This is a genomic window from Pararobbsia alpina (assembly GCF_902859895.1).
Taxonomy (GTDB): Bacteria; Pseudomonadota; Gammaproteobacteria; order Burkholderiales; family Burkholderiaceae; genus Pararobbsia; species Pararobbsia alpina.
This window is the reverse complement of the sequence record NZ_CADIKM010000018.1, coordinates 1-57671: the sequence shown is the minus strand read 5'-3', so window position 1 is coordinate 57671 and position 57671 is coordinate 1. Positions and strand designations below refer to the sequence as shown.

At 61.2% G+C, this 57671-nt stretch carries 47 protein-coding genes and 3 pseudogenes (1 of these 50 running past the window's edge); 25 read left to right on the top strand and 25 right to left on the bottom strand.

The genetic code is table 11. The features are described 5' to 3' along the window. Positions 1-80, bottom strand: partial view of a helix-turn-helix domain-containing protein gene (locus HV670_RS17765; RefSeq protein ID WP_175106120.1) — the 5' end (the start) only. 301 nt of this gene lie to the left of the window's left edge; the window shows 80 of its 381 coding nt (coding positions 1-80); it begins with the start codon at positions 78-80; the stop codon falls past the left edge of the window. 461 nt (positions 81-541) lie between these two features. On the opposite strand from HV670_RS17765, the gene HV670_RS17760 reads away from it, so the two are divergent. After that, complete coding sequence (locus HV670_RS17760; protein WP_175106119.1) at positions 542-1579, top strand: LacI family DNA-binding transcriptional regulator; 1038 nt, start codon at positions 542-544, stop codon at positions 1577-1579. Between the two features lie 49 nt (positions 1580-1628). On the opposite strand, the gene HV670_RS17755 is transcribed toward HV670_RS17760, so the two are convergent. Together HV670_RS17755 and HV670_RS17750 are read right to left on the bottom strand one after the other, a co-directional pair. Then, positions 1629-3032: an amidohydrolase family protein gene (locus tag HV670_RS17755; RefSeq protein ID WP_175106118.1), complete on the bottom strand. Its 1404-nt coding sequence runs from the start codon at positions 3030-3032 to the stop codon at positions 1629-1631. 10 nt (positions 3033-3042) lie between these two features. Beyond that, positions 3043-4398, bottom strand: a complete 1356-nt coding sequence (locus HV670_RS17750; RefSeq protein WP_175106117.1) for an amidohydrolase family protein — start codon at positions 4396-4398, stop codon at positions 3043-3045. 351 nt (positions 4399-4749) lie between these two features. Between HV670_RS17750 and HV670_RS17745 the strand changes: the two genes are divergently transcribed. The 7 genes from HV670_RS17745 (at position 4750) to HV670_RS17715 (ending at position 11529) form a co-directional block, all read left to right on the top strand. Further along, complete coding sequence (locus HV670_RS17745) at positions 4750-5655, top strand: dioxygenase family protein (RefSeq protein WP_246257619.1); 906 nt, start codon at positions 4750-4752, stop codon at positions 5653-5655. Positions 5656-5678: 23 nt separating this feature from the next. Next, complete coding sequence (locus HV670_RS17740) at positions 5679-6422, top strand: SDR family NAD(P)-dependent oxidoreductase (RefSeq protein WP_175106115.1); 744 nt, start codon at positions 5679-5681, stop codon at positions 6420-6422. Between the two features lie 96 nt (positions 6423-6518). Next, on the top strand, positions 6519-7397 hold the full coding sequence (locus HV670_RS17735; protein ID WP_175106114.1) for a beta-keto acid cleavage family enzyme: 879 nt from the start codon (positions 6519-6521) through the stop codon (positions 7395-7397). Beyond that, entirely contained in the window at positions 7394-7945 is a 552-nt protein-coding gene (locus tag HV670_RS17730) for a gamma carbonic anhydrase family protein (protein ID WP_246257614.1), read from the top strand. The genes HV670_RS17735 and HV670_RS17730 overlap by 4 nt, the downstream gene beginning before the upstream one ends. A gap of 1 nt (position 7946) precedes the next feature. Then, the gene (locus HV670_RS17725; protein WP_175106113.1) at positions 7947-8921 is read left to right on the top strand and encodes a quinone oxidoreductase family protein; all 975 of its coding nucleotides are present in this window, start codon (positions 7947-7949) and stop codon (positions 8919-8921) included. Positions 8922-9328: 407 nt separating this feature from the next. Next, positions 9329-9751 carry a MarR family winged helix-turn-helix transcriptional regulator gene (locus HV670_RS17720; protein ID WP_175106112.1) on the top strand — a complete coding sequence of 141 codons (423 nt, stop codon included), beginning with the start codon at positions 9329-9331 and terminating at the stop codon, positions 9749-9751. After that, entirely contained in the window at positions 9748-11529 is a 1782-nt protein-coding gene (locus tag HV670_RS17715; protein WP_175106111.1) for a chloride channel protein, read from the top strand. Before HV670_RS17720 ends, HV670_RS17715 begins: the two co-directional genes overlap by 4 nt. A gap of 130 nt (positions 11530-11659) precedes the next feature. On the opposite strand, the gene HV670_RS17710 is transcribed toward HV670_RS17715, so the two are convergent. The 12 genes from HV670_RS17710 to HV670_RS17655 form a co-directional block, all read right to left on the bottom strand. Next, a complete protein-coding gene (locus HV670_RS17710; RefSeq protein WP_175106110.1) occupies positions 11660-12439 on the bottom strand; it encodes a 3',5'-cyclic-nucleotide phosphodiesterase in 780 nt (259 codons plus the stop codon). Between the two features lie 133 nt (positions 12440-12572). Continuing rightward, positions 12573-14132: a class I SAM-dependent methyltransferase gene (locus tag HV670_RS17705; protein WP_175106109.1), complete on the bottom strand. Its 1560-nt coding sequence runs from the start codon at positions 14130-14132 to the stop codon at positions 12573-12575. A gap of 336 nt (positions 14133-14468) precedes the next feature. Next, on the bottom strand, positions 14469-15941 hold the full coding sequence (locus HV670_RS17700) for an NAD-dependent succinate-semialdehyde dehydrogenase (RefSeq protein ID WP_175106108.1): 1473 nt from the start codon (positions 15939-15941) through the stop codon (positions 14469-14471). 255 nt (positions 15942-16196) lie between these two features. Further along, positions 16197-17252, bottom strand: coding sequence for a porin (locus tag HV670_RS17695; RefSeq protein WP_281362420.1), 1056 nt, complete (start codon positions 17250-17252; stop codon positions 16197-16199). A gap of 93 nt (positions 17253-17345) precedes the next feature. Next, a complete protein-coding gene (locus tag HV670_RS17690) occupies positions 17346-18719 on the bottom strand; it encodes an MFS transporter (RefSeq protein ID WP_175106107.1) in 1374 nt (457 codons plus the stop codon). A 158-nt stretch (positions 18720-18877) separates the two neighbouring features. Beyond that, positions 18878-19699, bottom strand: coding sequence for a 4-hydroxy-2-oxoheptanedioate aldolase (gene hpaI / locus HV670_RS17685; protein ID WP_281362416.1), 822 nt, complete (start codon positions 19697-19699; stop codon positions 18878-18880). Positions 19700-19712: 13 nt separating this feature from the next. After that, positions 19713-20516 carry a 2-oxo-hept-4-ene-1,7-dioate hydratase gene (hpaH, locus tag HV670_RS17680; protein ID WP_175106106.1) on the bottom strand — a complete coding sequence of 268 codons (804 nt, stop codon included), beginning with the start codon at positions 20514-20516 and terminating at the stop codon, positions 19713-19715. Between the two features lie 3 nt (positions 20517-20519). Beyond that, on the bottom strand, positions 20520-20966 hold the full coding sequence (locus HV670_RS17675) for a 5-carboxymethyl-2-hydroxymuconate isomerase (RefSeq protein ID WP_175106105.1): 447 nt from the start codon (positions 20964-20966) through the stop codon (positions 20520-20522). Between the two features lie 27 nt (positions 20967-20993). After that, positions 20994-21917, bottom strand: a complete 924-nt coding sequence (gene hpaD, locus HV670_RS17670) for a 3,4-dihydroxyphenylacetate 2,3-dioxygenase (RefSeq protein ID WP_175106104.1) — start codon at positions 21915-21917, stop codon at positions 20994-20996. Positions 21918-21958: 41 nt separating this feature from the next. Continuing rightward, positions 21959-23419, bottom strand: a complete 1461-nt coding sequence (gene hpaE / locus HV670_RS17665; protein WP_175106103.1) for a 5-carboxymethyl-2-hydroxymuconate semialdehyde dehydrogenase — start codon at positions 23417-23419, stop codon at positions 21959-21961. A gap of 16 nt (positions 23420-23435) precedes the next feature. After that, complete coding sequence (locus tag HV670_RS17660) at positions 23436-24194, bottom strand: fumarylacetoacetate hydrolase family protein (RefSeq protein WP_175106102.1); 759 nt, start codon at positions 24192-24194, stop codon at positions 23436-23438. Then, a complete protein-coding gene (locus HV670_RS17655) occupies positions 24191-24964 on the bottom strand; it encodes a fumarylacetoacetate hydrolase family protein (protein ID WP_175106101.1) in 774 nt (257 codons plus the stop codon). Before HV670_RS17655 ends, HV670_RS17660 begins: the two co-directional genes overlap by 4 nt. A gap of 178 nt (positions 24965-25142) precedes the next feature. On the opposite strand from HV670_RS17655, the gene hpaR reads away from it, so the two are divergent. After that, positions 25143-25562: a homoprotocatechuate degradation operon regulator HpaR gene (gene hpaR, locus HV670_RS17650; RefSeq protein WP_175106152.1), complete on the top strand. Its 420-nt coding sequence runs from the start codon at positions 25143-25145 to the stop codon at positions 25560-25562. Positions 25563-25739: 177 nt separating this feature from the next. On the opposite strand, the gene HV670_RS17645 is transcribed toward hpaR, so the two are convergent. From HV670_RS17645 to HV670_RS17635, 3 genes are all read right to left on the bottom strand, one after another. Continuing rightward, complete coding sequence (locus tag HV670_RS17645) at positions 25740-25997, bottom strand: nickel-binding protein (RefSeq protein WP_175106100.1); 258 nt, start codon at positions 25995-25997, stop codon at positions 25740-25742. Between the two features lie 39 nt (positions 25998-26036). Further along, a complete protein-coding gene (locus HV670_RS17640; RefSeq protein ID WP_175106099.1) occupies positions 26037-29678 on the bottom strand; it encodes an ATP-binding protein in 3642 nt (1213 codons plus the stop codon). Between the two features lie 393 nt (positions 29679-30071). After that, on the bottom strand, positions 30072-33356 hold the full coding sequence (locus tag HV670_RS17635) for an adenylate/guanylate cyclase domain-containing protein (protein ID WP_175106098.1): 3285 nt from the start codon (positions 33354-33356) through the stop codon (positions 30072-30074). A 305-nt stretch (positions 33357-33661) separates the two neighbouring features. On the opposite strand from HV670_RS17635, the gene HV670_RS17630 reads away from it, so the two are divergent. From HV670_RS17630 to HV670_RS17615, 4 genes are all read left to right on the top strand, one after another. Next, positions 33662-35896, top strand: a complete 2235-nt coding sequence (locus tag HV670_RS17630) for a SulP family inorganic anion transporter (RefSeq protein WP_175106097.1) — start codon at positions 33662-33664, stop codon at positions 35894-35896. 140 nt (positions 35897-36036) lie between these two features. Next, positions 36037-37260 (top strand): phosphonoacetate hydrolase, encoded by a 1224-nt coding sequence (gene phnA / locus HV670_RS17625; protein WP_175106096.1) that lies wholly within the window; start codon positions 36037-36039, stop codon positions 37258-37260. 55 nt (positions 37261-37315) lie between these two features. Continuing rightward, positions 37316-38605, top strand: a complete 1290-nt coding sequence (locus HV670_RS17620; RefSeq protein WP_175106095.1) for an MFS transporter — start codon at positions 37316-37318, stop codon at positions 38603-38605. A gap of 248 nt (positions 38606-38853) precedes the next feature. Beyond that, positions 38854-39396, top strand: coding sequence for a hypothetical protein (locus HV670_RS17615; protein ID WP_246257613.1), 543 nt, complete (start codon positions 38854-38856; stop codon positions 39394-39396). A gap of 414 nt (positions 39397-39810) precedes the next feature. On the opposite strand, the gene HV670_RS17610 is transcribed toward HV670_RS17615, so the two are convergent. Continuing rightward, positions 39811-40284, bottom strand: coding sequence for a PRC-barrel domain-containing protein (locus HV670_RS17610; protein ID WP_175106093.1), 474 nt, complete (start codon positions 40282-40284; stop codon positions 39811-39813). 191 nt (positions 40285-40475) lie between these two features. On the opposite strand from HV670_RS17610, the pseudogene HV670_RS31095 reads away from it, so the two are divergent. From HV670_RS31095 to HV670_RS17595, 4 genes and pseudogenes are all read left to right on the top strand, one after another. Then, positions 40476-41246 (top strand): annotated as a pseudogene (locus HV670_RS31095) (alpha/beta fold hydrolase); the annotation flags it as partial. 703 nt (positions 41247-41949) lie between these two features. Further along, positions 41950-42570 carry a LemA family protein gene (locus HV670_RS17605; RefSeq protein ID WP_175106092.1) on the top strand — a complete coding sequence of 207 codons (621 nt, stop codon included), beginning with the start codon at positions 41950-41952 and terminating at the stop codon, positions 42568-42570. Continuing rightward, the gene (locus HV670_RS17600; protein WP_175106091.1) at positions 42567-43439 is read left to right on the top strand and encodes a TPM domain-containing protein; all 873 of its coding nucleotides are present in this window, start codon (positions 42567-42569) and stop codon (positions 43437-43439) included. The genes HV670_RS17605 and HV670_RS17600 overlap by 4 nt, the downstream gene beginning before the upstream one ends. Positions 43440-43442: 3 nt before the next feature. Next, positions 43443-43940, top strand: a complete 498-nt coding sequence (locus HV670_RS17595) for a TPM domain-containing protein (RefSeq protein ID WP_175106090.1) — start codon at positions 43443-43445, stop codon at positions 43938-43940. 51 nt (positions 43941-43991) lie between these two features. Here the strand turns inward: HV670_RS17595 and HV670_RS17590 are convergent. Next, positions 43992-46337, bottom strand: a pseudogene (locus HV670_RS17590) (cytochrome P450). A 118-nt stretch (positions 46338-46455) separates the two neighbouring features. Here HV670_RS17590 and HV670_RS17585 point away from each other — a divergent pair. The 3 genes from HV670_RS17585 to dmeF all read left to right on the top strand — a co-directional run bounded on the left by HV670_RS17585 (position 46456) and on the right by dmeF (position 49205). Beyond that, the gene (locus tag HV670_RS17585) at positions 46456-47298 is read left to right on the top strand and encodes an IclR family transcriptional regulator (RefSeq protein ID WP_175106089.1); all 843 of its coding nucleotides are present in this window, start codon (positions 46456-46458) and stop codon (positions 47296-47298) included. A 311-nt stretch (positions 47299-47609) separates the two neighbouring features. Then, complete coding sequence (locus tag HV670_RS17580; protein ID WP_175106088.1) at positions 47610-47885, top strand: metal/formaldehyde-sensitive transcriptional repressor; 276 nt, start codon at positions 47610-47612, stop codon at positions 47883-47885. Between the two features lie 12 nt (positions 47886-47897). Then, on the top strand, positions 47898-49205 hold the full coding sequence (gene dmeF / locus HV670_RS17575; protein WP_175106087.1) for a CDF family Co(II)/Ni(II) efflux transporter DmeF: 1308 nt from the start codon (positions 47898-47900) through the stop codon (positions 49203-49205). 82 nt (positions 49206-49287) lie between these two features. On the opposite strand, the gene HV670_RS17570 is transcribed toward dmeF, so the two are convergent. Next, positions 49288-50943, bottom strand: coding sequence for an NRAMP family divalent metal transporter (locus HV670_RS17570; protein ID WP_175106086.1), 1656 nt, complete (start codon positions 50941-50943; stop codon positions 49288-49290). A 115-nt stretch (positions 50944-51058) separates the two neighbouring features. Further along, positions 51059-51199, bottom strand: coding sequence for a hypothetical protein (locus HV670_RS17565; protein WP_175106085.1), 141 nt, complete (start codon positions 51197-51199; stop codon positions 51059-51061). Positions 51200-52195: 996 nt separating this feature from the next. Between HV670_RS17565 and HV670_RS17560 the strand changes: the two are divergent. After that, positions 52196-52756, top strand: a pseudogene (locus tag HV670_RS17560) (carbohydrate porin); the annotation flags it as partial. Positions 52757-52990: 234 nt separating this feature from the next. After that, positions 52991-53335 (top strand): hypothetical protein, encoded by a 345-nt coding sequence (locus HV670_RS17555; RefSeq protein WP_175106083.1) that lies wholly within the window; start codon positions 52991-52993, stop codon positions 53333-53335. A 53-nt stretch (positions 53336-53388) separates the two neighbouring features. Here the strand turns inward: HV670_RS17555 and HV670_RS17550 are convergent, their stop codons facing one another. Further along, positions 53389-54702 carry an Nramp family divalent metal transporter gene (locus HV670_RS17550; protein ID WP_175106082.1) on the bottom strand — a complete coding sequence of 438 codons (1314 nt, stop codon included), beginning with the start codon at positions 54700-54702 and terminating at the stop codon, positions 53389-53391. 89 nt (positions 54703-54791) lie between these two features. Beyond that, positions 54792-55028, bottom strand: coding sequence for a LysR substrate-binding domain-containing protein (locus HV670_RS17545; RefSeq protein WP_246257612.1), 237 nt, complete (start codon positions 55026-55028; stop codon positions 54792-54794). A gap of 22 nt (positions 55029-55050) precedes the next feature. Between HV670_RS17545 and HV670_RS17540 the strand changes: the two genes are divergently transcribed. The 3 genes from HV670_RS17540 (at position 55051) to HV670_RS17530 (ending at position 57285) form a co-directional block, all read left to right on the top strand. Next, a complete protein-coding gene (locus HV670_RS17540) occupies positions 55051-55455 on the top strand; it encodes an MFS transporter (protein WP_175106080.1) in 405 nt (134 codons plus the stop codon). 15 nt (positions 55456-55470) lie between these two features. After that, positions 55471-56757, top strand: a complete 1287-nt coding sequence (locus tag HV670_RS17535) for an amidase (protein WP_175106079.1) — start codon at positions 55471-55473, stop codon at positions 56755-56757. Between the two features lie 219 nt (positions 56758-56976). Further along, entirely contained in the window at positions 56977-57285 is a 309-nt protein-coding gene (locus HV670_RS17530; RefSeq protein ID WP_175106078.1) for an acylphosphatase, read from the top strand. A 223-nt stretch (positions 57286-57508) separates the two neighbouring features. Here HV670_RS17530 and HV670_RS17525 read toward each other — a convergent pair. Continuing rightward, the coding region (locus HV670_RS17525) for an ArsB/NhaD family transporter (protein ID WP_281362419.1) at positions 57509-57671 on the bottom strand (163 nt) is incomplete at its 5' end.

The following is a 57671-nucleotide window of genomic DNA, read 5'->3' as shown; positions in this document are numbered from 1 at the left end:
TGATCCGCGACCTCCTGCTGTGTCTTGTTCGCTCGAATGCGCGCGCGCTTTAACTCCGCTCCTAGTTCAGCCAAATTCATGTTCCGTATCCATAGCATTAAGCGCGAGTTGGTACCTAATGCAGTGTAGGCAGAACATTACCGGAATGCAATGGAATGTGTCGCATAAGTAACAGTAATACTGAATATACGGTTAGCGCTATCTATACGATACATTATTTTCAGTCCGCGCCATTGGCGCTCGAATGAGTCATCGCCACAGGCGGACCGCCTCCGTCGCCGCCGGCCGCTGCTGGCACACTCGGAGCATAGGCAACTCGTCGTGCGGGTTGGTGCCCCCGCGCCCCCGGGACGTGACGCACACTTGTCTTCTCGCCCCCCCCAAAGACCGCGCGCACGGACTACCTCGTAAGCGGAGCTGAATTGCAACGTCGTGTTGCGCCGACGATTGATTTGCTTCAGCCTCGCAAAATCCAACGGTCGATGCAAATATGACCACGCTAAAATGTGGGATTGCCATTCTCGCGTGACCACGCATATCCATGACGATCAAGAGACGCTCGACAATAAGAGAGCTTGCAGAGCTGACCGGTGTTCATGCGTCCACCGTGTCCCGGGTGATGAATCCGGCCACGCGTCACCTGATTGGGGCTGAAGTCGTCGAGCGTGTACTCAAGGCAGCGCAGAAGCTCAACTACTCTCCCAACCGGATCGCTGCCACGTTACGGACCAGCCGCTCGGGCACGATCGGGGTCATCCTGCCAGATATTACCAACCCGATATTTCCGCCCATCTGTCGCGGTATCGAAGACGAGCTTGCCAAACGAGGCATGCTGCCGCTCATCGCGAATGCAGCGGGAACAACGGAGCGCAAGCGTTTTGTGGTCGATCAGATGGTGGGCAGGCGCGTCGATGGCTTGATTCTCGCCACCGCCGAGCGCAATGACCCGGTTCTCATGCATTGCCTCGAGGAGGGACTTCCGGTCGTCGTGGTCAACCGCAGCGACGATAGCGGCCTGGTGTCTTGTGTGGTGGGCGACAGCCAACTGGCGATGCGGCTTGCGGTCACTCATCTGACCAAGCTCGGCCACAGCCGCATCGCTCATCTTGCAGGGCCCACCGAGCTATCTACCGGGTTCCAGCGCAAACAGGGCTTTGTGGACGCAATCAAGGAAAACGGCCTGAAGGCGAGCGCCTGCCCCGTTGTGGAATGCGACGCCTATTCGCGTGCCGCCGGCTTGGAGGCTTGCGAGAAGCTGCTGGAGAAGCACAAGAACGTCACGGCAATTGTCGCCGGCAACGATCTGATTGCACTAGGCTCCTACGATGCCCTTCATGCCGCCGGATTGCGCTGTCCAGAGGACATTTCGGTGATCGGCCACAACGACATGCCACTGATGGATGCCGTCGCCCCGGCAATGACCACCATTCATCTGCCGTTGTATGAGATGGGTGCCCGGGCTGCCACTCTGATCGTCGACACGCTCCAGGGAAGCGGAAAGGGACATGTGACTGTCGTATTGCGGCCCGAGCTGATGATCCGCGCCTCGACCGCGGCGCCATCGCCGGCGCGCGCGTGAAGCGGGCGCCGGGCAGACGACAAGGCCCGGGAGCACCCCGGGCCCGCGTTTAGATCACCGCGCTTTTCGGTAGCGCGAGCGCCTCGAGGATTCGCGCACCCGCCGCCTCGGCGTCGCGCAAGGTCTGCTCCGGCCGATTGAGAGACTGGTATTCAAACTTCTGTACCTGGCCCCTCACCATGACCGTGTGGACGTTCGTTACGCTGCCATGGAACACCACGGCCTGCACGGGGTCGACACGAGGCTGAACGTGCGCCTGATCCCATCCGAGCAAGGTCAGATCGGCTTCCTTGCCCGGCGTGACGGAACCGGTGCGGTTCGCCAGCCCAAGCGCGCGTGCGCCGTGGATCGTCGCCGAGCGCAACACGTCGCGTGCATTGAGCGTAAAGCGCTCGGGCATCCGACCTTCCTCATGCAGGCGCGAATTGGCAAGCCCTCGTTCGAGCTGCACCGCAAAGCGCATCTGCGAGAACATGTCGGCGCTGACGCTGGAGACGACATCCGTGCCCAGCACGATATTGCCGCCTGCGCCGAGTACACGACCGGTGATCGGCAAGCCGTGGCCCATCTGCATTTCCACTTCCGGCGTGACGCTGATGCTGACGCCGGCGTCCACAGCCATCGCGATCTCGTCGTCTGCAAGGCGATTGCCGTGCGTCAGGTTGATATCCGGGCCGAGCAGACCAGCCTTGCCGAGCGCACGCACATTCGCCGTGTAGTCGCCGTACATCCCGACGGCGACGTGCATGCTCGACATGATGCCGAGCGAGCGCGCCAGCTCGATATCGGCACGAGTGACCTCAGCCGTGGCGAAATCGGGACCACGCATCGACAGGCCCAGCGTCACCAGATCGTCGTCCGATGAGAGGCGGCTTTTGCGAATTCGCACGACGTCGTCGAGGTGCGGGGTCGTGCTCTGGTAGTACCACTTGCCCACATCGTCGCCGGGTGTGCCGTGGCCGAATACCGCGCGAATTCCGGAATCCTGAAGACCATCGATCGCGCGATCGGTATGTTCCGGCGTGTTGAGGATGTGAGCCCAATCGAACACCGTCGTGACGCCGGCTTCCATCTGCTCGAGTGCGCCGAGGAAGGTGGACAGGTACACGTCCTGCGCGGTGAACTGCTTGCCCGCTGAGCCGAGCGCATGCTGCAGGTAGTCGTTGAAGGTCCAGTCGCCGGCACAGCCTTTCATCACCGTCTGCCACAGGTGAATGTGCGTGTTGACGAAGCCCGGGATCAGCACCTTGTGCCGTCCATCGATCACCGTCGCTTGCCCCGCTTCGATAGACGGCGCGACCTCGACGATCTTGCCGTCCTTGACCAGCACGTCGCCTGTCAGGTCGCCGATCGAGTCGTCCATTGAAACGATATGGGCCTGACGGATGAGAATCGGGCGGCCTGCTGCGAAGGGACCGGCTGAATCGTTAGAAGTATTGCGATGCGTATCCAAGAGTGGCTCCTTACTGAAGATCTGACGGTTGAATGCCGAGCGCGCCGACAATTCGGCTGCTCGAGCGCTGTAACGCCTCAATGACGGCATTCACGTCGTCGTGTATGAGCCGGCCATGGCGTTTGCGCCAGTTGCCGGCCACCATCACAGAGTCGATATTCGATTGGTTCGCGTGCATGACCACCGCCGAAACGGGGTCATGTACGGGCTGCATATTGAGCGAACGGGTCGAAATCATGACGAGGTCTGCCTGCTTGCCGGGCGCGAGGGAGCCTATCGAGTCTTCCTTACCCAGCATCCGCGCACCCTCGATCGTGATCCACGCGAGCGCATCGCGGGTGCGCATGCGGTTCTTGCCGCCGAGCGTGCCTGTCTGGCGTGCTGAGACGTTGTCCAGCGAACGTTGATGCGACAGCGTGATACGCGCCGCAGTCAACATGTCGCCGGACAATGCGCATTCGATATCGCTTCCCAGAGACGGCCTGACACCAAGGTCACGCAGGCGACCTACGATCGGATGACCGTGCCCGGAGACCATTTCGCTTTCGCCCGTCACGGTAAAGCTCACGCCGGCATCGACGAAGCGGGCAAGCTGTTCGTCTGGCAGATCGTTGCCATGAACAATGTTGATCGATTTTCCCAGTAGCCCCTCGGCTTCCAGTCTCGCCCATCCGTCCGGGCTCTTTGCGGGACCGCCGCCCTGGTGCATCGAGGCAACCAGACCGAATTCACGCGCGAGCGCAAAATCCTCCAGCGCCACCTCGAGGGTCGAATAGTGCGGCCCGAGGATCGCCAGACCCAGGCTCAGCAAGCCATCGTCAGGGCCAATTTCACGCGCGAGCCGTTCCATCTCGCTGCGCGGATGTGGGACTTCCCAAAATGGCTTCTGCCCCGGCACCGGATTGGGCTTGGGCGTGCCATGCATGAACGTTGCTCGAATCCCGGCCTGCCTCAATCCCGCGATCCCCGCGTCGCTATGGAGCGGAGTCGGATTGTTGTGGCACCAGTCGGCCAGCGTCGTCGTGCCATTCTCGAGCTGGTTCAGCGCACCAGCCAACGTGGCAATCCGAATGTCTTCCGGTTCGAACTGGGTTGCAAGGCCCGCATGCACCCAACGGAAGTACTCCGGCAAGGTCCAATTCGACGCGACGGTGCGCAACCCAGCCTGCCAGGTATGCAGATGCGCGTTGACAAGCCCGGGGATGACGATGAAATCCGTTCCATCCACGATGGCGGCGTCATGCATCTCAAGCCCTTGCCCCAAGGCAGCAATGCGCGTTCCGTCGATCAGGATGTCGCCGCGAAAGTCGCCCTCCGTCTCGTCCATCGTGACCACAAATGCGTTCTTAATCAGTGTGTAAGCCATTTAATGCCTTTCTGCCCTTCTGCCGGTGGCGGCGACGCCGAATAACGAACCGCCCGCGGCGCCAGTAATTTTCTCACCCGATCTGCGCGCACTAACGCAATCGATTGCATAAATGTACGCCTGACAGGGAATCACAGGAACTAGGTGTTTACCAGAGTGTTCATAATTATGCCGCAAAACGCAATAGACTGTTTCTTATGGAATATCGTATGAACGCCGGTCAGGAACGGCCTCGAAACGCCCGCCAACACGAGAAAAACAGCACGTGCCGGGCGTTTTTCTCCATGCTTGACACTCCCGAGGACCAATCCTATCATGCAATCGATTGCACAACGGAATGAAGGATTGGACATGAACGAGACTGCTTCGCAGGGCATTATTGAAAACGCGGATGGCGTGACCAAAATCGTGGAAGCGGCAATGGCCAATACGACCAATCCGCGCCTGAAGCAAATTCTGCTGGCTCTGGTCAAGCACAGCCACGCATTTCTCAGGGAAGTGCGCCTGACCGATCAGGAATTCGAGCAAGGTCATGCATTCCTGAAAGACGTCGGTCAGGCATGCAATGACTTGCATAACGAGGTGGTCCTGCTCGCGGACGTGCTTGGGATCTCGACGCTCGTCACCCTGCTGAACAACTCGGATACGAATGGGCGTACGTCTGGCGCGCTGCTTGGACCTTTTTTCCGTGGTGGCGCAGCCCAGTTCGAGAACGGCGCGGACATCGCAGCCGAAGGCTCTCCGGGCAAGCCGCTCTTCGTCAGGGCAAAAGTGTTGAACACGCGCCGTGAGCCGCTGGTGAACGCACAAGTGAACGTCTGGCAGGCCTCGCCGATCGGTCTCTATGAAAACCAGGATCCAGATCAGCCGGAAATGAATCTGCGGGGTGAGTTTCGTACCGATGAGAACGGCGAATTCTATTTCCGCAGTGTGCGCCCGTCCGGTTACCCCGTGCCGACGCACGGACCGGTGGGCCCCCTGCTCGCCGCCCAGAAACGGCACCCTTATCGCCCGGCGCACATCCACTTCGTGGTCATTGCCGAGGGTTATGCAACGCTCGTGACCCAGGTGTTTGCCGACGATTCCGACCATCTGAACTCCGACGTTGCCTTTGGCGTGACGCGCGATCTGGTCGGCCGCTTTGAACTGCGCGAGACTGGCGCACCGCAACCCGTCGAAGGGTCTTTCTACACGCTTGACTATGAATTCGTGCTGGCCGAAGGCACGCCGACCTACCCGGTCCCCCCGATCAAGTAAGCACTGTCACCAAGAGGCACAAGATGTCCGAATCACTTGAAGGAAAAATTGCAGTCGTCATCGGCGGTACCGGTGGTATCGGTGTCGCGACGAGCCGGCGTTTCGCTGCTGCGGGCGCGCGCGTCGTGGTGGCGGGCCTGACCGTCGAAAGTGCGCAGGAGGTCATCAAGGCATTGCCAGGGACCGGCCACCACGCAGCCGCGGTGTCCATCACCGACAGCGCAACGCTGGCCCAACTCGCCCAGGATGTGGAAAGCCGCTATGGCCACGCCGATGTGCTCGTCAATGCAGCCGGATTCACAAAGCCGGTCCCGCACGCCGACCTCGATGCGCTGACGGATGAACTCATCGACGACATCATGCGGGTCAACTGGCGCGCCCAGTTCGCCGCGGTCCGTGCGTTCCGTGCACTATTGGACAAGTCCGGTGCCGGGCTGATCGTGAATGTGTCGTCGATTTCAGGATCGAACGGAATCGGCAGCAACATCGCCTATTGCGCCACGAAGGCAGGTCTCGATGTGATGACCATGTCGCTTGCACGCGTGCTGGCGCCCAAGGTGCGCATCCTCAACGTGTCGCCCGGGGTGGTCGACACGGGATTCGTGCCCGGACGCAGCGCCGACTTCAACGACAAGGTCGCCAACACCACACCGCTGCGGCGCATCGGCAGCCCGGACGACATCGCGCAGGCAATCGAAGCGTGCGCGACACACCTGACGTTCAGCACCGGCACGACGATCGTCGTCGATGGCGGACGCCGCCTCTGATAGCCCGGCGAGCCGGCCCGATTGACGGGGGCTCGCCTCAATGGCCTTGTCTTGCCGCGTCTGCGTGTCACAACCTGATTCGAGAGAGAACTAGCGATGCATTCCCGCAAAACCATCATTACTTGCGCCATCACGGGCAATCTGACCAAGCCGGAGCAACATCCGGGACTTCCGATCACGCCTGCACAGATCGCCAGTTCAGCACTTGACGCCGCCGCTGCCGGTGCTTCGGTCGTCCATATCCACGTTCGGGATCCGAAAACCGGAAACCCTTCGATGGAACTGGATCTGTACCGCGAAGTGATGCAACGTATCCGCGAAGCCAACCCGGAACTGGTCATCAATCTGACCACGGGTCCGGGCGGTCGCTTCGTGCCGGGCGAAGAAGACCCAAGGGTGGCCGGTCCCGGTACCACGCTCCTGCGTCCGGAAAAGCGCGTCGAACACATCGCGGCACTGCGGCCCGACATCGCCACGCTTGACCTCAATACGATGAACTCCGGCGCTCAGGTGGTGATCAATACGCCACGCAATCTCACGCGCATGGCAAACATCATCCGTGAGGCGGGTGTCAAACCCGAGCTGGAAGTGTTCGACACCGGCGACATTCATCTGGCGCTGGATCTCATCAAGGACGGCGTGCTCGATGGCCCCGCATTGTGGACACTCGTCACCGGTGTGAAGTATGGCTTCAACTCGTCACCGGAGACGATTCTCTATGCGCGGAACCTGTTGCCGGCCGGCGCCGTCTGGTCGGCCTTCGGTGTCGGCCGGTTCGAGTTTCCCATCGTCGGTCAAGCATGGCTGGCGGGTGGTCATGTCCGCGTCGGCCTCGAAGACAACATTTACATCTCGCGCGGCGTGCTCGCGGAGAGCAACGCTCAATTGGTGACCCGTGCGCGTGACATCGTGCTGTCAATGGGCGGCGAGATCGCCACGGCGCGCGAAGCCCGCGACATATTGGAGTTGCCGTGAGCGCATCGGACACATTTGAGCATCTGCGCATGCAGCCGCGCATCGACTCGAGTGCATTCATTGCAGCTGGGACGGCCATCATCGCCGATGTCGAGATTGGCGCACGGTCATCGATCTGGTTCAATTGCGTGCTGCGCGGTGACGTCCAGCGCATCTCCGTGGGTGCCGGCACAAATATCCAGGACGGATCCGTTGTCCATTGCTCGACGGGCGGACGTCCCACTTTGATCGGCGATGCCGTGTCAGTCGGGCACGGTGCGATTCTGCATTCCTGCACGATCGAAGACACGGGCTTTGTCGGCTTCGGCGCCCGGGTGCTCGACGGCGCGATTATTCGCCGCGGGGGCATGCTGGCCGCAGGGGCGGTCCTGACACCAGGCAAAGTCGTCGGCACGGGCGAGCTGTGGGCGGGCAATCCCGCGAAACTGCTGCGTACGATGGAAAGCAAAGAACTGAGCGCGCTGAGCGCGGTCGCCGAGCGATACATGGCGCTTGCCCTCGCCTACCAGAATGGCGGCGCGGAAAACATCAGATACAAGGAGAAGTAACATGGCAAAGGCCGTAGTCGTTGAAAAAAAGAGCGCGAACATCGACAGCCTCGAGCTGAACTTCGTGCAGCAATCCAAGCCGGCGATCAAAGCCGACCAGTGCCTCGTCGAGGTACGCAGCTCGGGTGTCAATCCGAGCGACGTCAAGGCGGTGCTGGGTTTCATGTCTCACGCTGTCTGGCCGCGCACACCCGGCCGTGACTATGCGGGCGTCGTCGTGGACGGTCCCGCTGCGCTGATCGGCAAGGAAGTCTGGGGCAGCGGCGGTGAACTGGGGATTCGCACAAACGGCGCCCACGCGAATTTTGTGGCCGTGCCGGTGGCGAGCGTTCGCGAGAAGCCTGCCGCACTGACGATGGATGAAGCGGGTGCAGCCGGTGTTCCGTTCGTGACCGCTGCCGAAGGTCTGCGTCGTGCGGGCGGTGCCGCTGCGGGCAAGGTGGTGCTCGTGTTGGGCGCGAACGGCAAGGTCGGCCAGGCTGCCATTCAGATGGCCACGCTGGCGGGTGCCCAGGTGTTCGGCGTCGAGCGGAGTACCCAAGATTATGTCGGTCACGCAAACGGCAAGGTGACGATGATCTCCGCCGAAAATCTGGACACCGAGTTGCGCGATCTCACCGGCGGTCATGGTGCCGACATCGTGTTCAACACCGTGGGCAGCCCTTACTTCGACAAGGCAAACCGCTCGATGGCGATGCGCGGAACGCAGATCTTCATCTCGACGATCGACCGCGCGATTCCGTTCGACATTCTCGAGTTCTACCGCGGCCAACGCACCTACGTCGGTGTCGATACGCTCGCACTCGACAGCGTCGAGGGCGCGCTCGTCTACGATAGTCTGGCCGGTTCGTTCGAGAGCGGCGCATTGAAGCCATTCCCGATCGTTGAAGACCATGTGTTTACGCTTGACAAGGCGGCAGACGCATACCGTATCGTGTTCAACGGCGCGCAACATCGCGTCGTGCTCAAGCCCTAAGCCTTACGCGTTCTGGCAAGGCACCGCCTTGCGTCCCGGATAAGCACTTCGGTACGCATTGCGTGCCCTTGCAAGGACATGAAACAGGTCCGTCGCAGTCGCTCTGGCTCGGCGTGTCCACGATGGAGCCCGACAACCATACGGTGTTGTCGGGCTCCATTGCTATTTGCGCCTCAGCCGCACTCGCCTTATCCGTCGTTTGCGTCGCTTGGTCGCCGAGAAGTTTGTAGAGGAGATGGCGCAATTCCTCGAACTCGGCCTTCGTGAATTCTTGACATCCTCCCAGAATCGCCTTCTTGAAGCCCGACTTCGCGCGGACGTTGCGCCTCGGAGGATGCATACCCCTTCTCGCAGATTTACATCACACTGTGATATAAATACACCCTCTTTCGATTCTCGGATCCTCAATGACCGCGCGTGCTCGAGGTTTGAACAAAAAGGCGTTTGAGCAGCTCTCCGAATTTCGTTTTCAAATGAGGCGCTTCGAGCGATTTTCGGAGAAGGCAGTTCAGGCGGAAGGCGTGACTCCGTTGCAGTACCTGCTGATGCTCCACATCAAGGGCTATCCCGGTCGGGATTGGGCAACGGTTGGCGAAGTGGCTGAACGACTGCAGGCGCAACATCACGGCGTGGTCGCGCTGGTGACGCGTTGCGAGGCACTGGGCCTGGTCCGCAGAACGGTGAGTGAGACCGACCGGAGGCAAGTCGAGATACGCCTCGAGCCGCCAGGCGAACAGCTTTTGTCCCGTCTTGCGGAATTGCATCGCGCGGAACTGAAGTCTCTTGCGGGCTCGTTCACCATTCCTCACATCGACCTGGACCCATCATGAGGCAAGGCTCCCACAAGCGCGATTTCTCGAAGAACTCGCGGCTTCTCACCCTGTCGTCGCTCGCGACGGTCATTGGTGGCATCAGCACGCTCGCGGCTTGCGTCCTGATCGCGCTTATCCATCTGTTCACCAATCTGTTCTTCTTCGGCACCGTCTCGTTCGCGGACCGCTCGCCCTCGCACAACTTCCTCGGCGCCTGGGTCGTGGTCGTCCCGGTCGTCGGCGGCCTGATCGTCGGCCTCATGGCGCGTTACGGATCCGAAAAAATTCGCGGCCATGGCATCCCGGAGGCGATCGAGGCCATCCTGTTCGGCAAGAGTCGGATGTCGCCGAGGGTGGCGGCACTCAAACCCTTGTCGTCCGCAATCGTGATCGGCAGCGGCGGACCATTCGGTGCGGAAGGCCCGATCATCGTGACGGGCGGGGCACTGGCTTCGCTGCTCGCACAATGTTTCGAACTCAGCGCCGCTGAGCGCAAGGCGCTGTTGGTGGCGGGCGCCGCCGCTGGCATGACCGCGGTATTTGGCACGCCGGTTGCAGCCGTACTGCTCGCCGTCGAATTGCTGCTCTTCGAATGGCGTCCACGTAGTTTCCTGCCCGTCGCGATTGCGTGCGCGGTCGCCGGCTTCGCTCGCGCAGCGTTCTTCGGCACGGGCCCGCTTTTCCCGCTGGTCACCGCCTCGCCAAACGGTCTTGCGCTCCTGTCGTGCGTGGTGGCGGGACTGCTTGCAGGTGCGCTCGCATCAGGGCTCTCCGTGACGCTCTACAAGATAGAAGATCTTTTCGGCACGCTTCGCATCCACTGGATGTGGTGGCCCGCGATCGGCGGCCTCATCGTAGGGATCGGCGGTTACTTCGAACCTCGCGCTCTGGGCGTCGGTTACGACGTCATCGACGATCTCCTGCATATGCATATCGTGCTGCAGGTCGTCGTCGGCGTACTCGCGGTCAAGGCGGTCATTTGGCTGTTTGCTCTCGGCTCCGGCACGTCGGGCGGTGTCCTCGCCCCCCTGCTGATGCTGGGGGCCGGACTAGGTGCGGTCCTGTCGCATGTTCTGCCCGGTGGCGAGCCGGCCTTGTGGCCCTTGGTTTGCATGGCCGCCGTGCTCGGTGCCACGCTCGGCGCGCCCTTGACCGCAATCGTGTTTGCGTTCGGCCTCACCCATGATGCCAATGCGCTGCTGCCGCTTCTTGCCGCGACGCTTGTCGCGCATGGCTTCAGTACCGTCGTCATGAAGCGCTCCATCCTGACGGAGAAGATTGCCCGGCGCGGTCGTCACATCTATCGCGAGTATGGAGTCGACCCGCTTGAGCGTCACTACGTTGATGAAATCATGTGCCGCGACGTCGAGACGATCGATGCCAGCCTTTCGGTCCAACAGGCGCTCGAGACGTATTTTGGCAGCAGGCAGACACATCGCGCCTACCCTGTGATTCGAGGCGGAAAAGTGGTGGGCATGGCCGATCGCACCGTGCTTGAATCTGGGTCCAACGGCTCGGGGAGCCTCGCCAGGAGCATCAGCATCGCCGACGCAATGCCGGACAATGGCCTGGTGGTCGCACTGCCCGAAGAAACATGCAAGCTCGTTGCCGCGCGAATGGCGGCGCACGGGCTCCAACGACTGGCCGTAGTCGACAGCACGGAGACGATGCGACTCATTGGAATCGTATCGCGCAGTGACGTTATCGAGCTGTCATTCGCGCATTTCGAAGAGGAGCACAGGACGGAGCATTTTCGACCTTTCATCCGTCCGCGCAGCGGGCAGTTGCCCGGGTAGCCGGGCTTTCATGGGCATCCGACAGGGGCCGTCGAATGACCGGCCGCTAGCGACCTGCTCGGATAGTCAAGCCGATAAGACCATGCGGCGAGGTCGGACCCATTTTCACGGCGCTGTCGACGCGATTGCGCTAGAACTCGAAGACATCGCCGCGCGCGAGCTTGTTCGGTGTGAGGCGGATCGATGCTTCGAGTTCGCTCATCGTCAGATCTTCGTGTCCCGGCTTAAGGTGCGCGATGAACAATTCAAATGATGCCGAGAGCGACGGCAACTGCGCGGCAAGCATGCTCGGGCACAGGTGCTTCGACGCGATCGCAAGATCACGCTGCGAGTCGGGGAACGCCGTCTCGACGATCAAATAGCGCAGCGTAGGTATTTGCGCGAGCGCTTGCCAAAACTCGGGACATAGCGTTGTGTCACCGGAGAAGGCGAGACTTCCGCTCGGGCCGTCGAGGCGGTAGCCGACTGCAGGCGTCGTGTGGTTGGCTGGCAGCGCCGTCAGCGAACGGGGACCGTGTGTCGAGTGATCGAGGGTACAGGATTCGCCGACCTCCATCGACTTGAAGCGAAAGTACGGCTTGGCCGGACTCGGGATGCGGCTGAAGTCGGGCCATAGCGCGTCATTGAAAAGATGCGCGCGCAGGATCGCCTCCGTCGCTCGCGTGCAATGCACGACGAGCGGCACGCTGCGTAGTGCACCCACCGCGTCGATCATCAAAGGCAAAAATGCGATGTGGTCGATATGCGCATGCGTCACGAACACCCTGTCAATGCGCGCGAGTGCATCGCAATCGAGATCGCCGACACCCGTGCCCGCATCGACCAGCACGTCGTCATCGATCAGCAGCGCGGTGGTGCGTGCCTCTGCACCGTCGATGCCACCGCTACAGCCAAGCACGGTTACTTTCATCTCGAACGGCTCTCATTCGATGTCGAAGGTGTAGACACCGGTACATTCAAGCGCGGGCCCCTGCTGTTGCGCAATTCTCATCGCCGACGGGCACACCCCAGAATGCCATGATCACGTCGCCGATGTATACCTCTTAGGCGACACCCAGTGCCTGCAATATCGGTAGATGAATCTGAGCAAAGCGCTTCGCTTTCGCGATCAGATCGGCGAAAGAAGTCGCTGCGCCTGATGGCAGCCCCGTTGTCGTCTGCGTAGCCTGAGAAGCCGCGCGCAGCACAGCCTCAGCGAATTCAGCCCATTGCGCCGGTTCCTGCATGTCGTGCATTCTCGCCAATAAGAAGAGTTGCGGCACACGCGGCACAAAGACCCCCGAACCCGACACCGGACTCACCAGGAACTGCACGTCGTCATGATGGCGCGCCTGTTCGCAGATTGCTGCATTCAGCTTCTCAGCCGACGGCTGGGCGGCCCTGATTTGTGCGTCGTCCTGGCAATTCAGCAATACGCCCATGCTAACCAGTAGCGTGACGGCCTTGGCGATCTGCGTCAGTGTGATGCCCCGTGCGCGAACGGTTTCCTCGATATCGGACAGGGGCACGGGGCGATAGCTGGATAGCGCGTCGAGAATAGGGCCGTACAGCGCTTCCGGTAGCAGCGTCTCGCCGAGCGCGCCGCGCACCTTCAGCACGACGGATGCTCTCGGCAGGGCCAGGATTACCCGATGAGCGAGCAGTTTCGCCTCCCGCTCGTCGTCGCTGAGCGTCCGTGGATCCTTGACCCAATAGTCGCGCCGCAACGACCGGTTCACGCAGAAATCGCGCACAGTTTCTCGCAAACCCGTATCGCCAATGTCCGCTAGCAAACCGCATTGCGCCGGGCTGAGGTTGATCTCATCGACGTGATCGCGATAGTCCGCGGATCCCCCATAAGTCAAACCGGCCTCGACAAGCGACGAGGCGACCTGCAGGAAAGACATCGGGTGCCAGTCACGATTGAAATACTCATGTGCGAGATAGTTCGGGCTCTCCCCCGACAACGCATCGACGCGCTCGGCAAGCAGTGGGTTGACCAGTGCATAGCCCGGTTGTGTCGCAAATACGGCCTGTGCAAAATCGACGGCGGCTTTGATGCGCACCTGCATGCGCTCTTCGGCGACCATGCCGTTGTGCGACTCGGACACCGCACCGACCTTGAAATGCCGGTGCATCAATTCGCGCACGGGAAGCATCGGGGTCCACCCGGGCTGGGTGTTATAGCTCAGATACAGCACGCCGCCGGCCTTGAGCTTGCGGCGTATGAAATCTGCGACCAGCGCGCGGGTCTCGTCGGAAATCCAGCTCCAGATGCCGTGCATGCCGACGAAATCGAAATCCGGCAAATCGTCGCGCCGGCAGAACGCCGAAAAATGCTCACCGAACAATTGCGCCCGGGATTCGGCACTGCTCGCCAGTCGCCGGGCGAAGTTCGCATGAGGCGGATGGAAGTCGGTGCCGTACCATCGCGTGGTCGACCCGGCTGCGTGAATATTGACGCTCACGCCGTGACCAAAGCCCAACTCGCATGCACTTTGCACAGTTGGCAAGTCAAGCCCGGCATGCAGCAAGGGAAGCGTCAGCCGCAGCGGATTCAGCTCATCGCAATAGCCGAATGTGTATGCAATCCCATCAACGTAACCCGTATCCAACTCACCCACGTCTTAGCTCTCGTTCTTTTTGCGCGGACGCCCGTATGGGCTCCCCAATTTGCCGATCCGGCGGGCCGTGGCACTTGCCTGGATCATAGCGCGTCTGAGCGTGACGGCGCCGGGTGCGAATGCAACCCCGGCGGAAGAACTGGAAAGTCTTACTGCGGCGACGAGACTGTAGCTTTCTAAGGAAGACCTGAAATTGTTTGCCGAGGTCAGCGCCACAGCGAAATAGACGAGTCGCCTGAAGACCCTCCGTTTTGCGCGTTGAGCCCATTCAGCCTCAACGCGCTCCGGCGCTCAACCAAGACCAGGCAGGGCAGCGAAAAGGCCGCCCGGCTTCCTTCAGTCAAGTCCGCCTTGGCAGTGATACTTGATCGACAGATAGTCGTCGAGGCCGTACTTCGAGCCTTCGCGACCATAGCCTGATTCCTTCACGCCACCGAACGGAGCGGCTTCGCTCGAGAGTGCCCCTTCGTTGATGCCCACGATGCCGGCTTCGAGCTGACGCGACACGCGGTCGATGCGACGCACGTCCTGGCTATAGAAGTACGATGCGAGCCCGAACGGCGTGTCGTTGGCAGCCTGAATTGCTTCGGCTTCGTCTTCGAAGCGAAACAACGGCACGACTGGGCCGAAGGTTTCCTCGCCGCACAGCTCCATGTCAGCGTTCGCATCGGCGAGCACGGTCGGTTCGAAATAGTGCGGGCCGAGTTCGGGCAGGCGCTTGCCGCCGGTCAGCACCCGCGCGCCGTGGCTGACGGCGTCGTCAACGTGACGCACGATCTTGTCGAGCGCGCGCACATTGATCATCGGGCCGATCTGCGCGGCGGGATCGGTGGCCGGCGCAACCTTCAGCGCTGCGACACGCTGGCTCAGCAGATCGGCAAAGCGCTCGTAGACGCCCGCCTGCACATAGACGCGGTTCGGACACACGCAGGTCTGGCCGCCGTTGCGAAATTTCGCCACCAGCAGGCCCGTGACGGCGGCGTCGAGATCGGCATCGTCGAAGACGATAAACGGCGCGTTTCCGCCCAGTTCCAGCGAAAGCTTCTTGAGCGTCGCCGCCGATTCGCGCGCCAGATATTTGCCGACCGGCGTCGAGCCGGTGAACGTGATCTTGCGCACCCGGCTGTCTTCGAGCCAGTCGGCGACAGCCGGTACCGCGCGTTCGCGCGAGGCCGTGATCAGGTTGAGCACGCCCGGCGGCACGCCCGCCTCATGCGCGAGCAGCACGAGTGCGAGCGCGGTCAACGGTGTGTCTTCCGCGGGCTTTGCGACCACCGTGCAGCCCGCTGCCAGCGCCGGCGCGATTTTGCGAGCGATCATGGCCAGCGGAAAATTCCACGGCGTGATCGCCGCGACGATGCCGACCGGTTCCTTCACGGCAGTCATGCGCTTGCCACGCTGCTGCTGCGGGATGATGTCGCCGTAGATACGTGTCGCTTCATCGGCAAACCAGGCGACGTAGGACGCGCCATAAGCGACCTCGCCCCGGCCTTCGGCAAGCGGCTTGCCCTGTTCCAGCGAGATCAGTTCACCGAGCACATCGGCATGTTCGAGAATCAGCGCATGCCAGCGGTGCAGAATCGCCGCACGCTCTTTGGGCAATGCGTCGCGCCATGCGGGGAACGCGCGCGCGGCGGCGTCGCTGGCGGCCCGCGCATCGGCGCGGTCGCTGTCGGCGACGTTGGTGATGACCTCCCCGGTGGCGGGGTTGGTCACCGCAAAGCGCGCACCGCTTGCCGCGGGAACCCAGCGACCATCGATGAAGTTGTCCGCGCGAATCAGTTCGCCCGGTTCGAGTTTGAAAGTCATTGAAGCCATTCCTGTTCAGAGATCATTGAAGCCACTTCCACTCCTGTTCGGCTTACCCGAGGCCGGCGGCGAGCCTGATTTGTCGCAGCACGGCTCAAGGTGCGATTGAGATCGATATGCAGAGCACTGCATATCAGGCGATCGTGGAATTGATCGGCGGCGCACGGATGATAGCCTCGAGCGCACTCCATCGGTGCGCCGCTGATCATGTGCAAAGCCTCAATACCTATCCGGCTTGCTACTGTCTCTGATCGCCTAAAACGTGTGGCGCACTCCCATATCGGCACCCAAGGTCATACCCTGCACGGCGTTCAGCGCACCGATGGCCAAGCCCGTGGTCTCTGCACCGTGATTGTCGACGAGGCCGATCTGCGCATAGAGCGAAGTTTCAGGAGAGAGGTAGTACTCCGTCCCCAAGGCCGCCATCAGCGAATGATTCGTCGTATCGCTGCGGTCGCTCGTGAACCAGACACCGCCATTGAGATCCCACTTCGGCAACCACGTGTAGTCGAGACCTGCTCCATAGACATAGTTATTGAGCTCCCCGGCAACCTTGTAGTTGACAACCGATGCCTTGGCCGTCAGATCACCGAATCTGTATGCCGCCCCAATGGTACGGCCTTCGAGCGCCAGCGTAGTCGGGACGGGGGTCTGCGCCGTGCCGCCGCTATTGCCGTCGAAAATCGCCGCATTGACCATCAGGCCACCATTCTCATATTTCAGGCTGGCGGAATATTGGCGTCCCGCCTGAAAGTCTCCCGCTGCGCCACCGAGCGCGAGCATCACGCTGCCCTTGAGTCCATCGATGTTCGGCGAGGTATACGACACGGCATTCGAAGTGAAAATACCGGTTGCAACCGCGTTGTCGATAAAGAGGATGAGGGCGCTGCCAAACTGCGAAAGGTCGCGAGGATCGGACTCCGCCACCGCGAAAAAGAACGGAGAGAACTGAAGGCCTGCCTTGAGGTCCCCGAAATTCCCATCGAGAGCGACCCATGCCTCCCGGCCGAACAGATTGCCGTTTGAATCGTCATAGCCGCCGTTGGCCATATCGATCCCGCTTTCGAGGTCAAACTCAGCCTTCAGCCCGCCACCCAGATCCTCGACTCCCTTCATGCCGAATTGCGAAGGTGAGGAGCCGCTATCGTTCATCGAAAACTGTCCGCCCTCGTTCTGGAAGGTCGTGGGGTTCGGCGTCTTGTTGGTGTACAGCAGACCGGCATCGACGATGCCGTACAAGGTCATACTGCTCTGCGCTTGTGCCATGCCGCATGACAGTGTGATTACTCCGCCAAAAATTACCTTCGATATCCATTTTTCTAATACCACCACCTTCGTCTCCTTACTATTTGCTGAAAATAGCGCCCGTAATTTTTTTCGTCAGCCGGTTGAACTATCTATGCTTCACCTCGGTTCAACCTGGACAGCCTCGTCGATCAAGTCAATCTTTTCTGGACGCCCTCTTCTGGCGATATGGTTTTTAACCACCGCCAGCGCCACAAGAACGAGGAGCATCGCGATCGCGAGCATGCCGAGATAAGCCTTAGGCCCCCCGGTCGTAATGACGGCTGCTCCGACAAATGCGCTGAGAACGGCGCCCAGCCGGCCGAATGCCAAGGCTGCCGCAGTACCCGTCGCCCGCACGCGGGTCGGATACACATAGGTGCACAGCGCGTACATCGTCGACTGCACCGCGTTGACAAACAGGCCATGAACACCGAACCCCAGGACCAACAGCCCCGGCGCTTTGGTGGCGTCCAGACCCTGCATCGCAAATGCGCTGAGCGCAGCGCCCGCACAGCAGATCGTCAAAGGCCAGCGCGACCCGAAACGCGCAATGGCAAAAGCACAGCCGAGCGCGCCGAACACACCGCCCAAGTTATAGGCCGTCAACCCGGAGCCCGCGATCGACGCAGGCAGTCCGGCCGACGCCAGCATCGTGGGTAGCCAGCTGAACGCGCTGTAGGAAGCAATCAGACACATGAAAAAGGCAGCCCAGATCGCCAGCGTGTCGCGTGCCATGCCCGCCTTGAAGAGCGATGCAAAACTGGACCGCTGTTCCTGCCGCGCTTCCACCGCGTCGACATAGGTCGTATCAGCGGCAACCGTGCGACCCATCCGGGCAAGCAGCGCGCGAAGCTCCTGCCAGCGCGCGGTACGGCGAACCAGAAAGCGTGGCGATTCCGGCATTGCGAATATCAGCATGATCCCGTAAGCCATAGGCAGAAGTCCGCCAAGGAAAAACAGGCTGCGCCAGCCGTGTGTCGACAGGATCTGCCCCGCGTAGAGCCCGGCCAGCATGCCGCCCAAGGGATACAGAACGATCGTGGCCGTCACGGCAAAGGTTCGCCATTTCGCAGGGGTAAACTCCGCCGTCGTCGTGGTTGAGCTGGGCAGCGCGCCGCCGATGCCGAACCCCGCCACCAGGCGTAACAGCGCGATGGTGGTGACGTCAGGCGCAAAACCCACGCAACTGGTCGCCGCGCCGAACACCATCACACTGGCGATCACGGCCCATCGTCTGCCGAAGCGATCGGCGAGCAGCCCCGCGCAGGCACTGCCGATACCCATGCCAATCAATCCCGCTGCGACGGCTGGCGCAAAAGCGTCGCGCGTGAGGTGCCATTCCTTCAGGATCCCGGGGATGGCGTAGCCAATCAGCTGGCCGTCGAAGCCATCCAGCACGATCGACATCGCAGCCAGAAAAACCGCGATCTTCTGCAGCGTCGTGAAGGGTCCATCGTCGATGAGCTTGCCAACGTCGACAGTGTTATTCATGGGTGTTGTCTCCTTTCTGATTTTTGCTGGACAGGCCGTGTTTCAAGTCACATTGGGGTGAACAAGGCGTGGCTATCCCTGGGTCGAACGGATTGAACGGGCGCATCCCATCCAGGCCATCGTGGCGCAAACGCGATGCGCGGGATCTCCATGTTGATTTAGTAAGGGCTGACTGTGAGAGAGTGGCGATCGTCTGACGACGCTTGCCGCGACCCGGAGTAGCTGCGGGCCAGTTCGGTGGCAGCCTGCACGAGCAGCGTGGTGTCGACACCGACCGCAACGAACTGCGCGCCTGCATCGAGATAGGACTGCGCCATCTGCCGATTCGCCATGAGCACACCGGCAGCCTTGCCGGCGGCCCGCACGGTATGGATACCGTCCAGAATCGCCCGTTGGACTTCGGGGTGCCCCGCCTGCCCCCGGTAGCCCATCGACGCGGACAGATCCGCGGGGCCGAAGAACACACCATCCACGCCCTCGACCGCGGCGATTTGCGACAGATTGCGCATCGCCAGCGTTGTCTCTGCCTGCACGAGCAGACACATTTCGTCGTTGGCACGGTTGAGGTAGTTTTCAACCTGGTTCCAGCGTGACGCTCGCGCTAGTGCCGCGCCCATGCCACGAATGCCGTCCGGCGCATAACGCATGGCGCGCACCATCAGTTCCGCTTGTTCGGCCGTGTCAATCATCGGGATCAGCAGTGTCTGCGCACCGACATCGAGGTATTGCTTGATGAGCGCCACGTCACCCTGTACGGGCCGGACCACCGGATGCACCGGATAGGGCGCGACCGCGCGAAGCTGCTCGAGCACCGTGCGCACGGTATTCGGTGCGTGCTCGCCGTCCAGCAGGAGCCAGTCGAAGCCGCATGGCGCCACGGCTTCCGCAACGTTGGCGTCGGCAAAGCCGACCCACAGCCCGATCTGTGTCTGCCCCGCACGCAGTGCGTCGCGAAAGGCGTTGGCCTGAATCTGCATCATGGATGAAAGACGATCAAATAAACCGGAACGAAACGCAGCCCAGCGATCCGTAGTCCACGTGGAAGGTGTCGCCCGCTGCCGCCGCTGTCGGTCGGGTGAAGGAGCCGGACAGCACGACGTCGCCAGCATTCAGTTGCTCGTCGTACGGGGCGATCTTGTTGGCAAGCCAGGCCACGCCGGTGGCCGGATGATTCAGCACGGCGGCGGCCAGCCCCGTTTCCTCGATCACGCCGTTCTTGTGCAGCAGTGCGCCGACCCGCCGCAGATCGACGTCCATCGGCCTGACCGGACTTCCGCCGAGCACGATGCCCGCATTGGCCGCAAAGTCGCTGATGGTGTCGAAAACCTTCCGCATGACTCGGGTCTCACGATCGAACTGCTCGATACGCGAGTCGATGATCTCGATTGCCGGTACCACGTAGCCGGACGCCGACAGCACGTCGAACAGCGTCACCCCCGGTCCTTTCAAGGGCTTGTCCAGAATGAAGGCCAGTTCGACCTCGACGCGCGGCGCGATGAAGCGGTTGAACGGAATGTCCCCGCCCGCTTCGAAGAACATGTCGTCCATCAACGGCGCGTAGTCGGGTTCAGTGATCTGGCTCGCCTGCTGCATCGCGCGTGAGGTCAGGCCGATCTTGCGGCCCTTGATCGTGCGGCCATCCGCGATTTCAAGCTTGACCCATTCGCGCTGGATCGCGTAGCCATCCTCGATCGTCATCTCGGGGAACTGCTTCGAGAAGTGACGCAACTGCGTGCGGGTCTTGCGTGCGTCGTAGAGCTGGCGAGCCAGTGACGCGATGATGTCTTGCGGGAGCATGGATCAGCCTTTGTTGAACAGAGGATGCAGCGAACTGTTCCTGGCGTTGAACACCTCGGAGCCTTCGTCTATCTGCAGGGTGATGCCGACGTGGCGGGTGGCCAGCAGCGGCTTGAAATGCACTTTCACGCGCTCATCCAGCGCCTTGCCGACGGCCTCGTGCACCGCGGCGTTGCGACCACGGCCCATGCGCAGGTTCAGGTAGACAAACGCGTAGTCGCCCGTGCCGCCTGCGGCACGCCCGGCCGCCCCGCCATCGGCTACCGCGAAGTGCGCCGCCGGAAAAGCCAGCACGCGCACACCGCCGACCGGGAACACGGGCTGACCCGCTTCGTCGCGTTGTGCGACCATCGTCTCGGCCAGCGCCTGGCACAACGCGCTCATATCGCTGCCGCCTTCGCTTGCGGGGCGGTCGAGGTTGGGCGTGTAAAGGATCGTCAGGTGTGGCATGGCAAATTCTTTTCGTTCGGATGCGCTTCAGAGACGCGGAAAGGCGCGGTAATTCTTCGCGGTCGAACCCTGCGGCGCGGGAATCGCGGCACCATTCTGCGGCGTGACCGGGAAGACCATGTTGATCTGACCCGTGCCCGAGGCGCCGAAATAGGACGTCAGCACTTCGGCCCGCCCGTCGTAGCCCGACCAGCCCAGCGCGCCGAGCATCATCGCCGTGTCGTGCATGAAACCCTCGCCATGGCCCTTCGACGCATACTCCGGCAGCATCTCGCAGAAGTCCTTCCATTGCCCGCGCTGCCACATCGCGACCACTTCCCTGTCGAGCGTCTCGAGGAAGGGGCTCCAGATCTTCAACGCGTATTCCGGTGCCAGACCGTTCTGTGCGAAGCGGTGGCTCAGACTGCCGCTTGCCAGGAAGGCAACCTTGCCATCGTAGTGATCCTCGACCGCGCGACGCATCGCCCAGCCAAGTCGAGCACTGTCGTTCAGATAGTGCACCGCGCATAGCGCCGAAACCGAGATCACCTTGAAGTGCTGGTCCGCATTCATGTAGCGCAGCGGCACCAGCGTGCCGTATTCCGGGGCGAGCGTCGTGGAGTCGTGAGCAAGCGTCTCCACACCGTGCTCATTGCAGATACGCGCCAGCAACTGACCGAGCCGCGCATTGCCGGGCGACTCGAACGGCATGTTGCTGATGAAATGCGGCAACTCGTTACTCGTGTACAGCCCCTTGAAATGCGGCGCGCAGTTGATGTGGTAGTTCGCATTGACCAGCCAGTGGGTATCGAACACCACCAGCGTATCGACACCCAGTTCACGACAGCGCCGCGAAATCTCGCGGTGTCCGTCGATCGCGTCCTGGCGTGTGCCTTTGCGCGGACCATCGAGTTCCGACAGGAACATCGAGGGCACATGCGTGATCTTGGCAACGAGTGAAAGTTCGCCCATAGCAGCCTCCTAGATTAGTGACACCCTGTCGGCGATGACCTTCAGGTCGTGCCCCATTGCGGGATGTGATGCGAACCGAGCGACACGCAGACGTTTTTCGGCTCGAGAAAAACCTCGTAGCTCCACGTACCGCCTTCGCGTCCGACGCCTGAAGCCTTGGTGCCGCCAAATGGCTGCCGCAGATCGCGCACGTTCTGGCTGTTGACGAAACACATGCCCGCTTCGATTGCCGCGGCCATGCGATGCGCGCGGCCGGTGCTTTCAGTCCAGATGTAGCTCGACAGTCCGTAGGCGATATCGTTGGCAAGCTGTACGGCATGCGCTTCGTCATCGAAGGGGATCAGGCAGGCCACCGGGCCGAAGATCTCTTCCTGCGCGATACGCATGCGGTTGTCGACGTCCACGAATACGGTGGGCCGTACATAGTTGCCCCGTCGCTGCGACTCCGGCAGATCAGGCACATCGAGTCCGCCGCACGCAAGCGTGGCACCTTCCTTCGGACCCAGTTCGATGTAGCTGCGCACCTTCGCCAGATGTGCCTGGCTGATCATCGGGCCGATGATGGTCTTGTCGCTGAGCGGATCGCCGACTGCAAGCCGTTTGGCCCGCTCGATGAAACGCTCGGCAAAGCGCGCGTAGATCGAGCGCTGGACCAGAATGCGCGAACCCGCTGTGCAGCGCTCACCGTTGTTCGAGAAGATCATGAAGACCGCGGCGTCCAGCGCACGCTCGAAGTCGGCGTCTTCAAAAATGACGAATGGCGACTTGCCACCCAGTTCCATCGAGAATTTTTTCAGGCCCGCCGTCTGCACGATCCGGTTGCCCGTCGCCGTCGATCCAGTGAAAGACACGGCACGGACGTCCGGGTGTGCCACGAGCGGTTCGCCCGTTTCCTTGCCGAAGCCGTGCACGACGTTCAGCACGCCCGCGGGGATACCGGCCTCGAGCGCGAGCGTGCCAAGCATCGACGCCGTCAATGGCGAAAGTTCGCTCATTTTCAGCACCGCCGTGTTACCGAACGCGATGCACGGCGCAAGCTTCCACGTCGCCGTCATGAACGGCACGTTCCAGGGCGAAATCAATGCGCACACGCCGACCGGATGAAACAGCGTGTAGTTCAGATGCGAATCGGTCGGATAGGTGTGGCCGTCGACCCGCGTGCAGAGTTCCGCGAAGTAGTTGAAGTTGTCGGCCGCGCGAGGGATCAGTTGCTTGCGCGTCTGCGAGATCGTCTGCCCCGTGTCCTTCGTCTCCGTCTCCGAAATCTCCGGCACGTTCTTCGAGATCAACTCGCCAAGCTTGCGGATCAGCTTCGCTCGTTCCGCTGGCGATTTGCCCGCCCATGCGGGAAACGCTTCCTTGGCAGCATGGACCGCCGCGTCGACCTCTTCAGCGGTGCCGCGTGCCACTTCCGCCAGGACTTCCTGGTTCGCTGGGTTGACGGTTTCGAAGTAGTCGCGTCCCGGCCGCGTCTTTCCGTTGATCAGATGCTCAATTCGCATTGCATTCCTCTGTCGCTCAAATACGTCCGAAGTCCGCGTCCGAGACGATGACATTGACAAGACGGCCAAGGCCATCGATCTCGCACACCACTTCGTCGCCTGCGTTCACATTGACGATGCCCTCGGGCGTTCCGGTCAGGATGACGTCGCCCGGAGCGAGCGTCATGAAGCTGCTCAGATACTCGATCAGCGCCGCAATATCCGTGACCAGATCACGCGTATTGCCTCGCTGCTGCAGCGCGCCGTTTACGTAGGTACGCAGTTCCAGTTGCGTCACGTCCGGGATGTCGGCGGCATCGACGAACCACGGCCCCAGCACCGTCCCGCCATCGCGATTCTTCACGCGCAGGTTGGGCCGATAGTAGTTTTCCAGGTAGTCGCGTATCGCGTAGTCGTTCGCGATCATGTAACCCGCGACGTGGTCCATCGCCGTCGCGCGTTTTACGTTGTGTGCCGTGCGGCCGATCACGACGGCCAGTTCGCACTCGTAGTGCATGAAGGTGACATCGGCAGGCCGGCGCGTGACACCGCGATGACCGATGACCGTGCCCGGACCTTTGAGGAAGACGAGCGGTTCTTCCTGCTTCGAGAACTGCAATTCCTTTGCATGCTCGGCATAGTTGAGGCCCAGCGCGAAGATCGTGCCGACCTCGATCGGAGCAAGCCAGACCACTTCGTCTTCCCGCCGTATCCGGCCGTCACCGAGGCGCACGCGGTTGCCCTCGGGATACGCCTCGTAAATCGCGCCTGCGTACGCTATGCGGCCACGCATCATGGCTGGTCTCCATCTTGATGATTCACACCGACAAACGACACGCTCAAGGGCGCCCACGCATCGATCGACACGATGGCCTCATCGCCCGCTTGGGCAACCGGCGAACCGTGCGGCACGCCCAACGTGAGGACGTCGCCCGCGGACAGCGTCATGAACTCGGTCACATCCGCGATGAGACGCGCCACATTGCGCACGGTCGAAGTCGTGCTCGCGTTGAAATCCGGTTTGCCGGCGAGCTTTACGTTGATCGCGAGATTGTCGGGGTCTACCACGTGCCGCTTCGCGACGAGCGCCGGACCGACGACACAGAACCTGTCGCGCGCGCGCATGCGCACCGAAGGACGATAGACGCTGGAATGGGGCAGGCTGAGATCCGCCACGATGGTGTAGCCGGCCACGTAGTCGAACGCGTTATCGACGGCCACGCGGGTCGCAGTGCGCCCAATCACAATGCCCAGCGACGCGCCAACTTCGATACCCGCCGAATCAACTGGGACCTCGACGCGTGTCCGATGTCCTGCGAGCGTGTTGCGCGGCTTGAGGTAAAGAATCGGTGCTTTGGGAGGCGCCTTGTACGGCGCGGCGTGTACCGCGTCGCCCAGTGCAAGAAGCGCCGCACGGTCGTTGAGTAGCGTTCCGTAGACCGCACCCGTCACAGGCGACCGACACGCTGTGCCGCGTGCCAGCGCGGCGGAGACCGCCTGCGCATCGGCCTCGCGAGGAAGGACGTCCCCCTCGGGATGAAACAGGTGGTCAGCAAGTGCAAACATAAGCCAGGATCCCTGCCCCTACAAAATACTAACATGTTAGCAATTATGCGCCTGATATGATTTGGGGTCAATCGAACGCCAGCTCGTTGTGGGTTCTCCCTGGAACGCGACATTTACTTTTCCATCGTTCGCCATGCCTGCATCCACTGCCGATCACACGCTCCATCGCAACCTGCCCATGCTGCTGCTCCGCGCGCGAGAGAAGATGATGGTGCGTTTCCGCCCCGTGATCACTGCGCACGGGCTCACCGAACAGCAGTGGCGCGTGATTCGCGCGCTCAACGAAAGCGGACCGATGGAGCCCAGGCAGATTTCCGACATCTGCACGATATCGAGTCCGAGTATGGCCGGCGTGCTCGCGCGCATGGAGAGCATGGGGTTGATCACGAAGGAACGTTTCGCCGAGGACCAGCGCAGGGTTCTTGTGTCGTTGACGCCACAGAGTGTCAAGCTGGTCCGGGTGATCACGAAGGATCTCGAGGCGCACTATCGAGAGCTGGAGCGTAAGGTGGGGCCTGAAATCGTGGAGCGCGTGTACCGTGCCGTGGATGACCTGCTGGCAGGTCTTGAGTCATGTGATGACGAGGCGGTCGCATAAAGGCCCGCAACAATCGAGGATCGCCAGTCCGACATTCGAACCGGTCAGTTCGACGCCCACAGTATGCCTCGGCGCGGCAAACATCCGTTTCGCGCCAACATTAAAAAATATTTACCCGGACCCGCATACGCTTGCCAAGCATGCGAAGCCACGAAAGTCACAGGCTGACCGCCACCGTCAAGCGAACATCTCGGGCCGCAAATCGCTGACTTCGACGATCACATCGGCGGGCAGGTTCGCGCGTCGCGCGGCAGCGCGGATGGCTTCGGCATTGGGCGCCTCGTACAAGCAGTATGTCTTTCTCTTATCTGCGCTGAGAAAGGAGAAGAGCCATTTGACGCCCTCCTCGTCGTTGATCCGAATGACAGATGCTGCACCTTCGTCAGTAAGCTCGAGCTTCTCGGCGAAGTTTCTTTCAATGATGAAACGCGGCATGAGGTCCTCCTTCACACGTTGCGTGTGCTGCAGGTTCAACTATGCAATATCCATGTGCAAATTCGCAGCCCCAGAGCCACTCGGCGTGCCACCAATACGCTCCAGAAGCGCGAACATCTTGAGCTCTTTCGCGGTCTCAGCCGCAGTGGTGAGCAGATCTGCCGCCCGTGCACGGTCGCCCTTTCGATTGCGGACCGACAGCATGACAGCGAATTCGTGCCGACTATGCGCCAACCATGGCCACGCCCGCAAGTGATCATCCATGCGCAAGGCGTATTCGAAATGCTCTTCGGCAGCAGACCAATCGCCAATAGCACCGGCGAGCATACCGAGGTACCGTGCCACAGATCCACAGCACAGGGTAACGGCAGGAACGGTTACGACTTGATCCCGGTAAGGTAGAAGCAAAGAATAAATGAGCTCGGCGTGCTTGGTTTCACGAAGCCGGGCAGCGACTTCCGCAAGATAGGTCAAGGTGACGAGCCGCTTGCTATCCACTGGGATGGAGGAATCCGATTCCGCCAGCCGATCGAGATTGTTGCGGGCTTGCGCCTCGAAGCCGAGATCGCTCGCGATCAACATCAGGCCGGGCCGCCAGGTCGCGTCCTCGGGATGCTCGTCGACAAACCGCTTGAGCAGCGGCGCGACCTCGGCGAGCCGACCTTGTTCGCGGCGTATCGTGAACATCTGCATGCCGTAGACGCCCGGCGCAAACTTTGCGTCAACGCTCTCCGCCATCTCCAGGGAATCTGTCGCCTTGCGCTCCGCGAGTGCGAAGTCACCGACGAGGATGGCCTGCATCGCCTGCGTACCGGTCACACACCACTTGTCCACGAAGTGCTGTCCACTTGCGGCAACTTGTTGATATCTTTCCAGAGCCTTCTCGAAGCGTTCGACATCTCCGATTTCGAGGTAGCCGGTGAGACATCGGGCGCATGCGTGACCAATGCAATGCGCATCACTAAGTTCCTCGGCGATTTGGCTCAGTTCTTCCAACACACTTCGACGCTCCGGGAATTTCGCCGCCGGCAAATGGCGGGCGCCGACATGCATCACCTCGCACAGCAAGGCGTCGAACAAGCTTTGTCGATCGCCGAGGCGTCTCGCCAGTGCGACAGCCTGGCGAGTCATTTCACCTCCTCGTTGGAATGCGCTGGTCATGTGAAGGGTGCGAACCAGTCGGCTCAATAGGCGAGAACGCTCAACGGTTTCCACGGTGCCGATCGAAGCAAGCGCCTCTTCCAACAAGGCAGTCGATGCCTCTCCTGAGCCTACGAGGAACGTCTCCGCGGTGTCGAACCCCAACGCCGCCTGCACGAGATACGACGATAGCTTCTCTACCCGAGCTATCTGAGCGGCCTGCCGAAACGTTTCAATCGCATCCCGGCGACCCAATCTCTGCTCCGCCCCGCCTCGTATCAGAAGCAGGGGCAATCTACGGGTGGCCCGATCGTGCTCACCGAGCAAGAGACCTTCGGCCAGTTGCAGCCCGCGCTGCGCATGGGCGATAGCCTCTACGCAGGCGGCGCGCGCAAGCGCTCGTTCACCGGCACGCTGCCAATAGCTGATCGCGCGATCCGGCAGGTCGGCGGCAGTGAGGTTCTGGGCGATCAGCTCCGGCTGTCGCTCGACGATCTCTGGGTATTGATGCTCGAGCGCATCGGCAATCAGGCCATGGTAATGGCGACGGCGCGCAAGCAACAGGGATTGATATGCGATCTCCTGGATCAGCGCGTGACGGAACAAATACGCTCCCCCGTCCGCCGCGGCACCTGGAGCCGGCATGATAATTTCGGCCTCAATCAAGCGATCAAGCGTTTCCTGCAGCTCGTTCTCGGGCTTGGAAGCGATCAGGGCGAGGAGCCTCCGGCCGAATTCCCGCCCGATGGTCGCCGCGATTTGAGCAATCTCCTTGACAGTCGCCTCCAGCCGATCAAGCTGCGACAGGAGCGAGCCTTGCAGCGTGTCGGGAATCGCAATGGCCTTCGGTGCCCCTTTCAACTCGTAGCGGGTGCCCGCGTCAAGCAACAGGTCACCCTGAAGCACCGTCTTCGTCAACTCCTCGACGAATAGCGGTACGCCGTCCGTCTTTGCAATGATCTGATTCAGCACCAACGCTGGAAGCGGCTTGCCCTCGGTCAGCCGTTCGATCATCGCGATGCAGTCCCGTCGCGAGAGCCGATCGAGATTGACCTGCACGAGGTGAGGATAAGTCCATCCCGGTTTGAACTCGGGCCTTGTCGTGAGCAGCACCAGTAGCCGGGCCGCCACCAGTCGCTCCAGCATGAGCCGCACGAACTCCAGCGACGACGGATCGATCCAATGGGCGTCTTCGACGAGGACGAGAACCGGCTGACGATGCGTCATCTTTTCGATCATGGAGACGAGCACGTCCAGGGTTCGCCGTTTGAAGTAATCGGAAGATGCGTCGATCGCCGGATACCGTTCGGTTGTCGGAATGGCGAGCAAGGTCGCGAGCACGGGGACCGCCTCGTCGATATCGACGCCTAGCTCGCCGAACACGGCCTCCAGCCGTTCGACGTCGGAAGCGACGAGGGCCTTGGGATCCAGGTCGAAGGTTCGCTGCAGCGATTGCAGCACTGGCCAGAATGGGCTGTTGCGATCGTATGAAGAACAGTGGAACGAAACGACTTCATGCGCCTCGCCACTGATTCCGTCACGGAAGGCCCGCAGCATGCGCGACTTTCCGATCCCGGGCTGACCGGCCAATAGCACGCAGCGCATTTCGCCGTCGGTGCTCTGCTTCCAGCGTTGCCGAAGCATGTCGAGCTCGGCGGTTCGACCGATGAGCGGCGTCATCCCGCGGCGCGCCCTGATCTCGAAGCGGTCTACCGCATCGGTCTGCGCCACGACCTGATGAACCTCGACAGGTCCGGAGACACCCTTCAACTCGCGCCAGCCGAGGCTTTCAAGCAAAAACGATCCCTGGATCAGCCGCTCGGTAGTCGGGCCGACGACGATTGCGTCGGACGGAGCCAGAGATTGCAGCCTTGCCGCGACGATGGGGGCCTCTCCGACAATCGCCTGGTGATCCAGGGAGGCCCCTGCACCAATTTCGCCTGCAACCACGAGGCCGGTCTCGATTCCGATACGCAAATGCAGGCGCACGCCATCCTCGGCTTCGAGACGTTCGTTCGCCTGGCAAAGCGCTGAGATGACGGCGAGCCCAGCGAGTACCGCGCGCACGGCATCGTCTTCATGCGCATCGGGGTAGCCGAAATAGACGAGGAGTCCGTCACCGATATACTGGGCGATATGGCCTTCATGAGCTTCGATCGCACTTGCGCAAGCTTGGTGGAAGACCCCGAGCACGCGTCGCATGTCTTCGGGATCGAACCGTTCGGCAAGCGGTGTCGAGTCGATCAAGTCGACGAACATCACCGTGAGCTGTCGTCTCTCGGCCTCCGAAGGTCCCGACGCAGGCGCCGAAGACGCGGCCGGCCGCTCAGGTTCGCGTTCGTACGGTGGCGCCCGTCCATCAGTCAGCGTCGCACGGGCTTTTAACAGCCGCTTCCGGTCGCCCAAAGGCAGACCTAGCTCTTTCAAGTCCTGTTCCGAAAGATCGCCAAGCACGTCCCAGTCGATCCCTTGCGAAGCGAACGTCACCGCGTGCTCACCGAGCCCAACCTGCACCAGCCATCTCGTCAGATCGTCGGTCATCGCCTGACCTCTGTTGCGCCGCTCACCACCAGGGCATCTCCTCACGACCTACTCCATCACCCGTGTCTGTGACAGGCGGCGCCAGTCGCGTCCCGGTCGGATGAGGCGTTCCTTGCCACGGCAATCGTTTCGGTCAGCGTCGACTGACTTCACCTCGTGCTAAGCATTGCCAACTTTTTCGAGGGTCTGACACGCTCGCCGCTTCAGTCTAGCCGACAGGACCCCTGTTTCCAAGGCACGTCTTCCCACACCTCGGCAGGGATGAATAGCCCCTTCTGCCCCACGACAACTAGGTCCAGCGACACGCGATAGTCAACGGAATCACCCATTTACCATCAGGCGGGCCGATCACGCTCGGGCCGAACGGATGAAATGCTTCGGAAAACACCTTGCCTACGCAGCGAGTGCTGCATCCACCGCAGGCAGATAGCTGCTGAACCCCGCTCCGATGAGGGCTGTGCGTACGCGCTCGAGTTCGCGCCGTGCGTGTTCGTCAGAGCGGTCCTGCACCGCGCCGGCGAGGGCGCGGCCACGAGCCGCAAACAATTGCGCCCAGGGCAAGGGCTCGACACGCGTGTAGTCTTCGAGGGCAGTGACGTAGCGCAGTGCGCCAGCCGCGTCGCCGGCAGACAGCATCGCCTCGATGGCGTCGCGATAGAACCAGAGATGATTGTGCCCGACCGCGCCGCGGCGCAGCAGCTCGACTCCCTCTGCGAGCAGACGCGTACGCTCGCCGCCGTCCTCTACGGCGCGGCTAAGTGCACCCACGGCCTTGGGTGCGGTGAACTGCATGCCCACTTCGCGGCAGATCGCCAGCGCTTTGCGCAACACTTCGGCGGCGTCTTTCCGGTAGCCCTCGTCAAGGAGCACACGCGCTCGCATTTCTGTATTCTGTGCCTCGAATCGCCGCGCTCCCAGTTGACGGACCCACTGCAATTCGCGCTCCAGATGGACCACGGTAGCCTGCATGTCGCCCATTTCGTAGCAGACAACGGCGCCCAACGTTTCGCACAGCATCTGCGCGCGCGGTTGCCCGACCAGTGCAGCCGCGCGTGCTGTCGCGCTCAGGTCCTCGCGTGCCTCGCGAGCTTCGTTGAGGTAGATCCGGCTGAAGCCGGCCATCGAACGATTCGCGACCTCGATACGGCCGAAACCGTGTTCGCGACTCAGCGCAACGCAACGGCTGAAGTGTTCGAAAGCGGTGCGCATCCGCCCTTGCGCATAGGCAGCGTCTGCAATGCCACCGAGCGCGCGTGCCTCCGCTTCCGGCAAGCCGAGACGCAGCGCATACGCGAGCCCCTGCTCGTGCTCGGCGCGGCACGCCTCGATCTTGCCAAGCGGAAAGAGGATGTTGCCGCGCAGATGATGCAGGCGCGCGAGTTCGGGCACCATGTTCAGATGTTGCGCCACATGGACAGCCACGTCGAGCAGCGAGAGGGCCTCCGTCAGGCCTTCGTTCACCCGCAGCCCCTCGGCCAGACCAAGCTGGGACTTACAGAGACTCGCTTCGTCCGGAGCGGTGGCCACCGCGGTGCGGTATGTCGCAATCGACGCCGCGATGTCGCCAAGATCCCGTTGCAATTCGCCCTTCAAACAGGTGAGCGCGTGGCGCTCCTCATCCTTTTGTGCAATGTCCAGACCTCGTTCGACCAGACGAAACGCTGCCTCGGTAGAGTAGGCGGCGCGTTGCGTGATCGCCGCGTCGAGATACGCCTGCGGTGCCCGCTCATCCTCGGCACGATCGAGATGCTGGGCGCGCAGCACCGGGTCAGTCGCGGCAAACCAGTCGGCCGCCAACCGGTGCAGCTCGCGCCGGCGAGCCCGCAGCAGTGTCGAGTACGCGCCTTCTTGAATGAGCGCGTGGGCAAACAGGAAGTCTTCGCCCTCCGGCAAGACGAGCGCATTGGCGACGAGCCCTTTGCAAACGTAATCAGGGGCAGCGATCAGCCGCCGGAGCAAGGCGAGGCCAAAGCGCTGGCCGATCACCGCGGCGGCCTGGAACGCTTCGTGGTCGCGCGGCGTCAGTCTGTCCATGCGCGCCAGCACGAGACTCTGGATGGTAGAAGGAACCGCCTCTTCCCTACCTTCCTCCGCGTTGAGCAGGAGTTGCTCGAGGAACAGCGGATTGCCGCTTGCGCGCTCGATACAGGCTCGCGCGACGCGCTCGCTCGCATCGATAAAGCTGCCGGCGAGACTCAGCGCCTCATCGCTGCGCAATGGCCCGAGATCGATCGTGGCGAAGGACGTGCCGTGGCATCCTGCCCGCCATGCCGCGTCAAGCGGATCACCTTCAACACGCGACGTCATCACAAGCAGGCCCGGACCGTTCGTGAGAGCCGCAGCAACCGCGGACAGGTAACTGAGCACCTGCAGGTCGGCCCAATGCAGGTCTTCCACGACAATCATGATTGGGCCGCGCCGACAAACGTCCTCGGTGATGGCCGCAACGACCGCGCGCTTGCCGCCCGCACGTGCGGCATTGTCCAAGGCGTCGTAGAGTGTGCGCCACTCGCCGCATTGCGGGAGGTCGAGGATGTCATGGAGAAACATCAACTGGTCAGCGCCGACAGCGCCTGAAGCGGCGATGCGCCCGGCGGCGGCACGCCGGTCATCGGCCCCGGCCGCGGGCCTCAGGCCCAGGAGGCTGCAGACGATCGTGCGGATGGGGTCCTGAGCTTTGCCTACGCCGAAATCCAGCACGAGGCCGCGATGACCGACAAAGCCCAATGCTTCGGCGAAGTGACGCATCTCTTCGACGAGCCGCGTCTTGCCGATGCCCGCCTCGCCGCGGACGTAGACGACGTGGCCGGCCCGCTGTTGCAGACACGCGTGGACGAGGCCCTTGAACTGCTCGAGTTCCGCCTTGCGACCGACAAAGAGCGTGCGATTCGTCGTTAGCGCCTCACTCGCGAGGCCCCGCAAACGCCACACGCGCACCGGCGTGTCGAGCCCTTTGAAGCGCATCTCGCCTGCGGAATCGCTGACGATGGCGCTGGCGAGTCTGCGATGCACGCTGTCGGAGAGCAGCGTCTCCGCGGGACCGGCAGCGGCGACCAGGCGGGCGGCGAGATTCACGGAGTCGCCGAGCACCGTATAGTCCTCGACGTCGACACGCCCGAGCGGACCGGCGATCACCTCTCCGCTGGCGATACCCACGTGCGCCCTAAGCGGATGCCCCGCCTGCCCGCGCAACCCGTTAAGCGCCTCATGAATGTCCAGGGCGGCGCGTGCCGCGCGCAATGGGTCGGTATCGTGCGCGCGCGGCGCGCCGAAGATGGCCATCACGGCGTCACCGATGTGCTTGTCGATCGTGCCGCCGTAGCCCAGAACGATCCCATCGACGAGCGTCGTATAACGGCCAGTCAACTCGCGCAGTTCTTCCGGATCGAGCGATTGCGACAGCGCGGTAAATCCACAAAGATCGGCAAAGAGAATCGTGACCTGCCGACGCTCGCTTCTTGGCGCATCGACAGCGGGCGTCGCCGCGTACGGTGCAGCGGCGCGCTGATCTGCAATCGCCGCCAGCATGCGCTTGCGGTGCCCGAGCGAGACAATGCCGAGCTCTTTGAGGTCCGCGTCGCTGAGTTGAGCGAGGATCGCGAGATCGATGTCGTTCTCGGCAAACGCCGGTGCGTATTGCTCAAGACCCAATGCCTGCAGCCACCGATCGATATCCATCACCGTCGCCCAATCTGTTCAGGTGAAAGCACAGTGTACGTCCAGCCTGCCGGCCCGGATACAGCACATGCCACCGAAGATTTCGCATGCATCGGCCAGATGGGCGAGTGTGAGGCGTCACGCGTTTGACACGGCTCGCGAGCGCGGCGGATACTCTTGAGCGAATCGAGCACGGCGTCAGGCGAGCGGAACGTGCGGTCGTTCGTCCCAGAACGATTCGTAACGTTCGAACAAGCAAAGCCGCTACGCGCCGCGCGAACCGCACGTGCCAGCCGAAATCCGTCCCTCACTCACCGGGGTGCGCCGTGAAGCCAGCCAAGACAGGTTCCTCACCCGATGTCGGCGCAGGTTCGCGCATCACAGGCCTTGTCGGCGACCTGATGGCTGGCACGGTGTCGATGCTGGTCATGCTCTGCTACGCCATGAGCCTCGGCACCATGGTCTTTAGTGCCGATCTCGCCCGTTTCGCCGAGCTTGGCGTGACGACTGCCTTCATCAGCTGCGTCGTCACCGCACTGGTCATCGCCTTGGCGAGTTCGATGCGCATGAACATTGCCGGACCCGACGGCAACGCAACGGCGTTTCTCGTCGGTGTGGCGGCAGGCGTTGCGAGCAGCGTGCGGGCCGACGGCGGCACGCCTCAGACCCTCCTGTTGACGGTATTGATCGCCATCGCGCTGTGTTCGGTGGTGACGGGCATCATTTTGTTTGCGCTCGGTTCGTCGCGTCGCAGCCGTTCGCTGCAGTTCCTGCCTTACCCGGTCGTAGGCGGCTTCCTCGCCGGTACCGGCTACCTGTTGCTGGCCGGCGCGTTTCGGGTTGTTTCCGGCGAGCCTTTGCACTGGCACACGTTGGCGCGCGTGACGGACCTGAGCGTGCTGATGTGGATACCCGCCGTGCTGGTGTGTACCTTCGCCACGGCATTGACACGCGTCTGGAACAACGCAGCGGCGCTGCCGCTAACCCTCGCGCTCGGCGTCGCGCTGTTCTACGTGATGCTTCTTGCCACCGGCCTGTCGATCGATGACGCCCGAGGCATGGGGCTGCTGCTTCCGCATGTGCCCCGGCACGCGATTGGGATCCCCGAATTGCACCTGCCGGCATCGCTCGCACACGGGGGCGTCGACTGGCATGCAATCGGTGCGCACCTGCCGGAGACGCTCGTGGTCACATCTGTCTCGGCGATCACGATCCTGATGAATTCGACCGCCATTGGCACAGCGACGGGCGAAGACGTCGATCTGAATCGCGAGATGCGCGCGGCCGGTCTCGCCAATATCGCGAGCGGTATGTTGGGAGGAATGATCGGCTACCAGTCGTTCAACCGCTCGATGCTCAATGCACGGGCGGGCGCAACAAGTCGTATCGCGGGCGTATTCGCCTCTCTCGCATGCCTGTTCGTGCTGGCCGTCTCGCCCGATGTGGTCGCGCTGTTCCCGATACCGGTGCTGGTCGGGCTGCAGCTTTTCATGGGCTTGCGTCTGTTGATCCAATGGTTGGTGAGCGCATATGGCAAGCTCAACTGGCATGAGTATCTGCTTATCCCGCTTATCCTGGGTTTCATTGCGTTCTATGGCGTCATCGCGGGCGTGGTGGCGGGCATCATCGCCGCGTGCGTCATGTTTGCGCTGCTATACGGCCGCGTCAGTTGCGTGCGCATGGAGTTCGACGGCACGACGCGTACCTCGAACGTCGAGCGCAGCATCGAGGCGACCGAACGGCTCCGCGAACTCGGCAAACAGATTTGCGGGACTTGCATGCAGGGGTTCCTCTTCTTCGGCACGGCCAATTCGATCCTGCAGCGTGTGCGCGAACGGCTCACCGAGCACGAGTCGGTATCGGTCCGGTTTGTCGTGCTCGACTTCTCGTCGACCAACGGCATGGACGCGTCGGTATCGGTCAGCTTCATCAAGCTCAGGGAGTTGTGCGCGAGGATGAAAGCGGATCTGGTGCTAACCGCGCTGCCGGCGCGCTCGCGCGACCTGCTCGCGAAGACCGGCACACTCAACCTCCGGATTCACGAATTCACCACGCTGGATGCTGGCCTTGAATGGGTGGAGGACATGCTCCTCGCGTCTGATGCACATGCGCTTCCCCGTAGCGAGGAGGATTTCCACGCGATGCTCGCGCCGCATTTCACGGCCTATGCCCTCGACAGCCTGTCAGCCCGTCTGGAGGTACGCGATCTCGGCGCGGGGCAGCCGTTGTTCCGTCAAGGCGAGCCGGGCGATGCGATGTATATCGTTGAACACGGACGTGTGACCGTCTCACTGCCGCTTGCCGGCGGGAGGTCGCTGCGGCTGCGCTCGTTCGGCCCGGGAACGATCGTCGGCGAAATGGCGGTGTACTCGGGGCGGGTGCGCAGCGCAGATGTGCTCGCTGACGGACCCGCGCGTGTCCGGCGTCTGTCGCTCGCAGCATTGAATGCGATCGAGCAGGACGATCCCGTGACCGCGCAGCAAATACATCGCTTCGTCGTCAAGGTCATGACTTCGCGGCTGGCTGTCGCGGACGAGGCCTTGCGCGCGGCCCATGGATAGGTCGCTTCCGATGGCTCCAAGCCGAGCGCCTGCTGGATAGATGTGTGAGTTTTTTCGACAGTTGATCGCAAATTGTGTGTGTTGTGTGAGCAGAGCAATCATTTTAGTCTGCCGCCCACTCACCACGAAAGGCTCTCATCATGACCGACCCGATCCTCGTCAACTCCAGGCCCTACCGGCTGCCGTCAACCCCCACGATCGTGGTTTGCGTCGACGGTTGCGAGCAGGAATACATCAATCAGGCGATCCAGGCAGGCAGCGCGCCGTTTCTTGCGATGCTGGCATCGGAAGGTACCGTCCTCACGGGCGACTGTGTCGTTCCCTCTTTCACAAACCCGAACAACCTCTCCATCGTGACTGGGGCTCCCCCCTCGGTACACGGCATATGCGGCAATTTCTTCTTCGACGAGGAAGCCGGCGCGGAAGTGTTGATGAACGATGTGAAGTACCTTCGCGCGCCGACCATCCTTGCGGCGGTGGCACGCGCAGGCAAGCGCGTCGCGGTCGTCACGGCGAAGGACAAGCTGCGCAGCTTGCTGGGACATGAGTTGCAGGGAATCTGCTTCTCCGCTGAAAGGGCCGATCGCGTGAGCATGGCGGAGCACGGCATTGAAGACATCGTATCGAGAGTCGGCTTGCCGGTACCGGATGTCTATAGCGCCGGGCTTTCCGAATTCGTATTTGCCGCCGGCCTGTCGATCCTGAAAACGGAGCGTCCCGACCTGATGTATCTGTCGACCACCGACTACGTTCAGCACAAGCACGCGCCCGGCACGCCCGAAGCCAACGCGTTCTACGCGATGATGGATAGCTATTTCCAGCGCTACCACGACGAAGGCGCGGTTCTGGCAATCACAGCCGACCATGGCATGAATGCCAAGACAGATGCAATCGGCCGGCCCAATATCGTGTTCCTGCAGGATCGGCTCGATGAGCGCTACGGCACGCAGGCGAGCCGAGTCATTCTGCCGATCACCGATCCGTATGTGGTCCATCACGGTGCGCTGGGTTCCTATGCGACGGTCTATCTGCGCGATCGCGAAACGTGTCCGGAGGTCATGCAATTCCTCGCTGGGATCAACGGAGTCGAAGCGGTACTCACGCGTGCGCAAGCGAGCCAGCGATTTGAACTACCCTCGGACCGGATCGGCGACATTGTCGTGCTGGGCGAGCGGCTCACCGTGCTGGGCAGTTCGAGCGGCGAGCACGATCTTTCGGGATTGACCGTTCCCTTGCGCTCCCATGGTGGAGCTTCCGAGCAGAAGATCCCGCTCATCTTCAACCGCAAGCTCAGCGGTGTCGACGATGCGCGGCGCCTGCGTAATTTCGACGCAATCGACCTCGCCCTCAACTACCTCGCCTGATTTCCCAAACCGGCTGGCGCGACCCGGTTCCGGGTCGCGCACCCCTGAGACAGTCATGCCCTCACCTACGCCTGACGCTGTGCAATACGCCTCACCCTCCAAAGCCGTAACATTCAATCAGTACAAGTGGCGGGCCCTCATCGGTGTCACCTTCTGTTATCTGTTCTATTACACCGGGCGACAGACCCTGGGTTTTGCAGTGGCGGGGATTCAACATGACTTCGGACTATCGAAATACCAGATCGGATGGATAAGCGCTACGATGCTGTGGTGCTATGCGGGGGGGCAGTTCATCAACGGAAATCTCGGCGACAAGATCGGCGGGAAAACAATGATGATTGCCGGTGCCCTCCTGTCACTAGCCGCGAATTGGGTATTCAGTTTTGGTCATAGCTTCCTGTTCTTCCTGGTGGCCTGGGGACTGAACGGATATTTCCAGTCCATGGGCTTCGCGCCGGGCAGTCGCTTGCTCTCGAATTGGTGGGATCAGAAGCATCGCGGCTTCGTCTACGGCATCTATGTCGGCTTCTCCGGATTTTCTTCCGTTCTCGCCTACATACTCCCCGTCCTCATCCTCGGAACCTTGCATTTGCAGTGGATGTGGATTTTTCGCCTTGCTCCGCTATCGATGCTGCTGGGTGCCCTCGTCCTTCTTCTCTTTGTATTGGAACATCCGGAGAAGAAGCGAGGTTCGTCCCTGGGAATTGCGAACATTGAATCATCGCGAGCGGAGCCCGATGACGAACTGACCAGTTGGCAACGATACGCACTCGTGCTCAAGAACTGGCGGGTCTACATCACGGGATGCGCGACCGGATTTATGAATGCAGCGCGGTATGCACTGGTTGTCTGGGTGCCCGTTCATTTTCTGGGTGCAGACTGGAAGACCTCATCGACCCTGATCGACCCGAAGTGGATCACGTTGGCGTTGCCGGTGGGCATGGCGCTCGGCTCGCTGTCGAATAGTTGGATTTCCGACGTGCTGTTCAAGGGGAAGCGCTATCTGGCGATCGTCAGCTACATGGTGCTGGCAGCGACCACGGCGAGCATCATGATGTTCGTTCCGCACGGCAGCATGATCGCGATCGTCCTGCTGTTTCTCTGCGGATTCTTTCTGTTTGGACCCGCGTCGTCGTTCTGGGCCTTGTGTCCTGACCTCTTTGGACGGCGGGCCGCGGGGACGGCCACGGGTGTTCTCAATACCATGTCGTACATTTTCGCGGGCATCGGAGAACCCTTGGTGGGTCACATGATTGACGTCACCGGCCACACGTCAATTATTTTTCCAATCGTCGCGGGCCTTTGTGCTGCAAGTGCGATCATGTCCCTGCTCATCAGACGCTGAGCATCCATTGACCTGTCCGATGAAGTAGCGTGGTGTGATTCGCCGGTCCCGGTCTCATGACGAGCTTCCGGGATCGGCCCGCAAGCGCCATTCGACCTTCCATGGAACGGACAATTGGCGAACGCGTAACGCCAAGTAATATTCATATCTTAAGAATCCCTCCCCGACCGTCAAGCACGGAGCCAAGCCGCCGTTATTAAAGCGAGCATCGTAAAAAACGGTAACCGGGGATGTATTTGAAAACAGCATTGAGAATTTCCCTCGCATCGATCGCTTGCGCGACGTTCCTTGGGGGGTGTGCGACCAACGAGCAGGGCCAACTCGTGGTCGATCCGAACAAAGTGAATCAAGTATTTTCGGGTGCACAGAGTCCGCCCTCCCCACCGCCGCCCGTGGTCGTCGAAGAGGCTTATCAGCCGACTCCAAACGACATCTACATCTCGACCGTGGTCGACCGCGACGTCGTGTTCGTCGGCGGCAATACATATATCTGGGTCGTCGGCCCGGACGGAGCGCGGCACCGGCGCCTCTACGCCCATGGCGACCATCGGAATGAAGTCTTTCATCGCAGGGACGAACTTCACAAGGTGATGATGAATCACGGCGGCCACTTGCCCGATCACACGATAGCCGCGCATGGGCCGATGGCACATCCGGGTGGGCCAGGCCATCCGGGCGCAGTGGCACAGAGCCATCCGATGCCCGGCGCCCGGCCGGTTCCGCATGCCGTTCTCCCGAGCCGGCCTGCCCCTTCGGCCAAGCCGGCGGCGAGGGATCCGAAGAAGTCGTAGAGTCGCCTCTCGACACTTGGCGGGTTCGAGCCGCTTCGCGCACAAGGTTGGCTGCCTGCTCGGATTGCTCGCTATCCTGATGGCGACGCTCGCGCCGACGATCTCGCAGGCGCTCGCCCAGAGTCGTGCAGGAAGGGCTTTATCTGGCTAAACCGCTACGGGCAACTCGGCATCGAAGCACAAATTCCGGTCAATCGGGCAAGTGGCTCTCACGTGGGCGTCCTGCTCGATGCCCACATCTTCTTCGACGATGTGGCGCCCAACAGCATCGGCAAACCGCTCTTCACCTCGACGGACAGGGAGTAAGCCGGCGACCCTGCCGGCGCACCTACGCCGCCGCGGCGGTGCGCGGCGGCGTAGACGCCAGACCCGTTGCCCAAAGATCCGTCTGGGTCGGTTCAGGGTGCTGCTGTGCTAATGCTCACTCGGCCGGAGGGCAGGGTCGCCTCCCCCTTCTCTGCTCGACGCAGACCAGTACGGCTGCCGGTTGTAGTAGCTATACGTCGACTCTCCCCAATTCGCATCAGCCATCGTTGGCCAGTGGTCCTTGTCGAAGCCGGGGTCGTCCTTCAGGCGTTGCGCCGTAATGTCGACGAAGAAGCACTTCTGGTCAGTATCGAGAGTCAGCGCGCTCCACGGAATGGCATGCAGATCAGCCCCCATCCCGAGGAAACCTCCCGCCGACAGCACAGCATACGCGATGCGTCCGTTGCGGACGTCCAGCATGATGTCTGAAATCTTGCCCACGTGTTCGCCGTCCGCTGACATGACCTTGTTCCCATCGAGCGTTGCTGCGGCCATGATGTCCGGCCCCGGTCCTTCGCCGATACCGCCACCGACGATATTGGCTCCCCCTTGGGTGCCGCCTTGCGGGTTGATTGAGCCCATGATTCACCTCCTCAAAAAATGGATGCTCCAATGTTCCGCAAGCAGCATGCCTGAGGCGACAGCGGCACCTCCCTGATTGTGGCGGCACTGCTGTTGGCGCAAAGTGGCGGCTGGCGTGTTACTCGCTGTCTAATAGGACTACGAAAAAGCAGAACGCAAGTGGAACCCTTACATTGACCTGGGGTGAAATCATGGAGATCACCAAGTACGTGAAATCGGATGGTGTGTCGATTGCCTATCGCATCTCGGACGGTGCAGGGCCCACACTGCTCCATATACCCGGCGCCATATCCAACCTCGCGCTTGAGGGGACGATTCCGAATCGCGTTCGATACCTCGAGCAGATGTCAAGGTTCTCTCGCGTTGTCCGATTCGACAAGCGCGCAACCGGTCTCTCGGACCGCAGCGCGGCGCCGCCAACCCTGGCACAGCAGGTCCCTGATGTGGAGGCGGTTCGTCAGGCTTCAGGCGCGGAGCAGGTTGCGCTCCTCGGGCTGTCGCAAGGCGCGGCCGTGGCGATCCTGTATGCGCTGAAGTTTCCCGCTCGCGTGACTCACCTGATTCTTGTGGATGGCGTCTGTTGCGATGCCGGGGATCCCTATTTGCCTATGTCGGAGGAGAATAGGCTCACGGATTGGCCTCGGTTCTTCGGTCTCATGCAGGACGACTTCGAGGCGTTCGCACTCAAGTTCGCCTCGATCTGTTTTCCCGGCGCAGGGGCCGCCGCCCACGAGTCCTTTGCCGAGTTTCTGAAGGCGACGGCCAACCCCTCCGCATTCGAAGCCTTGTGGCGGGGGATCGTGCAGATCGACCTGCGGCCGGTTCTGAAGGATATTGCTTGCCCGACGCTCATCCTGCATGCCCGGGACGACCAGCATCACCCCGTTGCGCACGGGAGATATCTCGCGGAACTCATCCCCCGAGCTCAGTACCTGGAACTCGACACGGCATACCACGTCCCCAGCGTCGACCAGGCAATCTCCGATCAGATGACCACCGCCATCGAGGCGTTTCTTACTGGCAGCATCCACCACACGGCGGAACGTCGCTTCGCGACGCTGCTGTTCACGGACATCGTGGACTCGACCGCGCAGCAGCGCGAGCGCGGGGATCGGGTATGGCGCGCCACACTCGAGGCGCACGAGGCGACGACGCGCCGGCTGGTCGAGCAGTTCGGTGGACGAGTGGTCGCGGTCGAGGGAGACGGCGTGATGGCGGAGTTTTCCGCAGCAGGGGAATCACTGCGCGCCGCCCGCTTGATTGTCGCCGCGGCGCGCGAGCAGAACATCCGGATTCGCGCCGGTCTCCACGCGGGTGAGCTCTACGAAGCAGGCGGCCAGCGGTTCGGCATCTGTATCAGCATCGCCGCGCGCGTAGCGGCGCAGGCGGGTGCTGACGAGATACTCGCCACCGAACTCGTGCAGGGCCTCGTGGAAGGCTCCGATCTGTCGTTCATTCCGCGCGGGGCGTTCGATCTGAAGGCGTCGGACTGCGCCGCCTTGTACAGCTCATGTAGCTCGCGCAGGCGGGTTCGCTCGATCGCCTCGCGAACGCGCACCGGCATCGCGGGAGACGTTCTCCGACACCGTGGTTGCTTTACGAACAGATTACGTTCAATCTGGCGAAGCGTTAATGGGTCAATTTTAGGCGAATCGGGAAAATCCAATGCGCAGAGTATGGATGGGGTTGCTCGCTCTAGTCATGCTTGCCGTCTCCGGGTGCGGCTACAACGCTATCCAGAGTCAGGACGAGCAGGTCAAAGCCGGCTGGTCAGAAGTGCTGAACCAGTACCAGCGTCGTGCCGACCTGGTTCCCAATCTCGTGAATACGGTAAAAGGCTACGCGAGCCAGGAAAAAGAAGTGTTCACCCGCGTGACCGAGGCCCGTGCCCGCGTGGGCTCGGTCCAGGCAAGCCCGGAGCTTCTCGATGACCCGCAAGCGTTCGAGAAATTCGAAGCGGCTCAGGCCCAGTTGACGAGTTCGCTATCAAGATTGCTGGTGGTTTCAGAAAACTATCCGCAATTGAAGTCCGATGCCAATTTCCGCGACTTGCAGGCGCAGCTCGAAGGGACCGAGAACCGCATCGCCGTTGCGAGAAACCGATACATCAAGGCGGTTCAAGACTACAACGTAACAGTGCGCTCGTTTCCGACCAATCTGACGGCGAAAGTCTTCAGCTATAAGGAGAAGCCCAACTTCTCCGTGTCGAACGAAGCCGAGATTGCGCGTCCTCCACAGGTCAATTTCGACGCAGCGCCGGCGCCGGCTAGTGGAGCGACCAATTGAACATCCTGAAAGCGGCGAGCGTTCTGCTGCTCGCGCTCATTGCGTTCTGCCCGTTTGCCGCCAGCGCGGATGTCGCGATTCCGGCGCTGACCGCGCGCGTTACCGACACCACGGGTACGCTCACCAGCGAACAACGCTCCACGCTGGAGCAAACCTTGGAGGCATTCGAGGAGAAAAAGGGGAGCCAAATCTCCGTGCTCATTGTCCCCACCACTCAGCCAGAAACCATCGAGCAATATTCGATCCGGGTTGTCGAACAGTGGAAGCTCGGACGCCAGCGTGTGGACGATGGTGTGCTACTCATCGTCGCGAAAAATGACCGTACCCTGCGCATTGAAGTTGGATATGGCCTGGAAGGGGCACTGAATGACGCAACAAGCAGTCGCATCATCAACGAGATCATTGTCCCGAAATTCAGACAGGGCGATTTTTACGGTGGCATCACCGCTGGCGTCGGCAGGATTATGGACGTTATCAACGGCGAGCCTTTGCCGCCGCCGGACAAACGTGCGGACAGCGACTCGGGACAAGTCCGCGGTTATCTTCCCATCCTCTTCGTGCTGACAATGGTCGCGGGTGGCGTGCTTCGCGCCGTGCTGGGGCGCCTGGCAGGTTCATTCGTGACCGGCGGCGCCATCGCGGTGGTCGCATGGCTGCTGTCTGGAACGCTGTTTGTCGCAATCATCGCTGGCGCGATTGCGCTTGCGTTCACCTTGTTGGGCGGCGGGTTGGGCGCGTACGTCGGGGGTCGTGCCATTGGGGGTTTGGGTGGTGGCCGTTCGAGCCGGACAACCTTCAGGGGCGGTGGAGGTGGGTTTGGTGGCGGTGGAGGTGGGTTTGGCGGTGGCGGCGCGTCGGGCAGGTGGTAGCCCATGGACCCCAATCGCGTCATACGACACCTGTTCATGAGTCGCTGGCACGTGAACGTTGCGTTTCCTCCCCGCACCCTGCAGGCAATTGAGAAAGTGGTTCAGGAAAGCCATCGCGGCCATATCGGCCAGGTTCGCTTCGCAGTCGAGGGTGCGCTTCCCATCGGGGCGCTGCTCAAGAGTGTGGCGGCGAGAGAGCGTGCGATTGACGTCTTTTCAGAGCTGCGGGTCTGGGACACCGAGCACAACAATGGTGTGCTCATCTACCTCCTGCTCGCGGACCGCGATGTGGAAATTGTCGCGGACCGAGGTGTGCACGCCAGGGTGCATGCCGCAGAGTGGGAGTCCATCTGCCAGAGCATGGAGGCAGAGTTCCGGCTCGGCAGGTATGAGGCGGGCGTACTACGCGGCGTAGAACAGGTGACGGAGTTGCTGAAAAGGGACTTTCCGGCCCAGCCGGAAAGGCACAGCGAATTGCCGAGTGAGCCAGCGGTGTTGTGAAATGCCGGTCCTGTCCGCGCTGCGTGGCGGCCTCGCGTTCAAGTGTCAGCGTCAAAGTTCCAGCACGAGCCTTGTGCCTTTCGCGCGCGAGCAGCAGGTCATCATCCGTGTATTGGCTTACCGCTCGCCTTTGGTCAGCACCACATCGCGATGATCGATTTCGCCGGCCAGCACGCGCACCTCGCAGGAACCGCATAGACCTTCTTCACAATCGCTCTGCACGTCGACGTTCGCCTTGCGCAGCGCGGCAAGCAGGGTTTGATCAGCGGGTACCGTCACGACGAGCCCCGAATCCTTCAACTCGACTTCGAAAGCGTGTTCCCTATCCGGATCGAGCGTGCCGATCGTCGATTCAAAATGCTCGACCTTCAGCGCGTCGTCAGGCCAGCCCATGGATGCATGCTGCAGCGCTTCGAGCATGCGCGCCGGACCGCATGCATACACCTGGGTTCCTTCGACGACCTGCAGTGCGCGGAAATCGTTGCGCGTGCCTTCATCCGAGACGTACACCCGCATACGATCGCCGTGAAGCGCGGTGAGCTCGTCGAGCAGAGCCATTGACGCGCGCGTGCGCCCACTGAAATGCACTTCATAGTCGATACCCCGCGCCTTCGCATTTCGGGCCATTGCGCTGATCGGCGTAATACCGATGCCGCCGGCGATGAAGACGAGCTTCTTTGCTGATTCATCGAGCCGAAAGTGATTGCGTGGACCTCGTACACGAAGCAATGCGCCAGTCTTGACGTTGTTGTGGACCCACTCGGAGCCGCCCCGACTTTGGTGCTCTCTGAGCACCGCAATCTCGAACGCGGCCGCGTCGTCCGGATCGCCGCAGAGCGAGTACTGCCGCGAGATGCCTGTGTTGCCGCATTCGACATCGATATGCGAGCCCGGCGTCCAGCGAGGAAGCGGGCGGCCGTCAGGTGAGGCGAGCTTGACGCGAATGATGTCTCCGCCGGCGTAGGTCGCCGATGTGACGACCACGGGACGGCTGATCGCATGCGCAGACGGCTCGCCGATGCGCACAGCAGCCCGAGGCTGAAGCGCCGACGGATCGACACGTTCAGGATTCAGCGCGGGATCCCATTCAACGAACACATGCTCGGGGCCGCGAAACGACGTGTTGGGTACGTAGGTGAAGCGCTGTTCGGCGAGGCGCATATGCGGCAGGCGACGCGTGAACTCCTCCAGGAAAATCTGCATCTCCATGCGCGCGAGATTCTTGCCCATGCACTGATGCGAACCATAGCCGAATGTGAGCTGATCGCTCGCGTTCTCGCGCCGGATGTCGAACAGATCGGCGTCAGCGAACTGATGTTCGTCGTGATTCGCAGACGACATCACGATGAGCAGCTTCGATCCCGCGGGAATGTCGATGCCACCGACGGTGACATCTCTGGTCGCAAGACGACGCCATGCTGCGACCGAGCCATTGTGGCGCAAGCACTCTTCGACTGCATTCGGTATCAGGCTCGGGTCTTCGCAGATATCACGCCACGCCTGTGGATGCTGAAGCAACAGCTTCATCGCGTTCGCAGTGGCATTTGCGGTGGTCTCGTGCGCCGCTACAATGCCGGCCATCATCATTGAATGCAGATACGAGTCGGTGACGACATCGGGCAGTTCCTTCTGCTTGCGAATGCCGTATTGCATCCAGCCTGGACCATCGGGATCCTGGCGCATCTTGTCGAGCACCTTTCCCGCAAACTGCCAGAACTTGCCGACCGCGTGCGCGACTTCGACCTGCTCTTCAGGCTTCGGTCTTCCCCAGGTATTGACCGTGTGTGCGATCGAATACTTGCGCAACGTGTCCATGTCTTCTTCAGGCACACCCAGGAAGTGGAGCGCGACGGTGAGTGGAACCTCCCATAGCATCTGATCGACCAGGTCGGCTTTGCCATCGTCGATGAATCGGTCCACATATTCGCGCGCAAGGTGGCGCACCATCGGCTCGTGATGCATGAGAGCCTCGGGCGTGAACGGATCCATCAGCGCGCGACGGCGCGGCATGTGTGCCGGCTCATCCTCATTCACGAGCGTCCGGTTCATTGCATAGCCGTAGGACGCCAGCACCTCGTTTGCCTCGGGTCCGGTCGGCGTGATCTTCTCGAGGGCGATTGACGGGCTGAATGTCAGGTTGTCACGAAAGATCGCCTTGATGTCCTCGTAGCGCGTCACGACCCAGTAGCCGAGTTTCGGGCTGTAGAAGACCGGCTCCTGCTCGCGCGCCCAGCGCACGTATTCCGGCGGGTCCTGCTGGTAGCCGTCTTCGAACGGATCGAATTCCGCGGCGCGGCGGCTGACCGGGCATCCCGTCGGCGTCGCCGCAATGGCACCGCCCGCGGTGTTGTGGAAGGGGCACGCCGAAGCGCGATCCGGGCTATTGACGTCGCTCATCTATGTCTCCTCACTGCCAATACATTTGCGTAACTATAGTACGCTATGCGTAACTCGCTCATCAGGGTTAACACGTGGGCGTTGACGGACGTCGCCAGCCGCCCGCTAGAATGGACAAATGAAAAAAACTAAAGCGCGAGAAACGATCGAGGAAGGGCTTGCCGGACCGGAACGCGAGCGCCGTCAGCGCGTCCAGTCCGCATCGACCGCCATGGTCGTGCTCAAGGGTCTCGCGGCGATCGGCGGACGCGCGTCGCTGACCGCGCTGGCATCGCATATCGGCGAGAGTCCGGCGAAGGTTCACCGCTATCTGGTGAGCCTGATGGAAGAATCGCTGGTGGCACAGGAGCCGGGCACTCAGCAATACGTGCTGGGAACGGAGTGCCTTGCCATCGGCCTCGCCGCCATGCGGCTCTGCGATCCGATCCGGCTTGCCGAACCGTCATTGCTGCGTCTGAGAGAAAGCCTCGAAGTCACCTGCTTCATTGCTGTAATGGGCAATCGCGGGCCGACGATCGTACGCTTCGAGGAGCCGGGGCTGCCCGTGACGGTGAATGTACGCGCCGGGTCAGTCATGTCGCTGCTGTGGTCGGCGACGGGCCGGCTTTTTCTGGGGCTGCTCGACGAATCCCGCGTTCGGGCACTAGCGGAAGATGAGTTGCTGCATTCGCCCGCTGATCTGCTTGCGCAACTTGACCGCAAGGATCCCATCGGGAAGTTGAGGCATGACGTTCAAGCCGATCAATGTGCGGCTGTCAAGGACACCAACTTGAAAGGAATCAGCGCGGTCGCCGCACCTCTATTTGATTTCAACGGGCGACTGTGTGCGACGCTGACTGCGCTGGGTGCGACGGGAGGATTCGATTCGTCTCTCGATGGAAAGATCGCGGCGGCAGTTCGACAGGAGGCGCAGGCTATCAGCGCCCGGCTCGGGTATGTAGCGGGATCGCAGGCCGTCTGAGCGACGGCGGAACGCGGATGGGCGATAGCCTGTTGACTCGCCCATCTTCATCTCCCTTCGGGTGGCGCCGCGATAGCGCCCGCATTTCCCCTATGTGGAAACATATGACGGATTGCGAGTCCTCCCGCCTTAGTTTCCGTAAATTGAAACAATGGCACGTCCCGCACCGCTCTATGACCTTGTGTCTATAAACGTCTCTGGTGAGCGCGTCGAGAAGGATAGGGCGATGGCCACGGTTGCTCACGGGTGCGCCACCCGACATCCCTGATGACAAGGGTATATACTCCCCCGGGGTATAAGAGGAGCTTGCCATGGGCCACACCATTCAGGACAAACAGAAGCTTCTCAACCGGGTTCGCCGCATCAAGGGGCAGGTCGAAGCCATTGAGCGAGCGCTCGAGGAAGAGCACGGCTGCTCAGACGTCCTGCAGCGCATTACGAGCTGCCGAGGAGCGATGAACGGTCTGCTTGCCGTCGTGCTCGAGGACCACATACGGAATCACCTTGTCGACGTGGATGTTGGCGAGCAGTCAGACGGCAGCGCTACCGAGCAACTCATCGACGTTGTTCACAGCTATTTCAAGTAACTAGAGTTAGCAATGAATGATTTCAAAAACGCCTCCATTGGCGCGGGACATGACCACATCTTTCTTGGTGCTGGTCACGAGCAGAACGAGCGAAAGACGTGGGCCGTGATTGCGCTGTGCAGCGCGATGATGCTGATTGAAATCGTCGGCGGCAGCATGTTCGGGTCGCTTGCTCTCGTTGCCGACGGTCTGCACATGTCGACGCATGCGGGGGCAATGCTGATTGCAGCGCTCGCCTATACCTACGCGCGCAAACATGCCACCGACTCCCGCTTCGTGTTCGGTACAGGCAAACTGGGTGACCTTGCGGGATTCACAAGCGCCATTGTGCTGGCGATGATTGCACTACTTATTGGTTACGAGGCCGTCTCGCGTTTCCTGTCGCCGATACCCATCCACTTCGGCGAGGCGATTCCGATAGCGGTGGTCGGCCTGCTCGTTAACCTGGCAAGCGTCTGGTTGTTGAGCGGTGACCATCACGGCCACAGCCATGGCCACGATCATGGTCATGGACATGGACATGGACATGGACATGGACATGGACATCATCATGACGACCATGCTCACGTAGACGAAGTGCAAAAGATCTTCACCCCATCCGGCGAGTTTGCCGTTTCCATCTTCGAGGATGGTGTGCCGCCCGTTTTCCGAATTGCGCCGGCAACAACGAGCTCGCGACTGAACGCGTCGGTTGTGTCCGTGACAACGATACGACCTGACGGCCAACAACAGCTATTCGTGATGGCGGACCGTGGCGGTTACCTCGAATCGATGGATGCCATTCCTGAGCCACATGCCTTCAAGGCCATCGTGCGGATGCCGGACAGCGAACACGAGGTCGAATTCGAAGAGCCTGAGCACCACGACGACGTGCATCACGTCGCGACTCGTGACCATAACATTCGGTCGGCATATATCCATATGGTGGCAGATGCGGCGGTATCCGTGCTGGCAATCGTGGGTCTCGTATTGGCGCGTACATTCGGATGGATGTGGATGGACCCGCTCGCGGGCGTCATCGGAGCACTGGTGATTGCCAACTGGTCCTACGGATTGATGCGCGACACAGGCGGGATTCTGCTCGACATGACTCCCGACCAGCGGATGGCGGAAAACGTCCGTCATGCCATCGAAGTCGGCGGAGACAGCGTGCTCGATCTGCACGTGTGGCGACTGGGGCCCGGACACATGAGTGCCGTGGTATCCATTGCGACCGATGAGCCGCAGCGCAACCCGGGCTTCTATCACTCGGCTCTCAAGCGCTTCAAGGGGCTGTCGCACGTGACAGTGGAGGTGAACCCGCGTGAAGCGATGGCCTGACCCATGGCAGTCAAGTCGCCATGCATCAGGCAGGCCCTTCGTCAACCTCGGTGACTGACGCCCCTGTGGCGTGAACACTGGTTCAGTTCAAAATTGTCATCTGGACGACTTTAACTACAACCAGTCCGACAGCCAGCAACAGATAGCCACGCAACACGCCCATCCAGACACGCTTGGCCAGCGTCAGATTGGGCGATGGCAGCTGGTCGAGCGGCGGCATGCGCCAGGTGTCGCGCATCTGTTTCAGATCCGGCGCGTCGTCGCGCGCTATGCCATTGAGCGACTCCCGGCGAAGGATGCGAACGCCGAACGTAGCGGCAAAACCGAAGATGGCGAGGAGCGTACCCCCCGCGAGCACTTCAAGAATTGTCTCGCCCGTGATATCCGGGTACATCACCGAAGCAGTCAGGATGATCGACAGCATCACCAGCACCCAGATAACGGCGCCTGTGAAGAGGTTCAGTTTCTTCGAGTTGACCCACGGACCGAGAACGGCCTTGTCGTTACACAGCAGAAGCAAAAATACGGTAGCACTGGGCAGCAACACGCCTGCGAGCGTTTGTACCGCTTCGGTCAGCAGGCCAAGCGGGCTGCCAGGAATGAGCACGAGCGCTGCAGCGGCGGCAATGATACCGAAGTAAACGACATAGAAACCCTTTGCTTCCGACACGGGACGATGCAGCGAGTGCCGAATCTTGAACACGTCCCCGATGGCGTATGCAGTCGCCAGCGACACCGCAGCAGCCCCGATGATGCAGGCGTCAAACAGGGCCACCGCAAAGAGGACGGCTGACGTGCGGCCTGCGTATTTCTCCAGGCCCACCATGACATTCCCCGCGTCCGTGAAATTGCCCAATTCCGGCCTGCCGGCATACAGTGCGGCGCAGAACGACATCATCGCCACTGCGCCAATCAGTACGAAGACAATGCCAATCCACAGGTCAGCCTTCTCGTACTTCATGAAACGCGGGGTGATGCGTTTGTCGACGATGTAGCTCTGCTGGAAGAACAACTGCCAAGGCGCAACCGTGGTGCCGACGATACCGATGACGAGCAGCATCACATCGCTCAGCTTCGAGTGGGCGGGCCAGTTCGGAATGAAGAAATCGTGCGCCATCTGAGCAACCGGCGGGTGAATCGACACCAGTACGGGCACCAGCAGTAGACTAAGAAGACACAACACCACGGCGAAGCGTTCGAAGCGCCTGAAATTTCCCGTACTGACGGCCGCCATTGTCAGCGCCGCAGCAATACAGACCCCGGCAATCTTGGAGACGCCGAAGAATCCGAGCACGAAGGTGATGCCGATGAACTCGGTCACGATGGTTAGTGCGTTGAGAATGAACAGGTCAACGACACTGAATGCACCCCAGAATTTCCCGAAGCGCTCGAAGATGAGGCGCGCATGGCCGACGCCGGTCACGGCACCCAGTCGCAGCACCATTTCCTGGTTGACGAAGAGGACCGGTACCAGCAGCAACATGGTCCACAGCAGTGTGGTCCCGTAGTTCTGCCCCGCCTGCGTGTAAGTGCCGAAGGCGCCTGCATCGTTATCACCCACCATCACGATGAGACCTGGGCCCAGGATGGCCAACAGCGTGCGCAAGCGCGCCCACAAACTGGTACGTGGCCCGGAGTCGTGGTGCGCGATGGTGCCGAAGGCGCCCTTGATGTCGCCGACGTGTGCCGAGTCAATTACGGCGCTACGTGGTAGTGAGATGTTGGCTCGAGTGGACATTTTGCTTTCTTCTCTGAGTCAGGTTTTGAAATGAGAATGCGCACCTGCGGCATACGCAAGGGCGTGAGTCGTCGCACGACGGCGGCGCTTGCGTATGCCGAAAAGAGCGCGGTACTTACGAAATGAGCGTTTTGACGCGCTGCCAGAACGCTGCGAATCCATGGGGTTCGGGCGCATGCAGCGCCAGCATGGCGTCGTAGTGGACGCGCGATTCCTGGACGTGAGGGAGTTGTGACAGAAGGAGTCCGAAGTACATGTTTTTTCTCCGAGCGTTTGGCTAAACGCGGTTCGCGGAAAGCCAGTGGACACGGAGGTCGGGCGCACTACGCGCGCAGCGACAAAGGTCTACTCGCTTTCCTTAGGCAAAGGTAAGAGTGAGTGGCATATGGGATAACTGTCACAGTCCGACATGGCGGCCTCCTTATCGGCGTCTAACGCACGTGTTCATCCACGCGTTCGCCCACGCCAGTGAATTGAAAAGGCGCGAACGAGCGCAGCCGCGAGCTGACGCTCGCGACGCGGTGCCTTACGGACGCAAGTAATCGCTGCGTCCATTTGGCGCGAATTAGGGTGCACGGGGAAAGTGACTACGACGCGCACCGTCTGCCTGCTGGCAAGACGGCGGCTGGGAAAAGGGAGCGCGGACGTCCTGCCGGTCAGGCAGTGAAACTATTCGAAGGTCGACTACTGCAGGTGTCCAAGGCATTAGCCCCTTTGTGAAGACTTTCGGAGTTTAGGCGGCGCTCGAATCTGAAGTCAACATGATTCGTCAAGCAGAGCAAATAAAATTTCCCGACGCCCTTCAGCCTTTCAAATTAATAAAAGTGAAAGGCTAGTGCAAGTGCGGAGACGTTGCTGCGAACGTGAAGCATATTCGTCTGTCCGCAGAGTTTTTCAGGAAATTCGGAGTGCGATGCCTTATTGCTTTTTTTACTTGCGGCTTTTCGCGCGTGCCGAATACAATCCGCCCGTCTCATCGAAAGGAGTCCCTCGTGGACACGAGCTCTAGTAGTGGAAGTCCGTTGCCGGCCCACGCCGGCGACACAATCACGAGTTAGCGACCGCCGGTACACTCCTTCGCCGCTAACTCGCTCTTGTCGGGTTAGCGCGCTTCATCACCGACTGGCTTTCTGCCGCCGGTCTGTCAGTAGCACGCTCCCTCTGTTTAACCGACTTTCGCAAGATCGCTTGCGAGATGCCGTCACGTCTTCGTGTGTCGCCTGACTTCGTCGGGCTAGACGGAAGTGGGCCTATGTTCGTCAAATCATTTGTAACGTCCAAGACCAGATTGCTGATGTCCAGTGGACCCGTCAGCTTGAGTTTCCTGCTGTCCCTCGGCTTCATGCCGCCCGCGCTCGCCCAGACGAGTGGCGAAGCAGGGGCTGCGGCGATGCCGATTGAAGCTTTGCCGTCATCGTCCGCGGCGGGAACCGACCAAGCGGCGAAGGCAGACCCGACGCCGCCCGCGCCGGCCGGCTTCTGGGATCGCTCAAACCTGTTTGGCGATATGGGCGGCGTGCGCCCATGGCTCGGCAACCATGGGGTGACCATCGGACTGCAAGAAACCAGTGAATACCTGAACAATCCGTCGGGCGGCATCAAACGCGGCGGCGCTTACGATGGTCTGGTCCAGCTTGGGATTGGCATCGATATGGAGAAGGCGGCTGGCCTGACGGGCGGAATCTTCAACGTGTCCGCACTGCAGATTCACGGCAGTAGTCTGAGCCAACGCAACCTGCTGACGCTACAAAGTGCGAGCGGTGTCGAAGCCGACGACGCAACGCGGATATGGGAGCTCTGGTATCAGCAGTCCCTACTTGCGCTGTGACGGCAGTTGCATTCGGGCAGAACCCGTCCCAGCCTTTCTTACTGAGCGCTTGCGCCCGTCGTGCTGCTATCATTTCTATCCATCGAACAAAGGGCCATCACTGACGGCTACAGCCCAACATTTCTTGAAAAAGAAGTGAGTGCCGCAGCTTTGTTCCATTCGGGTGCCCACGCCCACGTGTGTTGGTTTTGAGTAACGACAGCAGGCAAACCGATCAGCATGACAAAACCTGAATTTTCTGAGCCCGACAGTGCGCGTCCCGACTTGCTGTGTTACCTCGTTGCGATTGCAGCGGCATCATACGCGCTGACTTATGAATGGCGCGTGGACCATGTTGTTCAATGCTGCCGTCAGTGGTTAATGAAAAACCGACTGAAGATGCACTGGCTCGACCGGATCCGAATGGGCCAACTTGCTCTGAAGATTGCCAGTCAAGACTTGCTGGAAGCCGGAGTCGCGGTTCGGCTGCATAGCGTACAGGCACTGTTCACCAACGAAATGGAACTCAACGGTTCGAGCACGATGGTGCAGAGAATGATGGTGCTTTGTCACGACGCGCTCTAGCTACGTTGGGCGTGCGAGGAGGTATCGGAATCGGTATCGAGTCCGTTAGCCAGCTAGCCAGACACCCCCGGAAGCGCCACTCCGAACGTTTGCATCAGCAAAAACGCATTGAGAGACAGGACGACGACGGCTGCCACAGCGGCCAATAGGGTCGTAAAGGCGCGGTTCTTGCGAACGCCCATGATGTCCTGCCGACAACTGAACCATAGCAATGCAAGCATCGGGACCGGCAAGGCCAGGCTCAAGACGACCTGGCTGATGACGAGCGCATTCGTCGCGTTCACCCCGAGGCTGACGACGACAAAGCTGGGCAACATTGTCACGACTCTTCGCACCCAAAGCGGAATACGAAATCCAACGAAGCCCTGCATGATCATCTGGCCGGCCATCGTGCCCACGACTGAGCTTGATATCCCTGAGGCGATGAGAGCCAGGAGAAAAATGCCCGCGGCCCCGATGCCCAGCAGCGGCGCTAACGTATGGTATGCCGTTTCGATTTCGGCGACCTCGGGGTGCCCTTCGTGGAACGCTCCGGAAGCCATGATGACCATGGCCATATTGATCAGTCCGGCGGTGGCCAATGCGATGACGACCTCGAGGTTGGAATAGGCCAGCAGCGTGGTGCGTTCAGCTTCTGTCTTTGGGAATATTCGACTTTGGGTCAGTCCCGAATGGAGAAACAACGCATGTGGCATGACAGTCGCACCAATAATGCCGACAGCAATAATGAGCGCTTCTGAATTCGGAAGCTGCGGGGAGAACGTATGCACGAAGACTGCTGGCCAGGTAATCGGTACGATGAATAGCTCGGCCAGGTACGACAAGCCAATAACGCCGACCAGTCCCCCAATTGCCAGCTCGAGTGGACGGTAACCGGCGCGCTCAAACAACAGAAGTGCATAGGTCACGAGAGCGGTGATAACCATGCTGACGAACAACGGCATGTGGAACAGCAAGGACAGGCCGATTGCTCCACCCAGAAACTCGGCCAGATCCGTTGCCATGGCGGCCACCTCGCTTATGCCCCACATGGCAAGCACAAGCGGCTTGGGAAAGTGGTCGCGACAAAGCTCTGCGAGGTTTCGCCCGGTGACTATCCCAATCTTCGCTGAGAGCGATTGAAACAGCATGGCTATCAAATTGGCCAGCAGCACCACCCAGAGAAGGGTATAGCCGTACTTCGCGCCAGCCTGAATGTTCGTCGCGAAGTTCCCCGGGTCCATGTAGGCGATCGAGACGACTACAGCCGGGCCGAAAAATGGCAGGAACACCCGGGCGCCTCGGCCTTCGAGCCGCTCCCGCATCGCCGACGTTGTTCGCTCCGTCAGCGTATTGCGCCTATCCTTGGGACTAGCACGGTCGTCCATTGCCACTCCAGCCGGTCACCGGCGGCAAGCACTGAGAGTCAGCAGCCTATCGGCACATTACAACATCAATTGCCGTCGTGTCTCACCGTTCATTCGCGCAGCGCTTCGATCAGCCGTTTTGCGTACGCTGGCAGGTCGTCGAAGCTTCGCAGACAGATTCGCAATTCCCGCGAGGCCCATTCGTCGGTCAGTGCTACGACCCGAATACCGAAAGTCTTGCTGCAACGCTCGGCCGCTCTTTCAGGCAGGATGCTGATGCCCACACGGCGCTCGACCATCTGGCAGATCGCGTCGAAGGGCGTCAGCGCCATCGGGATGGTGCTCATCTCGCGCCATTCGGACAGGCGCATGGAGCGCCGCTGGCACTTGGCGGCGTGCGCGTGGACGGGTGCCGCGATGCTTGCGTTGATTCCGGCCGTGCACACGAACCTCGTGCTATCGCTGCTCGTGCTGAGCGTCGCCACGACCGCAATCTATGCGACGCTCCCGCTTTTCTGGGCGATCTCGTCGACCTATTTCGCCGGCACGAGCGCGGCCGCCGGCAGCCTCGCGCTGATCAACAGCCTCGGGCTGATCGGTGGCTTCGCCAGCCCATCGATCGTCGGTTGGCTGAAGACGGTGACCGGCAGCCTCGCGAGCGGCCTATATGCGATGGCGGCGCTGCTCGCTGCGGGAGCGGTGTGCCTGCTGCTCAGCGTGTCGCGCAAAGCCCTCGACGCAGGCAGCGCTGCGAGGCGCTACAACAAATCCTAACGAGAGCATTAAGCAATGGAATATTTGACTTTGATGTCGGCGCGCGAAGCTGCAGCGGCGATCCGGGCAAAAGAGATCACGTTGCTCGAGCTGGTCGACGCGTGCCTGCGTCGCATCGACGAACGTGAGCCGACGGTCAACGCGTGGGCGTTCATCGATCCTGAGCGTGCGCGTGCCGCAGCGCGGGCCTGTGATGCGGCAGAGCCAAGCGGTCCGCTGCATGGCGTACCGGTCGGAATCAAAGATGTCATCGACACTTGCGACATGCCGACCGAGTACGGTTCGACGATCCACCGCGGACACCGGCCCAGCCGCGATGCGGCCTGCGTGTCGCTGATCCGTCGCGCGGGTGGCATTGTACTGGGCAAGACGGTCAGCACGGAGTTCGCGATGTACCAGCCCAGCAAGACGGTGAATCCGCACAACCCGGGTCACACGCCGGGCGGTTCATCGAGCGGTTCGGCTGCAGCGGTGGCGGACCGGCATGTGCCGCTCGCGCTTGGCACGCAGACCTCGGGTTCGATCATCCGACCTGCCGCCTACTGTGGCGTGATCGGCTATAAGCCGACTGTCGGCACGTTTGCGATCGAGGGGATCAAGGCGCTCGCATCTTCGCTCGATACGCTCGGCGTGCTTTCGCGCAGCCTGGACGATTTGTCGTTGATGTACAACGTTTTCTGCGGCGTGGATTTGGCCGCAGATCCGTTGCCGGCACGCGAGCCAAGGCAGGTAAGACTGGGGTTCTGGCAGCCGCCGTTCGGCGAGCCGAGCCGCGACGCCGACGGCCTGCGCCTTGCGATCACACGGCTCAGGGCAGTCGGGTACGAGGTCGCGCCGGCGGTCATGCCGGATTCGTTCGCGTCGCTCAATGACGTGCACGCAGCGCTGATGGCTTACGAGGTTGCCCGCAACCACCTCTATGAATATGAGCCGGCGCGCCGTGCACAGATGGGCGACAGCACGACCGCCGTCATCGAACAGGGTTGGAACATCTCTTTCGAAGCGTATTTGCGCTGCCGGGAACAGACACGCCAGGCGCAGATCGCCTTCGATCAGATTGCGCAGTCGTTTGACGCGATCCTGGTGCCGTCCGCTACGGGCGAAGCGCCGGCGGGCACAAGCTGGACGGGCGATCCGGTCTTCAATCGTATGTGGTCGCTGCTCGGCACGCCGGCGCTGACGCTCCCAGTCGGCAACGGACCGAACGGGTTGCCGATCGGCGTCCAACTGGTCGGACGGCGGGATAGCGATCGGGTGCTGTTGGACGTAGCGCGGCGCCTTGAGCGGGCGGTATCCGGCTAGGTGGAGATGCGGGCAGGGGTGGAATGGCTTGCAAAGGAGTGCCAAGCCAGACCATGGCGAGGAAACGCTGAAGTACTCAGCCAAAACGTCCCGTAATATAGTCTTCTGTCGCCTGCTTCGCGGGCTTCAGGAAGATTTGATTGGTCTGGCCACGGCTCCAGGGTAAGAGCCTCACCTTCATTGAACCGCGGTGCATCAATCTGCAACCGGAGTCCGCCCATGGAATCTCGCGACAAGGACGAGCCGCTTGAAACCCGACTGGTGCACGTGCGTGGTCGAGTACAAGGCATTGGCTATAGGGAGGCCTGTGTACGCCGCGCGACAGCCCTTGGCGTTTCAGGCTGGGTCCGCAACCGTATGGATGGTTCCGTGGAGGCGATGCTCCAGGGCTCACCGGAGCAACTGGCAGAAATGTGTGCGTGGCTCAGCGAGGGCATGCCCGCGGCGCTTGTCGAGGAACTCGAGGTGACCGACGTGCAGCCACCGTTTGCCCGCTTTGACAGCTTTGAGCGCATGCCCACCCTGTGAGGGCACGCAAAGCATCGAGTTTGGAACATCGCCGGCTTCCTGTATTTCCGGTGCGCTGCGGCCCTCCCAGTGAGCGTAGCCGGCCGAGCGCGCCTCGGAATGCGGCGTTCGTCCGGCGGAGAAACTTCGTCCCGACTCGAGACGCGTCCTCGAATCCCAAGTCCTGCCACCGGTGCAAATACGTCGAAGCCCTCTCCTCCGGCAAGCCTAGTCCCGATTCGCATCAAAACTGCAATCGCACGGCGAGGGCCGCCAAGGTGACAAGCAAGATGGGGAGCGTCAAGACGATACCTGTCTTGAAGTAATAGCCCCATGTGATTGTTACGTTCTTGCGAGCCAGCACATGCAGCCACAGCAGCGTCGCAAGGGACCCGATTGGCGTTATC

What these genes read in the sequence shown, in the direction of transcription:
- HV670_RS17555 (WP_175106083.1), top strand. Translation starts at nt 52,991, where the DNA reads ATGACAAAACCTGAATTTTCTGAGCCCGACAGTGCGCGTCCCGACTTG.
- HV670_RS17550 (WP_175106082.1), bottom strand. Translation starts at nt 54,702, where the DNA reads ATGGACGACCGTGCTAGTCCCAAGGATAGGCGCAATACGCTGACGGAG.
- HV670_RS17610 (WP_175106093.1), bottom strand. Translation starts at nt 40,284, where the DNA reads ATGGGCTCAATCAACCCGCAAGGCGGCACCCAAGGGGGAGCCAATATC.
- HV670_RS17605 (WP_175106092.1), top strand. Translation starts at nt 41,950, where the DNA reads ATGCGCAGAGTATGGATGGGGTTGCTCGCTCTAGTCATGCTTGCCGTC.
- HV670_RS17570 (WP_175106086.1), bottom strand. Translation starts at nt 50,943, where the DNA reads ATGTCCACTCGAGCCAACATCTCACTACCACGTAGCGCCGTAATTGAC.
- HV670_RS17745 (WP_246257619.1), top strand. Translation starts at nt 4,750, where the DNA reads ATGAACGAGACTGCTTCGCAGGGCATTATTGAAAACGCGGATGGCGTG.
- HV670_RS17535 (WP_175106079.1), top strand. Translation starts at nt 55,471, where the DNA reads ATGGAATATTTGACTTTGATGTCGGCGCGCGAAGCTGCAGCGGCGATC.
- phnA (WP_175106096.1), top strand. Translation starts at nt 36,037, where the DNA reads ATGACCGACCCGATCCTCGTCAACTCCAGGCCCTACCGGCTGCCGTCA.
- HV670_RS17715 (WP_175106111.1), top strand. Translation starts at nt 9,748, where the DNA reads ATGAGGCAAGGCTCCCACAAGCGCGATTTCTCGAAGAACTCGCGGCTT.
- HV670_RS17690 (WP_175106107.1), bottom strand. Translation starts at nt 18,719, where the DNA reads ATGAATAACACTGTCGACGTTGGCAAGCTCATCGACGATGGACCCTTC.
- HV670_RS17565 (WP_175106085.1), bottom strand. Translation starts at nt 51,199, where the DNA reads ATGTACTTCGGACTCCTTCTGTCACAACTCCCTCACGTCCAGGAATCG.
- HV670_RS17540 (WP_175106080.1), top strand. Translation starts at nt 55,051, where the DNA reads ATGGAGCGCCGCTGGCACTTGGCGGCGTGCGCGTGGACGGGTGCCGCG.
- hpaD (WP_175106104.1), bottom strand. Translation starts at nt 21,917, where the DNA reads ATGGGCGAACTTTCACTCGTTGCCAAGATCACGCATGTGCCCTCGATG.
- HV670_RS17675 (WP_175106105.1), bottom strand. Translation starts at nt 20,966, where the DNA reads ATGCCACACCTGACGATCCTTTACACGCCCAACCTCGACCGCCCCGCA.
- HV670_RS17760 (WP_175106119.1), top strand. Translation starts at nt 542, where the DNA reads ATGACGATCAAGAGACGCTCGACAATAAGAGAGCTTGCAGAGCTGACC.
- HV670_RS17725 (WP_175106113.1), top strand. Translation starts at nt 7,947, where the DNA reads ATGGCAAAGGCCGTAGTCGTTGAAAAAAAGAGCGCGAACATCGACAGC.
- HV670_RS17580 (WP_175106088.1), top strand. Translation starts at nt 47,610, where the DNA reads ATGGGCCACACCATTCAGGACAAACAGAAGCTTCTCAACCGGGTTCGC.
- hpaH (WP_175106106.1), bottom strand. Translation starts at nt 20,516, where the DNA reads ATGCTCCCGCAAGACATCATCGCGTCACTGGCTCGCCAGCTCTACGAC.
- hpaE (WP_175106103.1), bottom strand. Translation starts at nt 23,419, where the DNA reads ATGCGAATTGAGCATCTGATCAACGGAAAGACGCGGCCGGGACGCGAC.
- HV670_RS17595 (WP_175106090.1), top strand. Translation starts at nt 43,443, where the DNA reads ATGGACCCCAATCGCGTCATACGACACCTGTTCATGAGTCGCTGGCAC.
- hpaI (WP_281362416.1), bottom strand. Translation starts at nt 19,699, where the DNA reads ATGATGCAGATTCAGGCCAACGCCTTTCGCGACGCACTGCGTGCGGGG.
- HV670_RS17700 (WP_175106108.1), bottom strand. Translation starts at nt 15,941, where the DNA reads ATGACTTTCAAACTCGAACCGGGCGAACTGATTCGCGCGGACAACTTC.
- HV670_RS17720 (WP_175106112.1), top strand. Translation starts at nt 9,329, where the DNA reads ATGACCGCGCGTGCTCGAGGTTTGAACAAAAAGGCGTTTGAGCAGCTC.
- HV670_RS17585 (WP_175106089.1), top strand. Translation starts at nt 46,456, where the DNA reads ATGAAAAAAACTAAAGCGCGAGAAACGATCGAGGAAGGGCTTGCCGGA.
- HV670_RS17655 (WP_175106101.1), bottom strand. Translation starts at nt 24,964, where the DNA reads ATGTTTGCACTTGCTGACCACCTGTTTCATCCCGAGGGGGACGTCCTT.
- HV670_RS17545 (WP_246257612.1), bottom strand. Translation starts at nt 55,028, where the DNA reads ATGAGCACCATCCCGATGGCGCTGACGCCCTTCGACGCGATCTGCCAG.
- HV670_RS17645 (WP_175106100.1), bottom strand. Translation starts at nt 25,997, where the DNA reads ATGCCGCGTTTCATCATTGAAAGAAACTTCGCCGAGAAGCTCGAGCTT.
- dmeF (WP_175106087.1), top strand. Translation starts at nt 47,898, where the DNA reads ATGAATGATTTCAAAAACGCCTCCATTGGCGCGGGACATGACCACATC.
- HV670_RS17620 (WP_175106095.1), top strand. Translation starts at nt 37,316, where the DNA reads ATGCCCTCACCTACGCCTGACGCTGTGCAATACGCCTCACCCTCCAAA.
- HV670_RS17660 (WP_175106102.1), bottom strand. Translation starts at nt 24,194, where the DNA reads ATGATGCGTGGCCGCATAGCGTACGCAGGCGCGATTTACGAGGCGTAT.
- HV670_RS17710 (WP_175106110.1), bottom strand. Translation starts at nt 12,439, where the DNA reads ATGAAAGTAACCGTGCTTGGCTGTAGCGGTGGCATCGACGGTGCAGAG.
- HV670_RS17530 (WP_175106078.1), top strand. Translation starts at nt 56,977, where the DNA reads ATGGAATCTCGCGACAAGGACGAGCCGCTTGAAACCCGACTGGTGCAC.
- HV670_RS17740 (WP_175106115.1), top strand. Translation starts at nt 5,679, where the DNA reads ATGTCCGAATCACTTGAAGGAAAAATTGCAGTCGTCATCGGCGGTACC.
- HV670_RS17640 (WP_175106099.1), bottom strand. Translation starts at nt 29,678, where the DNA reads ATGACCGACGATCTGACGAGATGGCTGGTGCAGGTTGGGCTCGGTGAG.
- HV670_RS17635 (WP_175106098.1), bottom strand. Translation starts at nt 33,356, where the DNA reads ATGGATATCGATCGGTGGCTGCAGGCATTGGGTCTTGAGCAATACGCA.
- HV670_RS17750 (WP_175106117.1), bottom strand. Translation starts at nt 4,398, where the DNA reads ATGGCTTACACACTGATTAAGAACGCATTTGTGGTCACGATGGACGAG.
- hpaR (WP_175106152.1), top strand. Translation starts at nt 25,143, where the DNA reads ATGCTGCTGCTCCGCGCGCGAGAGAAGATGATGGTGCGTTTCCGCCCC.
- HV670_RS17735 (WP_175106114.1), top strand. Translation starts at nt 6,519, where the DNA reads ATGCATTCCCGCAAAACCATCATTACTTGCGCCATCACGGGCAATCTG.